The 56448-nt window shown below is 65.9% G+C and carries 55 protein-coding genes (1 of these 55 running past the window's edge); 31 read left to right on the top strand and 24 right to left on the bottom strand.

The window, feature by feature from the left end; genetic code table 11:
* The first annotated feature begins 46 nt into the window (after positions 1 to 46).
* From AB0L58_RS02520 to AB0L58_RS02530, 3 genes are all read left to right on the top strand, one after another.
* On the top strand, positions 47 to 1075 hold the full coding sequence (locus AB0L58_RS02520) for a transglycosylase SLT domain-containing protein (RefSeq protein ID WP_364379693.1): 1029 nt from the start codon (positions 47 to 49) through the stop codon (positions 1073 to 1075).
* A gap of 213 nt (positions 1076 to 1288) precedes the next feature.
* The gene (locus AB0L58_RS02525; protein ID WP_364379695.1) at positions 1289 to 2920 is read left to right on the top strand and encodes an ABC-F family ATP-binding cassette domain-containing protein; all 1632 of its coding nucleotides are present in this window, start codon (positions 1289 to 1291) and stop codon (positions 2918 to 2920) included.
* 153 nt (positions 2921 to 3073) lie between these two features.
* On the top strand, positions 3074 to 3307 hold the full coding sequence (locus AB0L58_RS02530) for a helix-turn-helix domain-containing protein (protein ID WP_063043281.1): 234 nt from the start codon (positions 3074 to 3076) through the stop codon (positions 3305 to 3307).
* A 65-nt stretch (positions 3308 to 3372) separates the two neighbouring features.
* Here the strand turns inward: AB0L58_RS02530 and AB0L58_RS02535 are convergent, their stop codons facing one another.
* The 4 genes from AB0L58_RS02535 to AB0L58_RS02550 all read right to left on the bottom strand — a co-directional run bounded on the left by AB0L58_RS02535 (position 3373) and on the right by AB0L58_RS02550 (position 6043).
* On the bottom strand, positions 3373 to 4335 hold the full coding sequence (locus AB0L58_RS02535; RefSeq protein ID WP_364379698.1) for a hypothetical protein: 963 nt from the start codon (positions 4333 to 4335) through the stop codon (positions 3373 to 3375).
* Between the two features lie 12 nt (positions 4336 to 4347).
* Entirely contained in the window at positions 4348 to 4806 is a 459-nt protein-coding gene (locus tag AB0L58_RS02540; RefSeq protein ID WP_364379701.1) for a hypothetical protein, read from the bottom strand.
* 274 nt (positions 4807 to 5080) lie between these two features.
* Entirely contained in the window at positions 5081 to 5497 is a 417-nt protein-coding gene (locus AB0L58_RS02545) for an acyl-CoA thioesterase (RefSeq protein ID WP_364379704.1), read from the bottom strand.
* Positions 5498 to 5620: 123 nt separating this feature from the next.
* Entirely contained in the window at positions 5621 to 6043 is a 423-nt protein-coding gene (locus AB0L58_RS02550) for a cupin domain-containing protein (protein WP_364380199.1), read from the bottom strand.
* A gap of 151 nt (positions 6044 to 6194) precedes the next feature.
* Between AB0L58_RS02550 and AB0L58_RS02555 the strand changes: the two genes are divergently transcribed.
* Complete coding sequence (locus AB0L58_RS02555) at positions 6195 to 6704, top strand: MarR family transcriptional regulator (RefSeq protein WP_364379707.1); 510 nt, start codon at positions 6195 to 6197, stop codon at positions 6702 to 6704.
* A gap of 50 nt (positions 6705 to 6754) precedes the next feature.
* The gene (locus tag AB0L58_RS02560) at positions 6755 to 7546 is read left to right on the top strand and encodes a hypothetical protein (RefSeq protein WP_364379710.1); all 792 of its coding nucleotides are present in this window, start codon (positions 6755 to 6757) and stop codon (positions 7544 to 7546) included.
* Positions 7547 to 7916: 370 nt separating this feature from the next.
* Here AB0L58_RS02560 and AB0L58_RS02565 read toward each other — a convergent pair whose 3' ends face one another.
* Positions 7917 to 8735: an SDR family oxidoreductase gene (locus AB0L58_RS02565; protein ID WP_364379713.1), complete on the bottom strand. Its 819-nt coding sequence runs from the start codon at positions 8733 to 8735 to the stop codon at positions 7917 to 7919.
* Positions 8736 to 8777: 42 nt separating this feature from the next.
* Positions 8778 to 11342, bottom strand: coding sequence for a cytochrome P450 (locus tag AB0L58_RS02570; protein ID WP_364379716.1), 2565 nt, complete (start codon positions 11340 to 11342; stop codon positions 8778 to 8780).
* Positions 11343 to 11438: 96 nt separating this feature from the next.
* On the opposite strand from AB0L58_RS02570, the gene AB0L58_RS02575 reads away from it, so the two are divergent.
* Together AB0L58_RS02575 and AB0L58_RS02580 are read left to right on the top strand one after the other, a co-directional pair.
* Entirely contained in the window at positions 11439 to 12716 is a 1278-nt protein-coding gene (locus AB0L58_RS02575) for a glycosyltransferase (RefSeq protein WP_364379719.1), read from the top strand.
* 26 nt (positions 12717 to 12742) lie between these two features.
* Positions 12743 to 13471, top strand: coding sequence for an ABC transporter permease (locus AB0L58_RS02580; RefSeq protein WP_364380202.1), 729 nt, complete (start codon positions 12743 to 12745; stop codon positions 13469 to 13471).
* Between the two features lie 16 nt (positions 13472 to 13487).
* Here AB0L58_RS02580 and AB0L58_RS02585 read toward each other — a convergent pair whose 3' ends face one another.
* The 3 genes from AB0L58_RS02585 to AB0L58_RS02595 form a co-directional block, all read right to left on the bottom strand.
* Positions 13488 to 14279 carry an SDR family NAD(P)-dependent oxidoreductase gene (locus AB0L58_RS02585; protein WP_364379722.1) on the bottom strand — a complete coding sequence of 264 codons (792 nt, stop codon included), beginning with the start codon at positions 14277 to 14279 and terminating at the stop codon, positions 13488 to 13490.
* An 85-nt stretch (positions 14280 to 14364) separates the two neighbouring features.
* Entirely contained in the window at positions 14365 to 14931 is a 567-nt protein-coding gene (locus tag AB0L58_RS02590) for a helix-turn-helix domain-containing protein (protein ID WP_354958395.1), read from the bottom strand.
* 93 nt (positions 14932 to 15024) lie between these two features.
* Complete coding sequence (locus tag AB0L58_RS02595; RefSeq protein WP_364379727.1) at positions 15025 to 17841, bottom strand: aconitate hydratase; 2817 nt, start codon at positions 17839 to 17841, stop codon at positions 15025 to 15027.
* Positions 17842 to 18138: 297 nt separating this feature from the next.
* Between AB0L58_RS02595 and AB0L58_RS02600 the strand changes: the two genes are divergently transcribed.
* From AB0L58_RS02600 to AB0L58_RS02635, 8 genes are all read left to right on the top strand, one after another.
* Positions 18139 to 18708: a DUF6676 family protein gene (locus tag AB0L58_RS02600; RefSeq protein ID WP_364379730.1), complete on the top strand. Its 570-nt coding sequence runs from the start codon at positions 18139 to 18141 to the stop codon at positions 18706 to 18708.
* Between the two features lie 264 nt (positions 18709 to 18972).
* Positions 18973 to 20391: an NlpC/P60 family protein gene (locus AB0L58_RS02605; RefSeq protein ID WP_364379733.1), complete on the top strand. Its 1419-nt coding sequence runs from the start codon at positions 18973 to 18975 to the stop codon at positions 20389 to 20391.
* 137 nt (positions 20392 to 20528) lie between these two features.
* A complete protein-coding gene (locus AB0L58_RS02610) occupies positions 20529 to 21734 on the top strand; it encodes a MoxR family ATPase (RefSeq protein WP_364379736.1) in 1206 nt (401 codons plus the stop codon).
* Positions 21735 to 21766: 32 nt separating this feature from the next.
* The gene (locus tag AB0L58_RS02615; protein ID WP_364380205.1) at positions 21767 to 22717 is read left to right on the top strand and encodes a DUF58 domain-containing protein; all 951 of its coding nucleotides are present in this window, start codon (positions 21767 to 21769) and stop codon (positions 22715 to 22717) included.
* On the top strand, positions 22714 to 23718 hold the full coding sequence (locus tag AB0L58_RS02620; RefSeq protein ID WP_364379739.1) for a VWA domain-containing protein: 1005 nt from the start codon (positions 22714 to 22716) through the stop codon (positions 23716 to 23718). Before AB0L58_RS02615 ends, AB0L58_RS02620 begins: the two co-directional genes overlap by 4 nt.
* 98 nt (positions 23719 to 23816) lie before the next feature.
* Entirely contained in the window at positions 23817 to 24533 is a 717-nt protein-coding gene (fabG1, locus tag AB0L58_RS02625; protein WP_364379742.1) for a 3-oxoacyl-ACP reductase FabG1, read from the top strand.
* A 72-nt stretch (positions 24534 to 24605) separates the two neighbouring features.
* The gene (inhA, locus tag AB0L58_RS02630) at positions 24606 to 25442 is read left to right on the top strand and encodes an NADH-dependent enoyl-ACP reductase InhA (protein ID WP_364379745.1); all 837 of its coding nucleotides are present in this window, start codon (positions 24606 to 24608) and stop codon (positions 25440 to 25442) included.
* A gap of 21 nt (positions 25443 to 25463) precedes the next feature.
* A complete protein-coding gene (locus AB0L58_RS02635; protein ID WP_364379748.1) occupies positions 25464 to 26534 on the top strand; it encodes a ferrochelatase in 1071 nt (356 codons plus the stop codon).
* A 10-nt stretch (positions 26535 to 26544) separates the two neighbouring features.
* Here AB0L58_RS02635 and AB0L58_RS02640 read toward each other — a convergent pair whose 3' ends face one another.
* The 4 genes from AB0L58_RS02640 to AB0L58_RS02655 form a co-directional block, all read right to left on the bottom strand.
* A complete protein-coding gene (locus AB0L58_RS02640; protein ID WP_364379751.1) occupies positions 26545 to 29007 on the bottom strand; it encodes an FHA domain-containing protein in 2463 nt (820 codons plus the stop codon).
* A gap of 164 nt (positions 29008 to 29171) precedes the next feature.
* The gene (locus AB0L58_RS02645) at positions 29172 to 29942 is read right to left on the bottom strand and encodes a serine protease (RefSeq protein WP_364379754.1); all 771 of its coding nucleotides are present in this window, start codon (positions 29940 to 29942) and stop codon (positions 29172 to 29174) included.
* 101 nt (positions 29943 to 30043) lie between these two features.
* Positions 30044 to 30862, bottom strand: a complete 819-nt coding sequence (locus tag AB0L58_RS02650; RefSeq protein WP_364379757.1) for a hypothetical protein — start codon at positions 30860 to 30862, stop codon at positions 30044 to 30046.
* Positions 30863 to 31064: 202 nt separating this feature from the next.
* Positions 31065 to 31892, bottom strand: a complete 828-nt coding sequence (locus AB0L58_RS02655) for a DUF3097 domain-containing protein (protein WP_364379760.1) — start codon at positions 31890 to 31892, stop codon at positions 31065 to 31067.
* Positions 31893 to 32182: 290 nt separating this feature from the next.
* On the opposite strand from AB0L58_RS02655, the gene AB0L58_RS02660 reads away from it, so the two are divergent.
* Positions 32183 to 32614 (top strand): NfeD family protein, encoded by a 432-nt coding sequence (locus tag AB0L58_RS02660; RefSeq protein WP_364379763.1) that lies wholly within the window; start codon positions 32183 to 32185, stop codon positions 32612 to 32614.
* Positions 32614 to 33855 carry an SPFH domain-containing protein gene (locus AB0L58_RS02665; protein ID WP_364379766.1) on the top strand — a complete coding sequence of 414 codons (1242 nt, stop codon included), beginning with the start codon at positions 32614 to 32616 and terminating at the stop codon, positions 33853 to 33855. Before AB0L58_RS02660 ends, AB0L58_RS02665 begins: the two co-directional genes overlap by 1 nt.
* 59 nt (positions 33856 to 33914) lie before the next feature.
* On the opposite strand, the gene AB0L58_RS02670 is transcribed toward AB0L58_RS02665, so the two are convergent.
* Positions 33915 to 34451, bottom strand: coding sequence for a DUF3558 family protein (locus tag AB0L58_RS02670; protein WP_364379769.1), 537 nt, complete (start codon positions 34449 to 34451; stop codon positions 33915 to 33917).
* 184 nt (positions 34452 to 34635) lie between these two features.
* On the opposite strand from AB0L58_RS02670, the gene argS reads away from it, so the two are divergent.
* Positions 34636 to 36405, top strand: coding sequence for an arginine--tRNA ligase (gene argS / locus AB0L58_RS02675; protein WP_364379772.1), 1770 nt, complete (start codon positions 34636 to 34638; stop codon positions 36403 to 36405).
* Between the two features lie 37 nt (positions 36406 to 36442).
* Here argS and AB0L58_RS02680 read toward each other — a convergent pair whose 3' ends face one another.
* Entirely contained in the window at positions 36443 to 36793 is a 351-nt protein-coding gene (locus tag AB0L58_RS02680) for a metalloregulator ArsR/SmtB family transcription factor (RefSeq protein WP_364379775.1), read from the bottom strand.
* Positions 36794 to 36997: 204 nt separating this feature from the next.
* Here AB0L58_RS02680 and AB0L58_RS02685 point away from each other — a divergent pair, with 204 nt between their 5' ends.
* The 4 genes from AB0L58_RS02685 (at position 36998) to AB0L58_RS02700 (ending at position 40418) form a co-directional block, all read left to right on the top strand.
* Positions 36998 to 37186, top strand: a complete 189-nt coding sequence (locus tag AB0L58_RS02685; protein WP_063040332.1) for a hypothetical protein — start codon at positions 36998 to 37000, stop codon at positions 37184 to 37186.
* A gap of 3 nt (positions 37187 to 37189) precedes the next feature.
* Positions 37190 to 38125, top strand: coding sequence for a CorA family divalent cation transporter (locus tag AB0L58_RS02690; RefSeq protein WP_364379779.1), 936 nt, complete (start codon positions 37190 to 37192; stop codon positions 38123 to 38125).
* A 112-nt stretch (positions 38126 to 38237) separates the two neighbouring features.
* The gene (locus AB0L58_RS02695) at positions 38238 to 39545 is read left to right on the top strand and encodes a DUF3533 domain-containing protein (protein ID WP_364379782.1); all 1308 of its coding nucleotides are present in this window, start codon (positions 38238 to 38240) and stop codon (positions 39543 to 39545) included.
* Between the two features lie 69 nt (positions 39546 to 39614).
* The gene (locus tag AB0L58_RS02700) at positions 39615 to 40418 is read left to right on the top strand and encodes an LLM class flavin-dependent oxidoreductase (RefSeq protein WP_364379785.1); all 804 of its coding nucleotides are present in this window, start codon (positions 39615 to 39617) and stop codon (positions 40416 to 40418) included.
* On the opposite strand, the gene AB0L58_RS02705 is transcribed toward AB0L58_RS02700, so the two are convergent.
* Genes AB0L58_RS02705 through AB0L58_RS02715 form a run of 3 tightly spaced genes read right to left on the bottom strand, consistent with a single transcriptional unit; the run spans position 40419 to position 42122 of the window.
* Positions 40419 to 41258, bottom strand: a complete 840-nt coding sequence (locus AB0L58_RS02705) for a helix-turn-helix transcriptional regulator (protein WP_364379788.1) — start codon at positions 41256 to 41258, stop codon at positions 40419 to 40421.
* Positions 41255 to 41800: a DUF6879 family protein gene (locus tag AB0L58_RS02710; protein ID WP_364379791.1), complete on the bottom strand. Its 546-nt coding sequence runs from the start codon at positions 41798 to 41800 to the stop codon at positions 41255 to 41257. Before AB0L58_RS02710 ends, AB0L58_RS02705 begins: the two co-directional genes overlap by 4 nt.
* A gap of 4 nt (positions 41801 to 41804) precedes the next feature.
* Positions 41805 to 42122 carry a hypothetical protein gene (locus AB0L58_RS02715; RefSeq protein ID WP_364379794.1) on the bottom strand — a complete coding sequence of 106 codons (318 nt, stop codon included), beginning with the start codon at positions 42120 to 42122 and terminating at the stop codon, positions 41805 to 41807.
* Between the two features lie 164 nt (positions 42123 to 42286).
* Here AB0L58_RS02715 and AB0L58_RS02720 point away from each other — a divergent pair, with 164 nt between their 5' ends.
* The 3 genes from AB0L58_RS02720 (at position 42287) to AB0L58_RS02730 (ending at position 44274) form a co-directional block, all read left to right on the top strand.
* The gene (locus tag AB0L58_RS02720) at positions 42287 to 42679 is read left to right on the top strand and encodes a hypothetical protein (RefSeq protein ID WP_364379797.1); all 393 of its coding nucleotides are present in this window, start codon (positions 42287 to 42289) and stop codon (positions 42677 to 42679) included.
* Positions 42680 to 42791: 112 nt separating this feature from the next.
* Positions 42792 to 43157, top strand: coding sequence for a nuclear transport factor 2 family protein (locus tag AB0L58_RS02725; protein ID WP_364379800.1), 366 nt, complete (start codon positions 42792 to 42794; stop codon positions 43155 to 43157).
* A gap of 214 nt (positions 43158 to 43371) precedes the next feature.
* The gene (locus AB0L58_RS02730; protein WP_364380208.1) at positions 43372 to 44274 is read left to right on the top strand and encodes a trypsin-like peptidase domain-containing protein; all 903 of its coding nucleotides are present in this window, start codon (positions 43372 to 43374) and stop codon (positions 44272 to 44274) included.
* A gap of 235 nt (positions 44275 to 44509) precedes the next feature.
* Here the strand turns inward: AB0L58_RS02730 and AB0L58_RS02735 are convergent, their stop codons facing one another.
* Positions 44510 to 45199, bottom strand: coding sequence for a TVP38/TMEM64 family protein (locus tag AB0L58_RS02735; RefSeq protein ID WP_364379803.1), 690 nt, complete (start codon positions 45197 to 45199; stop codon positions 44510 to 44512).
* A 174-nt stretch (positions 45200 to 45373) separates the two neighbouring features.
* On the opposite strand from AB0L58_RS02735, the gene AB0L58_RS02740 reads away from it, so the two are divergent.
* The 3 genes from AB0L58_RS02740 to meaB are packed head-to-tail and all read left to right on the top strand — an operon-like array spanning position 45374 to position 50525.
* On the top strand, positions 45374 to 47218 hold the full coding sequence (locus AB0L58_RS02740; RefSeq protein WP_364379806.1) for a methylmalonyl-CoA mutase family protein: 1845 nt from the start codon (positions 45374 to 45376) through the stop codon (positions 47216 to 47218).
* A complete protein-coding gene (gene scpA / locus AB0L58_RS02745; protein ID WP_364379809.1) occupies positions 47218 to 49518 on the top strand; it encodes a methylmalonyl-CoA mutase in 2301 nt (766 codons plus the stop codon). The genes AB0L58_RS02740 and scpA overlap by 1 nt, the downstream gene beginning before the upstream one ends.
* Positions 49515 to 50525 carry a methylmalonyl Co-A mutase-associated GTPase MeaB gene (gene meaB, locus AB0L58_RS02750; protein WP_364379812.1) on the top strand — a complete coding sequence of 337 codons (1011 nt, stop codon included), beginning with the start codon at positions 49515 to 49517 and terminating at the stop codon, positions 50523 to 50525. The genes scpA and meaB overlap by 4 nt, the downstream gene beginning before the upstream one ends.
* A 36-nt stretch (positions 50526 to 50561) precedes the next feature.
* Here the strand turns inward: meaB and AB0L58_RS02755 are convergent, their stop codons facing one another.
* Positions 50562 to 51152: a TetR/AcrR family transcriptional regulator gene (locus AB0L58_RS02755; protein ID WP_364379815.1), complete on the bottom strand. Its 591-nt coding sequence runs from the start codon at positions 51150 to 51152 to the stop codon at positions 50562 to 50564.
* 79 nt (positions 51153 to 51231) lie between these two features.
* On the opposite strand from AB0L58_RS02755, the gene AB0L58_RS02760 reads away from it, so the two are divergent.
* Entirely contained in the window at positions 51232 to 51603 is a 372-nt protein-coding gene (locus AB0L58_RS02760; protein WP_364380211.1) for a nitroreductase/quinone reductase family protein, read from the top strand.
* Between the two features lie 13 nt (positions 51604 to 51616).
* On the opposite strand, the gene AB0L58_RS02765 is transcribed toward AB0L58_RS02760, so the two are convergent.
* The gene (locus tag AB0L58_RS02765) at positions 51617 to 52111 is read right to left on the bottom strand and encodes a MarR family transcriptional regulator (RefSeq protein WP_364379818.1); all 495 of its coding nucleotides are present in this window, start codon (positions 52109 to 52111) and stop codon (positions 51617 to 51619) included.
* Between the two features lie 117 nt (positions 52112 to 52228).
* Here AB0L58_RS02765 and AB0L58_RS02770 point away from each other — a divergent pair, with 117 nt between their 5' ends.
* Entirely contained in the window at positions 52229 to 52873 is a 645-nt protein-coding gene (locus AB0L58_RS02770) for an NAD(P)H-binding protein (RefSeq protein WP_364379821.1), read from the top strand.
* A 3-nt stretch (positions 52874 to 52876) separates the two neighbouring features.
* Here AB0L58_RS02770 and AB0L58_RS02775 read toward each other — a convergent pair whose 3' ends face one another.
* Genes AB0L58_RS02775 through AB0L58_RS02785 form a run of 3 tightly spaced genes read right to left on the bottom strand, consistent with a single transcriptional unit; the run spans position 52877 to position 56038 of the window.
* Positions 52877 to 53758: an amidohydrolase family protein gene (locus tag AB0L58_RS02775; RefSeq protein ID WP_364379824.1), complete on the bottom strand. Its 882-nt coding sequence runs from the start codon at positions 53756 to 53758 to the stop codon at positions 52877 to 52879.
* Positions 53755 to 54804, bottom strand: coding sequence for a nucleoside hydrolase (locus AB0L58_RS02780; RefSeq protein WP_364380214.1), 1050 nt, complete (start codon positions 54802 to 54804; stop codon positions 53755 to 53757). The genes AB0L58_RS02775 and AB0L58_RS02780 overlap by 4 nt, the downstream gene beginning before the upstream one ends.
* A 28-nt stretch (positions 54805 to 54832) precedes the next feature.
* The gene (locus AB0L58_RS02785; RefSeq protein ID WP_364379827.1) at positions 54833 to 56038 is read right to left on the bottom strand and encodes an FAD-dependent monooxygenase; all 1206 of its coding nucleotides are present in this window, start codon (positions 56036 to 56038) and stop codon (positions 54833 to 54835) included.
* Positions 56039 to 56139: 101 nt separating this feature from the next.
* On the opposite strand from AB0L58_RS02785, the gene AB0L58_RS02790 reads away from it, so the two are divergent.
* Positions 56140 to 56448: the 5' portion of a TetR/AcrR family transcriptional regulator gene (locus tag AB0L58_RS02790; RefSeq protein WP_364379830.1), read on the top strand. It continues 264 nt past the right edge of the window; the window shows 309 of its 573 coding nt (coding positions 1-309); its start codon is at positions 56140 to 56142; the stop codon falls past the right edge of the window.

Genomic DNA, 56448 nt, shown 5'->3' on the forward strand with positions numbered 1-56448 from the left:
CTAGCTGCGATTAAGCTTCCGGAGAGGTATTGACGGAAGGTGGGATATGGCGGTCGACACATCGCTGCCGTCGCGCCCGGACGCATCTATCCTCAACGCCTGCATCAGCCATACGGAGGCAGTGCTGGCGAAGTTGGTGAAGGGGGTGGGCGACGGCTCGGCGAAGTCGATTACGGTCAAGGGTCTGGAGGGCCTGGGGGAGTCGCAGCTGAAGGAGGGCGATCTCGTCTCGAAGTACCACGCCCAACAAAGCGAGGCCACGAAATATCGAGAAGATCTGAACACGTTGGATACGAAGATCGTCGGTATCGCGGGTATGGCGCAGAAGTCGGCCGATCTGGCGAATACGATCTACACCGAAGTCGAGACACTGGTGGGCACCGTCAAAGGGATCATCGCCAGTGTGCCGGTGCAGGACGTCAAGTCGCAGGACGTCGGTCTGCAGATGAGAGCGGTAGACAGCATTGACAAGGCCGTCACCACGACGGCGGACCACGTGTCGGAAGCGTACGAGGAGATGAACGAACACGCCGGTGGCGTGGACGACCCGGCCCCGGCGAATAACAACTACTCCCCGTCGGGCGGGAGCTATCCCATCTCATCGGGCGGTGGGGGCGGCGGCAACTACTCCGGCACCAAGAGTCCGTATACCGAACCGGTCACTGCTACGACGAGCAGTAGCGGGCACAACAAACTCAGTGATGACCAGCTCAGGTACTACATCGGGAAGGCGCTGGACGCTCTGGGGATCAAGGATCCGGAAGCCCGCGCGAGGTGGACCGAGGGGTATATGACGCTGATCGAGCGCGAATCGGGTGGCGATGCGGGCGCCATCAACAATTGGGACTCGAATGCCGCCGCCGGACACGCCTCGCAGGGCCTGACCCAGACCATCCCAGGCACATTTTCGAGCTATCACGTCGCCGGAACGTCGAAAAATATCACCGATCCAACGGCTAATATCGCGGCCAGCATGAACTACGTGATGCACCGCTACGGCGTAAATGCGGATGGCTCCAATCTGGCGAGAGAGGTCGATCAGGCCAATCCGCGCGCGGCCGCCAAGGGCTACTGAGGCGCCGGCATCCGTATCCGGTCGGCCACGCGGACCCCACGAAATCGCAGGTCGGTGCCGAAGCGCAGCTCCGGAGAGTTAGCGCGGTCACACCTGGTTCGCGGGGTGTCGGAAGCACTTCTGGAGCCGGGTAAAATCGGTGGTTCTTGTGTGTCTTCGCGTCGCACAATCGAGCGGCAACCGATCAGCACCACGTACCCGTAGGAGAAGCCTGTGATCACCGCGACGGACCTGGAGGTCCGGGCCGGAGTCCGCACTCTGCTGTCGGCCCCTGGGCCTGCGCTGCGGGTGCAGGCCGGCGACCGGATCGGACTGGTCGGACGCAATGGCGCGGGCAAGACCACCACGCTGCGCATTCTGGCGGGGGAGGGGGAGCCCTACGCCGGAAAGATTTTGCGCTCCAGCGACATCGGCTATCTCCCGCAGGACCCGCGCGAGGGCGATCTCGACGTGCTCGCCCGCGATCGTGTGCTCTCCGCGCGCGGCCTGGACACCCTGCTGCGCGATATGGAGAAGCAGCAGGCGCTGATGGCCGAGGTGGCCGATGATGCCGAACGCGAGAAGGCAGTGCGCAAATACGGTCGGCTCGAGGAGCGTTTCTCGGCGCTCGGCGGTTATGTGGCCGAGAGCGAGGCTGCGCGCATCTGCAATAGCCTCGGCCTGCCCGATCGGGTACTCAACCAGGCGCTGCGCACGCTCTCCGGTGGTCAGCGCCGCCGAATCGAGTTGGCACGCATCCTGTTCGCCGCCTCCGACGGCAGCGGCGGACGTTCGGATACCATTCTGCTGCTCGACGAGCCGACCAACCATCTCGACGCCGACTCGATCACCTGGTTGCGTGGCTTCCTGCAGAACCACGATGGCGGCCTGATCGTGATCAGCCACGATGTCGAACTGCTCGGCGATGTGGTGAACAAGGTCTGGTTCCTGGACGCGGTGCGCGGTGAGGCCGACGTCTACAACATGGGCTGGCAGAAATACCTGGACGCGCGTGCGACCGACGAACAGCGCCGCCGCCGTGAACGCGCCAATGCCGAGAAGAAGGCGAGCGCTCTGCGCGCTCAGGCCGCCAAACTCGGTGCCAAGGCCACGAAAGCCACTGCGGCACAGAACATGGCCAAGCGCGCGGATCGCTTGATGGCCGAACTCGACGAGGTGCGGGTGGCCGACAAGGTCGCGCGGATCAAATTCCCCGAACCCGCCGCCTGCGGTAAGACGCCGCTGATGGCCGAGAACTTGACCAAGGTCTACGGCTCGCTGGAGATCTTCACCGGCGTCGATCTGGCCATCGACCGCGGCAGCCGCGTCGTCGTACTGGGCCTCAACGGTGCGGGTAAGACCACGTTGCTGCGCCTGCTGGCCGGGGTGGAGACGCCGACGGCGGGCGGTCTGGTGCCCGGTTACGGGCTCAAGATCGGCTATTTCGCCCAGGAGCACGACACCCTCGACGATCAGGCCACGGTATGGGAGAACATTCGCCACGCCGCACCGGATGCGGGGGAGCAGGAGCTGCGTGGTCTGCTGGGTGCGTTCATGTTCTCCGGACCGCAGCTGGAGCAGCCCGCAGGCACCCTCTCCGGTGGCGAGAAGACCCGTCTCGCGCTGGCCGGGCTGGTTTCCTCGGCCGCCAATGTACTGCTGCTGGACGAGCCGACCAATAACCTGGACCCGATCTCGCGCGAACAGGTCCTCGACGCGCTGCGCACCTATGCGGGTGCGGTCGTCCTGGTCACCCACGACCCGGGCGCGGCCGAGGCGCTGTCACCGGAACGGGTGATCCTGCTGCCGGACGGCCAGGAAGACCACTGGTCGGCGGAGTATTTGGAACTGATTCAGCTGGCCTGATCCGGGGCCATCCGGCCGGAGTTTCGTTGCGGGCGGTGGGTTTTCACTTCGCCGGGATCGGGTCGCCGGTGATATTCATCACAAACACCCGTTGATCACAGCTTCGCGAGTGTCTAGCCTGGAAAGACGCGGCTCGGCGACTCGGAGGAAGCCATGAGCGACAGGCCCACACAAGTCAAGGCCACACTGGGTAAGGGCACACGCGTCACGGGGAAATCACGAGACCGTTTGCAAACCCAGCTGAAGAAGCAGTACGAGGCGGGTGCCAGTATTCGATCGCTGGCCCGGTCCACCGGCCGCTCCTATGGCTTCATCCACAACGTGCTGGTGGAGTCGCACGTGCAGCTCCGCAGCCGCGGCGGTGCGAACCGCCGCAAGAGCCAGTAGCGTTCGCGGATCTGAACCCGGTGCCGGTGCCTGGATTTCGCCGACACCGAGCGGGATCGAGCGCGCTAATAGCCAGGCACCGCGCCGTCGCCGTTGACCAGCAGGTTGGCGAGGCTGCGGAACATCGGCAGGCCCGTCTTGATCTCCAGATACGCGAACTGGCCCTGGGGGTTGACCTCGAGGAAGTAATACTCGCCGTCGAGACCGAGGCGCAGATCCAGTACGCCGAAGCTCAGCCCGAGTGCCCCCATCAGCGTGGCCAGGGACTTGCTGACCGAGGCGGGCAGATGTTCGGGTGCGAAGTCGACGGTGGTGTCCAGCCGGGAATCGACCCGGCCGACCCCGGACTGCGAGTCGATGCGCACCGCCCACTCGACGCCGTCCATCCACACCACCCGCAGATCGCATTGCGCCTCGACGTAGTCCTGGAAGGTGGTCGGTGCGGAGCGGATGCCCGCCAGGCGGCCGAAGTCGGCCTTGGTGATGATTCGGGTCTCCGCGAATTCGGCGCGTCCGGTGCCGGTTCGCTTGTAAACCACCGAGCCCGAACGCGATTCGACAAAGCTGCGCGCCTCGTCCGGATCGTTGGTGATGAGTGTTTCCGGGATCACGAAACCGGCTCGGCGCGCCGTCTCCAACTGGACGATCTTGCGGCTCGCGGTGCGATCGGCGCCGGGGTCGTTGACCCAGTATGCCGGTATCGACCACAGCAGGCCCTGGATGAACCCGTCGCATTCGGCTTGCCGGTAGGCATCATCCGAGGCACGCACACCGGCCGGAACCTGCGCGGGATGCGGTCTGCGCCACCAAACCGAGCGGACATCGTCGAGTCCGATCACATGGGAGAGCGCACGCGCGGTGCCGCGCCGATCGAGCCGGAAACTTCCGGATTCGCGCGGGAAGTCGCGTAGGTCGAGCTGAATCGGGCTGAGCCCGTGGTGTTCTCGCAACGTCGCCGCCATCGCGGAGCCGTGCAGATCATCGGATTCGGAGACGATGAGGACCGAACCTGTCCGGCGCGCCGCCATGCACAGTCCCGTTCAGTCGAGACTGTCGCAGTTGATGCCGTCGTCGCTTGTCGCGAGCGATTTGGTCTGGCAGTAGGTGAAGGTCGCTCCGCTGGTGCCAGGGCAATCGGCGAGCTGCAGGCTGTCGGCCCAGGTTGCGGTGAGTTGTTGCAGCGCTTCATCTCCCAGTGCCGCGGAGGGTTCCGCCGCCAGCGTCATCGGCCGGTCGACGAGGTCGATGCGCAGGCGGCGGGTGAAATCGGCGGTGGCACCGGGGCGGATATCCATCAGCACCGGACGGCCGTCGCGCTCGGTGGTCGCGTCGTCGGTCCGGTCGAGGACCCGCAGCACATCGTCGCGGCGGAAGGTCCACGTTCCTTCGGTCACTCGGACCGTGAAATCGCGTTCCGACTCGGCCACCAGCAGTCCCTGCAACGCGGGGACGCGGTCACCCGACGGCCCGGTACCGGGGAGGTGGATTGCGTCGGTCATGGTGAGCTCTCCGATCTGCTCGCGATTTGCCGGGACCCCCGAGCGGGAACTGGATCATATCGCGCAAGCGGTCTCGCACGGTTCGGATCGGGAGATTTCACCGCCGCTGGCAAACTGGTTTTCGGCTCGGGATGCCCTTGCGCCGAAAGATTTTCGGTACGAGCCCGTATAGGCTCCGGCAATCTTTGGGCTACTTCTGAACGGTTCGGTACGGTCGGTATTGCCCGGGATTGGCGGCTGTGCATTCTGGTGGTACGGATGTGCCCGGTGTGGTTCAGAGTCCGAGCAGATGCGGTTGTTCGGCGAGGGTGCGCAGGCGTGCGCCAGGATCGGCGACCAGTTTGCGTGCGGTGAGATCCATGATGCCGAGTATGCCCGCGACCTCTGCTGCGACAGTACCGTCGAGCTTGCGGATCTCCTGGCGGATTCGGAAGATCGCACCGCCGTCCCACTGGAATTCGCAGGTGACCGCGACCTCGTCGCCGCCGCGCAATTCGCGCCGATATTTGACGGTGGTTTCCAGCACGACCGGTCCGATACCGCCGGAGATGAGCTTGTCGCCGCCGATTCCGGCCGCCCGCAGCAGTTCCCAGCGGGCGTGCTCGGCGTACTGCAGATATACGGCCTGATTGAGATGGCCGAGCGTATCGAGTTCATAGCCGCGGACGACGACGGGAACGTTGAAGCTCATGGTCGGTCGAACTCTCGTGCGCGCGAGGATTGTTCCCGTTTCGCCTGACGTCTGCGCCACATTCGGTGGCTGGCGCGCATATCCCGTCGTCATTCATCCGCATCCGTCATTCCGAGGTGGTTGTCACCGCCGGTTCGCATTGCGCTCGGCCCACCATTCGGGTGAGTCCACGAACCAGTTGTCGTACTCCTCCTGCGATGCCGCCAGATCTTCGAAGGTGGCCTCGCCCTTGGTCAACCGGTCGAGCAGTCGAAAGTAGCCGAAGCGCTCCACCGCGGGCATGAGGGCGATCAGGATCCGCGCGGAGCTGTCCGGGCTGGCGCCGAAGGCATGCGGCATGAGCTTGGGTACCACGATCGACCCGCCCGCTCCCACGGTGACGATTTTGTCCCCGGCCAGGACCTGCAGCTCGCCGTCGGCGACGTAGAACAGCTCGTCGGACTTGGTGTGGTAATGCGGTGCCGCGCCGTCGGCACCCTTGTCCATGTTGACCTCCAGGTGGCTGACCGCGCCGCCCGCCTCATTCGAGTCGATGAGCAGGCGCATGGTGACCGAGGGGGTCACCAGAGTCTCGGCATCCTGCGGCTGGCGGATGGCGAAGGTGCGGTCGGTGGTGGCGTTCATGATGTCCACTCCAGATGATTCGATGATTGATAATTCGCTACCGAACTATATACCAGCGAATAGAATCTTGTCCATGGGTGAGTTCGAACAGGATCCGGTGGATGCAATCGTCGAGCAATGGCGCCGGGAGCGGCCGGACCTCGAGTTGGAGGCGATGGGGCTGATCGGCCGAATGGGCCGGCTGCTCGTGGTCGCGCAGCGGGATATCGAGGCGGTCTTCATCGCGCACGGGCTGCAGCGCGGAGAGTTCGATGTGCTTGCCGCACTGCGTCGTTCGGGAGCGCCGTTCGAGTTGAACCCGTCGGTGCTCGCCGACACGCTGATGCTGTCGCGTGCGGGAATGACCGGCCGGCTCGACCGTCTGGAATCGGCGGGTCTGGTCCGGCGCATCGCGGACGCGGAGGATCGCCGCGCCATCCGGGTCGCGCTTACCGAGGCGGGGCGCACGCTGATCGATGAGGTCGTCACCGCGCATACCGAGAACGAAACCCGCATGTTGTCGGTGCTCTCGGCGCAGGACCGCCGCGACCTCGACCGGATTGCGAGGGTACTGCTCGGCAGCCTAGAGGGCCGGGCGAAATGAGGTAGTTCGCTACTCGTGTGCCGGTGCGGTCATCGGGGCACGCTGAAGTGATGATCGACATCATCACCCTCCGCGGCACGGGTGAACCGCGGAATACCAATGGGACGCCCGCCGGCATGCTGCGCGATGTCACGAAACTGCTCGATCCGGACCGCTTCACCGCCTTCGAGCCGGATTGGCCCGCCGCGGTGGGGCCGAGCCCGGATCTGTGGGGCCCTTCGTTGGATACCTCGATTCGGCTCGGTGTCGCCGCGGGTGTCAAGGCGATTCAGGACTCGCCGAATGTCTGCGGGCTGCTGAGCTATTCGCTCGGAAGTATCTGCGCGAGCAAGATCCTGGAGGGGGTGCGGTCTGGTAAGTACAAGAACACCGACGGCTCGCCCCTGGAAATCGCCTTCACCGTCAATATCGCCAATCCGCTGCGCAAACGCGGCCAGTCGGTCGGCAATCTCTGTCCGGCAACGACTTACGGGCTGCACGGTGAACGCGGCGCCTGGCCCGCGCTCGATGTCAAGGAGTACGCGAATCCAGGCGATATCATCACCGCGTCGCCGGGCGACTCGCCGCTGCGGGTCATCGATATCGGCATCTCGCCGTTCTCGTTCGTCGAGGGTGCCCGCATCGGCAATGTGGCCCCGCTGATCTTCGCCGAGCTGCTGCGTTTCCTGATGAACGATCCGATCGCCAATCTCGATCGCTATGCGACCGCGGTCAACGGTGTCATCGGCTATCTGACGCCGTGGCCGGATGGCCAGCATGTGCTGTACTCCGGACACAACATGCCCGGCACGAATGTCCTGTGGACGACCCATGCCGCCAACTATCTGAACGCCAACTACTGAGCCGCCAGGGGCGGATTTCGTACCCGAAGTCCGGGAATTCCGGACGGGTGTGCTTATTTCGGTGGCTACCTGCGTTGTTGGGCGCAGTAGCGTGCGTCACAGTCCCTAATTCGCTGAAAAGATGCGGTGTACTCGGGTGGTCCCGTCGTAGAGTCTGAATTCGCTGATGCGTCATCGGGTTTCGGTCGAGGGGTCATGGAGGCGTCCGTGACCTCCCCCGACGGCGGGGAGGCGACAGGTCGTCCCCTTCGTCGGCCTGTACCCGCGCCGTCGGCCAGCCACGGCGCGGTCTCGGATAGTCGACGCCGCCGGGGACGGGTCCACCATCATCCCCACTTTCCCGGTGGCGTCGTACTCGCGGTATTCCGGCTCAATCACCCTGCGCGGCAGCGGAAATGGGCTGCCATTCGCGCCAGAGCGCCAAGCGGGATTCGTAGTCCGAGGTGGCGATGGTCAGCGGGACCTCGCCGAGGAAGATCCGCAGCGGCGGCTCGGGCGCGTCGACGACCGCGAGGATGGCGGCGCGAGTGGCCGCCGGATCGCCTTGGCGCACCGCCGCACGCTGGGCGGCCCGAGCGGCCCTGACCGCATCGTAGGCAGGGAGCGGGGTGGCGTGCCGCGACGAGGGGCCGGCCCAGTCGGTACCGAATCCGCCCGGTTCGATCAGGGTGACGTGGATGCCGAAGGGTGCGACCTCCCGGGCCAGCGCCTGGGAGAAACCTTCCAGGGCCCACTTCGACGCGTGGTACGCGCCGAGGTTCTGGAAGGCGGAGATGCCGCCGATGCTCGATACCTGGATGAGGTGGCCGCTGTCCTGGGCCCGCAAGATCGGCAGGGCCGCCTGGGTGACCCACAGCGCGCCGAAGACATTGGTTTCCAATTGCGCGCGGAACTCGTCCTCGCTGAGTTCCTCGATCATGCCGAACTGGCCGTAGCCGGCATTGTTGATCACGATATCGAGGCGCCCGAATCGTTCGGCCGCCTGCTGCACCGCGGCGAAATCGCCGTCTCGGTCGGTGACGTCGAGGTGCAGCGGCAGGAAGGTATCCGGATATTTGGCGACGAGATCGTCGAGTGTGGTCGTATCGCGTGCCGTGCCGGCCACCCGATCGCCGCGCTCCAGTGCGGCGAGCGCCCATTCACGGCCGAATCCTCGTGAGACTCCGGTGATGAACCATACTTTGCTCATGCACCCCAAGTTAGTGACTTGGAGTGCACTCCAAGCAAGTAGCTAATGTGGGTGCAGCGTAACCGGCAGCGCCGAGGGCGACAGGACGAAGTCTCGATTGGAGGCGCGCACCACGTAGTCCGGGTCCGGCGTCGGGTGCCAGCGGGCCAGCAGCGCCGCGGCGGCGAGGCCGATTTCGATCATGGCGAAGTGGTCGCCGAGGCAGCGCCGACGGCCGACGCCGAAGGAGAGGTTGGCCTTCTTGTCGATATCGGCGGCGCGCTCGGGCGACCAGCGGTCCGGGTCGAAGGATTCCGGGTCGGCGTAGTACCGCTTATTGTGCTGAACGAGATAGGGGGAGAACATGATCGCCGTGCCGTCCGGAACGGTGAGTCCGCCGATAGTGACATCGCCGTCGGCGGTGCCGGCGCTGATCCATGGCCCCCAGAACCGAAGTGTCTCCGCCACAACCTGTTTCAGATAGGGGAGGGCGCCGAGATGATCGGCGCGAACCGGTCCGGCGCCGACGACGGCATCGAGTTCGGCGTACAACCGCTCGGCGATCTGCGGGCGGCGCATGACCTCGTGCCAGAGCCACCCGGTCAGTGATGCCATCGAGCCGACGCCACCGGCCAGCATGAGGATCGCCTCATCGATGATGTGCTCGTCGGACAGGGTCGCACCGGTCTCGCTGTCGGTGTGCCGGATGAGCGCCGAGACCACATCGTTGAAATCCTCGTCACGTCGTCGGTATTCGGCGATCACGGCCCCGATGGCGGTGCGCAGGCGCCGTGCCTTGGTACGCCAGCGCCAGTTCGAAACGAGCCGCAGCCGGCGCACTTGCGGGGGCAGCGCGGTGCGCAGAATGACCTGACTGAGCAGCCACGGCACACTGTCCCGGATCTCGCGGCGGGCGTCATCGCTGAAGTCGGCGGTGAACAGCGTAGAGGAGACCGTGTCGAGGATCAGCCCGTGCGCCTCGTCCATGAGATTCACGCATCCGCCCGAAGGCAGTCCCGCCGACCAGGTTTCGGCGATATCGGCCGCCGATCGCGTGTATTCGGCGAGGCGGCTCTGCCGCAGGGCGGGCGAGATCATGCGCCGCCGCAGCTTGTGTTCCTCGCCGCGCAGCACATTGACGGATCCGCCCGCGACATCCTCGATGGCCTCGCGCAAATCGTCCCGATTGAGTTCGGCATCGCCGAGTCCGACCTCGCGGACAAGATCCGGTGTGGTGAGTAGATATCCGGTCTTCTGGCCGAACCGCAGGCGCACGATCGGGCCCAGATCGGCCAGCGAGGTGACGAAGCCCGGCGCGTCGCGCAGAGCCTGCAGGCTGTGGCCCACCAGCGGCAGCTGGCCGGGCGCGGTCGGCACTTCCGAAAGTGATTGTGGCATAATCAATTCCGGACAGCGCGCGGCGTCGGCGCGAGCCTGTCTATAGACCTCGAGTACGGTCCCGATGTGCTGTGACTGTCGTACCGAATCGCCGTATTTGCCGAGGACCAGGCGCATTTCCGCGAGCACGGTGCGATCGGCGTCGAGTTTCGAGATGGTGTCGGCGATTGCGACGGGGGATGGATCGGCGGTGCGAATGCCGCCACCGGCCGGTACCGATTCGTCGAGATCGGGATCGCAGTAGATGATCGGCAGGCCGACCGCCACCGCCTCCAGCAGGACCATGCCCTGGGTGTCGAAACCGTTGGAGGGGAACAGCAGTGCGTCGCCTTCGGACATGGCGGTGAGACATTCGGCCTGAGTGGCCCTGCCGTGCAGGCGGATTCGGTCGGTGAGTCGATATTCGGCGATGGCGGTGGCCGCCTCGGCCCGCAGGTCGCCGTCGCCGTAGACATCGAGTGTGCAGTCGTCGATGTACCGCACGGCCTCGATCGCGGCGAGCAATCGCTTCTCGGCCGACAGTCGCCCGCACCAGATCAGCCGCAGCGGCGCGTCGGCCGCGCGCTCGACAATCGGTGTACCACCGCTGTTTTCGATGAGCTCGTCATCGACTCCGTTGGAGACCACCCGCAGCGGCCGGGTCAGCCCGTGGGCGAGCAGTTGGTCGGCGAAGTGCCGGGTCGGCGCGATGACCTGATCCGCGGCCTGTGCCTGACCGACGATCGTCCACCAAGCATGGCGCGCCGCACGGCTTTCGGTGCGGTGCGGCATGTGCTGATCGTGCGGTACGTATCGGCCGTGCAGCGCGCGCAGGGCCAGGGCCGCCGGATACGGTGCGGGCGAAGTGTTCTCGATGAACGCGTCGTCGCGGCTCTGGGCGGTGTGGATGAGTGGAATCCGGTGTCGCCGTGCGGCTTTCATACCGGCGATGGCGACGCCGTAGGTAGTGTGGGTGTGCACGAGATCGATCGGGCCGCGTGCGGCGAAGGTGGTGTCGATGAGTTCGGCATTGTGCCTGGTAGGCAGCACGACCGGGAATCCGTTGACCGCCAGACCACCGACGGCAGACAGCGGCACCACATTCGGGACCTCCGCGGCGTCCGGCTGCGGCGCGATGAACAGGGTGACGCGGTGACCCGCGCGTTCGAGTCCACGGCACAGCGCGGCCACCGCTGTCTGGATCCCACCGAGGGTGGCCGGGTGGTAGTCCATGAACATCGCTATGTGCACAATGGCACTGTACTGACACCTCGCCGCCGTGCGGAGCCCTGAATTCAGTGGACTGTCCAGTCGGCGTCAGCAGGGCCCCGACACCGAAAGAACTCCGTGAAAATAGCGATTCCGCTCACCGGAACCCGCGGTGACGTCCAGCCCGTCGTGGCGCTCGGACTCGAGCTGCGCCGCCGCGGCCATGATGTGCTGCTCGGGGCGCCACCGAATCTGGTCGAATTCGCCACGGCCACCGGGCTTGCCGCCGTCGCCTGCGGACCGGACGTGCAGCAGCTCTACAGTTCGGACGCCGGACAGCGCGCGCTGGCGGCGGGCAACACCCTGCGGCTCATGCAATTGGTCGCCCGACAGATGGCCGACTATGCCCAGCAGATGAATCGAGAGGTCATCGACGTTTGTACGGGCGCGGAGCTGATCGTGGCGAGCACCGTGACGGAGGATCGGGCCGGTTCGGTCGCGGAGGCGATGGGGGTTCCGCTGGTCAGCCTGCATTACTTCCCCTGCCGCAGCAATGGCGCGTATCCGTTTCCGGGTGCGCTGCCGCCGCGGTGGCAGCCGCCCGCGGTCGTCAATCGGGTGACGTGGGCCCTCGCGGAGAATCTGCGCCGCGTGGTGTTCATGCGCTATCTCAACGAGCTACGGACGACGCTCGGGCTGCCGAAATCGCGGGCAAGCATTGCCGCGGTGATGGCGCGTGCGCATGTTCCCGAAGTGCAGATCTACGATCCGGCATTGGTTCCCGGATTGCCCGAGCAATGGGATGAACGCAGGCCGTTCACCGGATTTCTGACGCTCGATCACGCCGCCCGCGAGGCCGTCGGTGAGCTGGCGGGCGACCATGCGGGCATTCTGTCGTGGATCGAGGCAGGGGAGCCGCCGGTGTTCTTCGGATTCGGCAGTATGCCCATTCGGGATACGGCCGCGGTGCTGGCGATGGTTGCCGCGGTGTCGGCGCGTTTGGGCGTGCGTGCGTTGGTGAGTGCGGGCTGGAGTGATCTGGATATCGCCGATGCGCAAGCGGGGCCGGATGTGAAGGTGGTCGGTCCGTTCGCGCACGATCTGGTTTTCCCGCATTGTGCCGCCGCGGTGCATCACGGCGGTATCGGGACGCTGTTCGAGAGCCTCCGTGCGGGATTGCCGACGCTGGTCTGCTCGGTGTCGTTCGAACAGCCGATGTGGGGCGGGCAGGTCGAGCGCCTCGGCGTGGGTGCGCATCTGCCGTTCACGCGACTCACCGAGGCTCGGCTCGAACAAGGTATCGCGACGTTGCTGACGCGCGAATGCCGTTCGCGCGCAGCGGAATTCGCGAAGACGCTGACCACCGGGGACGCCGCCGCCCGCACCGCCGACATCATCGAAGCCGCCGCCCGGTGACCGACGTCTTCGCCGACACCCTCGTGATGTTCCGCCGGTGTGTCCGGCACACCCTGCGCAGCCGCGACACCCTGATCATTTCGCTGCTCATGCCGATTCTGGTGATGCTGCTGTTCACCTACGTCTTCGGTGGGGCCATCGATGTCGGCGGGCCCTATCTCGACTATGTGGTGCCCGGAATCATGTTGCTGTGCACGGGTTTCGGCTCATCGATCACCGCGACCGCGGTCTCCACCGATATGACCCGCGGCAGTATCGACCGATTCCGCACCCTGCCGATGTTCCGCCAGGCCGTCCTCGCGGGCCATGTCGCGGAGGGCGTAGTCCGCAATCTCGCGGCCATCGCGATCGCGGTCACGGTAGCGCTGGCACTCGGCTACCGCCCCCAAGCCGGACCACTCGGCTGGCTCGCGGCTCTCGCGATCATCACCCTGTTCGTCACCGCCATCTCCTGGATCGCCGTCGCTCTGGGCCTGGTCGCCAAGAACCCGGAAGCGGCGGGTGGGCTCACCTACGCCATCATGTTCATTCCCTACATCAGCAGCGCCTTCGTCCAGACCACCACGATGCCGGAGTGGCTGCGCGGCTTCGCCGACTACCAACCCGCCACCCCGGTCATCGACACCGTGCGTGGACTTCTCAGCTCCACCGGCGCCGGCCATCACGGCCCGCTCGCCATCCTCTGGTGCGTCATCCTCGCGACCCTCGGATTCGCCAGTGCCAGTGCGGTATTCAGTCGCCTGTCGCGGCGGTAGTGCTGTCGTATTCCGGCTAGCGCATGTCGCGGTGACCGGCGGCCAGTTCGGTCATGACCTTGTCGGCGCCGAACAGGCTTTGGACGCGGTTCGAGAGATTGGGGGCGATCAAGGCGAGACTCGCGCCCAGGCGGACCGGCAGTGGCGCCACGTCCGTCTCGGCGATATTCCGTTCGATGGCGCGGACCACGGCGTTGGCGACGTCCTCCGGGCTTCGGGTGCCGACGCCCCGCGGTACTGCCGCGCCGGATTTGACGAACATGCCCGCGTCCCTGACGAATCCGGGGTAGATCGACGAGACGCCGACGCCGCGCTCGTGCAGATCGGCCCGCAATGCCAGGGCGAAGCCGCGGAGTCCGAATTTCGTGGCGTTGTACATCGCCGCCTTACCGGATGCGGCCTTGCCGGACAGTGAGTTGATGAACACGAGGTGGCCCTTGCCACGATCGGCCATCTGTGCACCGGCGAGGCGGGCCAGCACGATCGGGGCGCGCAGATTGACCTCCAGCGCCCGATCGATCTCCGGCAGCGAATAGTCGAGCAGATCGCCCGAACCGGGTAGTGCGGCGTTGGCGATGACGACATCGAGGTCACCGGCCTCCTCGAGGAGTTTCTCGGCACCGCCGGGTTCGGCGAGGTCCGCGACCACGGCCTGTGCGCCGAACCGGGTCGCGACCTTGTCGAGTTCCTCGGCTCGGCGTCCGGACAGCACCACGCTCGCGCCTCGTGCCGCGACCGCCGCGGCGATCGCGACCCCGATTCCGCCGGTCGCGCCGGTGATCAGTACGCGTGCTCCGTTCAGATCCATGTCGACGATTATTGTCGAGATTCCGCATTTCGCGAGGCATTCGCCGTCGCCCGGTGTCATCGCGCGTGGCGGCTGCCTTCGGCGCTCAGTCCTTGCGACGCACCGAGGCTTCGACCAGATCCAGTACCGCGGAAAGGTTTTCGTTGGTGTGGCCGGACGCGATGCGGGCGATGAGCCCGTCGAGCACCAGGTCCAGATAGCCGAGCAGGACATCGGTTGGCACGTCGTCGCGTAGGGCGCCGGCGGCCTTGCGGCGTTCGAGTCGGGCGAGGGTCGCCGCGGTCAGCTCGGCCGAGCGCTGCGACCAGCCCGCGCGGAACTCCGGATCGGTGCGCAACCGGCGCGCGATCTCCAAACGCGTTCCGAGCCAATTGAATTGCTCGGGATGGGCCAGCATATCGCGCATTACCTGCACGAGGCCCTGGTTGGCCGCGACATCGGCCATGCGATTGGCATCTTCCTGTGCCAGCGCGAGGAACAGGGCGTCCTTATCCCGGAAGTGATGGAAGATCGCGCCACGGGACAGGCCGATGGCTTCCTCCAGGCGGCGCACAGTGGCACCGTCGTACCCGTATTCGGCGAAACAGGCCCGCGCCCCGTCGAGTATCTGACTACGCCGGGCGGCGAGGTGATCGTCACTGACCTTGGGCATCTGGCGGGCTCCTCCAAGCGAAGCGGGCAAGCAATGTGAAGAGGTCCGCGCACCGCACAAATGCGGTGCGCGGACCCACTACAGCACAGTCGATCAGCCGCGAATCATATTGCGCAGCACGTACTGCAGGATGCCACCGTTGCGGTAGTAGTCGGCCTCACCGGGGGTGTCGATCCGGACCACTGCGTCGAAGGTGATCACATCACCGTTCTCCTTGGTGGCGGTGACCTTCAGGGTCTTCGGAGTCGCACCCTCGTTCAGCTTGGTGATGCCTTCGATATCGAAGGTCTCGGTGCCGTCCAGCTTCAGCGAGGCGGCCGACTCACCGGCCGGGAACTGCAGCGGGATGACACCCATACCGATGAGGTTCGAGCGGTGGATGCGCTCGAAGGACTCGGTGATGACGGCCTTCACGCCGAGCAGCGAGGTGCCCTTGGCGGCCCAGTCGCGCGAGGAACCCGAGCCGTACTCCTTACCACCCAGCACGACCAGCGGGATGCCCGCGGTCTGGTAGTTCTGCGAGGCGTCGTAGATGAACGCCTGCGGACCGCCGTCCTGAGTGAAGTCGCGGGTGTAACCGCCGGAGACATCGTCGAGCAGCTGGTTGCGCAGCCGGATGTTGGCGAAGGTGCCGCGGATCATCACCTCGTGGTTACCGCGACGCGAGCCATAGGAGTTGTAGTCCTTGCGCTCGACGCCGTTGGCCTCCAGGTACTGCGCGGCCGGGGTGCCCGGCTTGATGTTGCCCGCGGGGGAGATGTGGTCGGTGGTGACCGAATCGCCCAGCAGCGCGAGGACTCGCGCGCCCCTGATGTCGGTGACCGGCTCCGGAGTCTGCGGCATGCCCTCGAAGTACGGAGGCTTGCGGACGTAGGTCGACTCCTCGGCCCATTCGAAGGTCTTGCCCTCCGGGGTCGGCAGCGAACGCCAGCGCTCGTCACCCTTGAAGACGTCCTTGTAGTCCTCGAGGAACATATCGCGGGAGATGACCCGGTCGATGGTGTCCTGGATTTCCTGCGGCGCGGGCCAGATGTCCTTCAGGAACACCTCGTTGCCGTCGGTGTCCTTGCCGAGCGCGTCGTTCTCGAAGTCGAAGTCCATGGTGCCCGCGAGCGCGTAGGCGATGACCAGCGGCGGAGAGGCCAGGTAGTTCATCTTCACGTCGGGGGAGATGCGGCCCTCGAAGTTGCGGTTACCGGAAAGCACCGCGGTGACGGTCAGGTCGTTGTCGTTGACCGCCTTGGAGATCTCCTCCGGCAGCGGACCGGTGTTGCCGATGCAGGTGGCGCAACCGAACGCGACCAGGTTGAAGCCCAGCTTGTCCAGGTACGGCCACAGGCCGGCCTTCTCGTAGTAGCCGTTGACGACCTGCGAGCCCGGCGCCATCGAGGTCTTCACCCAGGGCTTGCGGGTCAGGCCCTTCTCCACTGCGTTGCGGGCCAGCAGGGCCGCGCCCAGCATGACCGACGGATTGGAGGTGTTGGTGCAGGAGGTGATCGAGGCGACCACGACCGCGCCGTGATCCAGCACGAAGTCGCCGTACTCCTCCGTGGAGACCTTGACCGGCTTGGACGGGCGGCCCACCGCGCCGTTCGCGGCGGACGGCAGCACGGCGTCGTCCTCGGCGAAGGACAGCACCGCCGGATCGCTGGCCGGGAAGGATTCCTCGATGGCCTCGTCCAGGTGGGTGTGCGGGGTCACGGCGGCGGGACCGGTCTCCGCGTCACTGGTGTAGTTGTGGATGTCCTTGCGGAAGGCGGTCTTGCTCTCCGACAACAGGATTCGGTCCTGCGGACGCTTCGGACCGGCGATGGACGGCACCACCGTGCTCAGGTCCAGCTCCAGGTACTCCGAGTAGGCAGGCTCATTGTCGGCGTCGTGCCAGAGGCCCTGCTCCTTGGCGTAGGCCTCGACCAGCGCCACCTGTTCGTCGGTGCGGCCGGTCAGCTTCAGGTAGTCGACGGTCACCTCGTCGATCGGGAAGATCGCCGCGGTCGAACCGAATTCGGGGCTCATATTGCCCAGGGTGGCGCGGTTGGCCAGCGGCACCTCGGAGACGCCCTTGCCGTAGAACTCGACGAACTTGCCGACCACACCGTGCTTGCGCAGCATATCGGTGACGGTGAGCACCACATCGGTGGCGGTCACGCCCGGCTTGATCTCACCGGTCAGCTTGAAACCGACGACACGCGGGATGAGCATGGAGACCGGCTGGCCCAGCATGGCCGCCTCGGCCTCGATGCCGCCGACGCCCCAACCCAATACGCCGAGGCCGTTGACCATGGTGGTGTGCGAGTCGGTGCCGACGCAGGTGTCCGGGTAGGCCTGGCCGTTGCGGACCATGACGACGCGGGCCAGGTGCTCGATATTGACCTGGTGCACGATGCCGGTGCTCGGCGGGACGACCTTGAAATCGTCGAAAGCCGTTTGGCCCCAACGCAGGAACTGGTAGCGCTCACCGTTGCGCTGGTATTCGATGTCGACGTTGCGCTCGAAGGCGTCCTCGCGGCCGAACACGTCGATGATGACGGAGTGGTCGATGACCATTTCGGCGGGGGCGAGCGGGTTGACCTTGTCCGGGTCGCCGCCGAGGGTGGCGACGGCCTCGCGCATGGTGGCCAGGTCGACGATGCAGGGCACGCCGGTGAAGTCCTGCATGATCACCCGCGCCGGGGTGAACTGGATCTCGGTGTTCGGCTGAGCCGACGGATCCCAGCTCGCGATGGCGCGGATGTGATCGGCGGTGATGTTGGCGCCGTCCTCGGTGCGGAGCAGATTCTCCGCGAGGACCTTCAGTGCGTAGGGGAGTTTCTCGGTGCCGGGCACGGCCGAGAGACGGAAGATCTCGTAGGAGTTGCTTCCGACCTCGAGGGTGCCCTTGGCGCCGAAAGTATCGATACTTGTCGTCACGTCAGCTCCACTCGTCTGTGAGGGTGGCCGCGGGCGGGGCTGTGCCCGCGGCCTACATCTTTGGAGGTTCCCAGCGCTGGAACGTACTGGCTCCTCGCGCCTTCGAGCCTAACAGTACGCTTGTCCTGTGAAACGCGCGGGTGCCGTTGGCTGCGCCGTCGGACGGTGGTCCGACACTCCGTCGCGTACTGTGCTTTCGAGTTGTTCGGGGTGACCGGTTGGCCTGTGCCGGTTCCCCTGCAGTGTTGGATGCCCGTCGCCTCGCGAACCGATGCGGCTCGACAGACCGGATGGAAGATGACCGTCTCGCACACCTCGGTGTTCACGCCCATGCGCGCCGAACTCCCCCCTGGTATCGACGACAAGACGTTGACCCAGATCAAGGAGGATGTGGCCGACAACCATGTGGCCACGCCGAAGGGTAAGGATCAGGACGCACTCGAGGCCGTCGTCGCCGATGCTCGAGCCCATGGCATCGAGCTCAGCATCGTGGTGATTCCCGGTAATCCAGGCCACGACTCCAATCTACGTGACCTGGCCACCGAGGTCGGCAAGACCGAGCACGGAACCGTGGTGGTGCTCAGCGACGACTGGGTCGGCACCTGCAGCGATTCGATCAGCCGGGTGAAGTTGGAACGGGCCGAGGACTTTTCCAAGAGCACACAGGGGCATTCGGCGCAGGCGGCGCAGCTTTTCGTCGATCAGCTGGAGCGGCCGGAGACGTTCTCCTGGACCGCGATCACCAGTGTGTTGCTTGTCGGCACCGCGGTGGTGGTCGGCGGGCTGTACTGGGTGAAGTCTCGCCGTGCTACCGAGCGGACGGTGGCGGTTTCGGGTCGCGGCGAGGACCGGGATCTCATCTCGTAGCGAGTATCCACTCAGCTATTTTTCCTAGCGGTCGGTTTGTTTTGCCGACCGAATCCTTGTTCCCGTATGGCTATTTCTGGGCAACGGGAAAATTACGCGGCTGTAGTTCTGTTGCCGGAGTTTCTTTGGTGATAGATGTGTCGTACGGTTCGAATGATGGCTGATGGGGAAAGAGTGTTCAGAGAGCTATCTGTTAACCACTGAGTGGGATGGTTCGCAGGGGGCTCGTGAGGTTTAGCCTGTTCGGGTCCTTTGGGAGGTGCGATGCGCAACAACGGCGTTGCCGGCAATCGGCATCCGCTGTGGGTCGCTCTGGGGTTGCTGGTCGCTGCCGCCGTGCTCGTCACGGCCGGCCCGGTCGCCGCGGTGCCGCCGGCCCCGCCCAACCCGAGCGATGACCAGATCGCCGATGCCGGCGCACAAGTCGACGCCAGAGTGAGCGAGGTCGGCGCGCTCATCAACCAGGTCGCGGTGACGGATCAGAAGCTGCAGGAACTCGACGCCGCCATCGCGCAGAAGCGCGAAGAGGTCAACAAGGCCCTCGTCGATCTGCAGGACGCCCGCGACGCCGCCGATGCGGCCGCGGCCGTGGTGGTGCAGACCCAGCGCGAATTGAGCGAGGCCGGAACCCAGGTCGACCAGGCCAGACGCAACTTCGATCAGTTCGCCGTGCAGGCCTACACCCGGCCCGCCGCGACCTCGATGGTCACGTATCTGTCCGCGGCCACCCCGGATGTCGCCCTGAACCGTGCCGAGGTGTTCACGCTGGTATCGAAGAACCAGCAGTCGGTGCTCGACTCGCTGCGTCGCGCCCAGATCGAACAGGGCAATAAGAATGCCGGTGCGCGCCAAGCCAAATCGGCCGCCGACGCCGCCGCCGCGGTGGCCGAACAGAAGAAAGCCGACGCCGAAAACGCCGTCGCCGCGGTGAAGGCCGAACAGGATCAGCAGGCGGCGCAGCGGGAAGGCCTGCTACGCGAGCGTGCGGCGGCACAGGGCCGCCTCGATCAGGCCCGCGCGAATGTGACCGGGCTGCAAGGGCAACGCGAGGCCTATCTGGCCTGGGACGAACAGCGCAAGGCCGAGGAGGCCGCCATCCGCGCCGCGGCCGCGGCCGCCGCCGCGCGCGCGGCCCACGACCAGGCAGCCAAGGACCGCGCGGCCCAGGCGGGCCAGGGTAAACGGCCGCATAACCAGATGGAGAATTCGCCGCCGCCGCGCCAGACCAGGCCGCGTGTCACCATGCCGTCCATCGGCGGCTCGGACGCGATCGAGACCGTGGTCGATCGGGCCATGTCGCAACTGGGTGTCGAGTATGCCTGGGGCGGTGGCGACGAGGACGGGCCGACCCTCGGCATCCGCGACGGCGGCGTCGCAGACAGCTTCGGCGACTACAACAAGGTCGGCTTCGACTGCTCGGGTCTGATGATCTACGCCTTCGCCGGCATCGGCGTCTCGTTGCCGCACTACAGCGGCTATCAGTACAACGCGGGCACCAGGGTGCCGGTTGCCGAGCGCAGCCGCGGTGACATGCTGTTCTGGGGGCCGAACGGCAGCGAACACGTTGCGCTCTACCTCGGAAACGGGAAGATGGTGGAGGCGCCACAATCCGGCGAGGTGGTACGGGTGTCTCCGGTGCGCGAGGGCGGCATAATGCCGTACGCGGTGCGAATCGTCTCGTAACCCCTAGGCTGTGCCGCACGCCGCGAACCCGACCACGAACCTGTTGATTTGCCGTGATCTCGGGTCCGGTTGCGGCATATACGGCCATTACCTGGAATAGTTGTGGCAGCACGCACAGGACCAAAGCGAAAGCGGGGATGTTGGTGACTTCGACGGACGGTGTGAGCGGGGCAAGTTTGGCTAAATCGGCCGCTGCTCCCGCACCCAGCACCCTGGAGCGTGACGTCCAGACCCTGGAGAAGGCGATATACGAGGTCAAGCGCGTTATCGTCGGCCAGGATCGGCTCGTCGAACGGCTGCTCGTCGGGGTGCTCGCACGCGGCCACGTTCTGCTCGAGGGAGTGCCGGGTATCGCCAAAACCCTTGCGGTGGAGACCTTCGCGAAAGTGGTCGGCGGTTCGTTCGCCCGTGTCCAGTTCACCCCCGACCTGGTGCCCACCGACCTGATCGGTACCCGCATCTACCGCCAGGGCCGCGAGGAATTCGATACCGAGCTCGGCCCGGTCGTGGCGAACTTCGTGCTCGCCGACGAAATCAACCGCGCACCGGCCAAGGTGCAGTCCGCACTGCTCGAGGTGATGGCCGAGCGGCATGTGTCGATCGGCGGCAAGACCTACCCGATGCCCGATCCGTTCCTGGTCATGGCGACACAGAACCCGATCGAGAGCGAGGGCGTGTACCCGCTGCCCGAGGCACAGCGCGACCGCTTCCTGTTCAAGGTGGTCGTCGATTACCCGTCGGTGGAGGAAGAGCGCGAGATCATCTACCGGATGGGTGTCACCCCGCCGGAGGCCAAGCCGATTCTCGAGCCGTCGGAGCTGATCCGCCTGCAGCAGGTGGCCGCGAGTACCTTCGTGCACCACGCGCTGGTCGACTATGTGGTCCGGGTGATCGCGGCGACCCGCAAGCCCGGCGATTTCGGTATGCAGGATGTGGCGAGCTGGATCGCCTATGGCGCCTCACCGCGCGCCAGCCTCGGCATCATCGCCGCGGCCCGCGCCGTCGCGCTGATCCGCGGCCGCGACTATGTGGTGCCGCAGGATGTCGTCGAGGTGATTCCGGATGTGCTGCGCCACCGTCTGGTGCTGTCCTACGATGCACTGGCCGACGAGATCAGCCCCGACGATGTGATCAAGCGCGTGCTGCAGACCGTCGGCCTGCCGCAGGTCGCGCCGCAGGCGGTCGCCCCCGGTGGCGCCGCACCCGCTCCGGCCGCGCCGCTCGCCATGGGACCGCACGGCGCGCAGCAGCCGATCCCGCAGCCGCCCGCCCCCCAGGACGCGGTGCCGCAACCGCCGGTCGCGCAGATGTCTCAGGCCGCCGGCAATAACCAGCCGAAGTGACCTCGGCATCGGATCCGGTTCCACCAGTGCCGATGTCCCAACACGCACCACCGTCTTTCCGATCGGGCGAACTGTCCGACCCGAAGCTGACGGCGGCGCTCAAAACGCTGGAATTGACCGTCCGTCGTCGGCTCGACGGTGTGCTGCACGGCGATCACCTCGGCCTGATCCCGGGCCCCGGCTCGGAGCCGGGCGAAGCCAGGACCTATCAGCCGGGCGATGATGTGCGGCAGATGGATTGGTCGGTCACCGCCCGCACCACCCATCCGCATGTGCGACAGATGATCGCGGACCGCGAACTCGAGACCTGGATGGTGGTCGACCTGTCGGCCAGCCTCGACTTCGGCACCGCACTGTGCCAGAAGCGCGATCTCGCGGTCGCGGCAGCCGCGGCGATCACCCATCTCACCAGCGGCGGTGGCAACCGGATCGGCGCCGTCGTCGCGACGGGTGAGCAGTTGACCCGCATTCCCGCGCGCAGCGGCCGGATACACGCGCAGTCGATGCTGCGCGAGATCGCGACGACGCCGCACGCCCCCGACGGTGTGCGCGGCGACCTGTGCGAGGCGATCGAATCGCTGCGCCGCCCGCAGCGCAAACGCGGACTCGCGGTCATCATCAGCGACTTCCTCGGTGATATCAACTGGCAGCGCTCGCTGCGCGCCATCTCCGCGCGCCACGATCTGCTCGCCGTCGAGGTGCTCGATCCGCGCGATCTGTCGCTGCCCGATGTGGGTGATGTGGTGCTGCACGATCCGGAGACCGGGCGTACCCGCGAATTCAGCGTGACGCCAACGCTGCGCGCCGATTTCGCGGCCGCGGCCGAGCGTCATCGTGTTCAGGTCGAACAGGCCCTGCGCAGCTGCGGCGCACCGGTGCTCACCCTGCAGACCGATCGGGACTGGATCTCCGACGTGGTCCGGTTCGTGTCCACCCGGCGCCACGCATTCGGCGCCCCGAGCGGACGGGCGCCGCGCCAGTGAGTATTTCGCATTTCACCGCGCTGGTCTGGCTCGGTTTCCTCGCCGTCGTCGTGCTGATCGCGTTGGGCTACATCCTTGTTCAGCGCAGCCGCCACAAGCACATGCTGCAGTTCACCAATATGGAGCTGCTGGAGAAGGTCGCGCCGTCGCGGCCGAGTCCGATGCGGCATGTGCCGATCGCACTGCTGCTGGTCGGTCTGGTGTTCCTCACCATTGCGGCCGCGGGGCCGACGGCGGTCAAGAAGGTGCCGCGCAATCGCGCGACAGTCGTTCTGGTGATGGACGTTTCGCTGTCGATGGAGGCGACCGATGTGCCGCCGTCGCGACTGAAGGTGGCGCAGAAGGCCGGTAAGGAATTCGTCGACGGGCTGCCACCCGGTATCAATCTCGGCTTCGTCACCTTCGCGGGCACCGCCTCGGTGATGGTGCCACCGACGACGAACCGCGAGGCCGTCAAGGCGGCCATCGACAACATCAAACTCGCCGAGCGCACGGCCACCGGTGAGGGCATTCTCACCGCGCTGCAGTCGATCGACACCATTGCCACGGTGTTGGGTGGTGCGGAAACGCCGCCGCCCGCCCGCATCGTGCTGATGTCGGACGGCAAGCAGACGGTGCCCGACGACAAGGATGTCGACAATCCACGGCACGGATTCACCGCGGCCCGCCTGGCGAAGAACAAAGGCGTTCCGGTGTCGACGATTTCGTTCGGTACCTCATGGGGCACGGTGGAGATTCCGGACCAGGACGGTAGCGGTGCCCAGCGTGTCAAGGTGCCTGTCGACGACGATGCGTTGCGCGAGATCGCCAAACTCTCCGGCGGCGATTTCTATACCGCCTCCAGCCTGACCGAGCTGACGGCCGTCTACGACACACTCGAAGAACAGATCGGCTACGAGATGACCAGGGGCGATGCCAGCAGACCATGGCTTTTGCTCGGCATGCTCGTCGTCGCTGCCGGTGTGGTCACCGGCTTGCTCTATCGTCAACGCCTGCCGTAGTCGTCAATGCCTGCCGTCGCGACCCGCCCGGATCTACATAGAGCACTATGTGTGGCCCTGGGCGTGGCGCGCGAACCCGAACAGATAGGTTGGTCCTCATGTCGAACATCACATCCCGGTCGGTCCTGGTGACCGGAGGCAACCGCGGTATCGGACTCGCCGTCGCGCAGCGTCTGCTCGCCGACGGGCACAAGGTGGCCGTCACGCATCGTGGGTCGGGGGTTCCGGACGGTCTGTTCGGTGTGAAATGCGATGTGACGGACAATGATTCGGTCGATGCGGCCTTCACCGAAGTGGAGCAGCATCAGGGTCCGGTCGAGGTATTGGTCGCCAATGCCGGCATTACCGACGACACCCTGCTGATGCGGATGACCGAGGAACAGTTCACCAAGGTCATCGATGCGAACCTGACCGGCGCGTTCCGCTGCGCCAAGCGCGCGAACCGAGCCATGCTGCGGGCCCGCTGGGGGCGGATGATCTTCCTCGGCTCCGTGGTCGGTCTGGCCGGTCAAGCCGGACAGATCAACTACGCCGCGTCCAAGGCCGGCGTCATCGGTCTGGCTCGTTCGGTCACCCGTGAACTCGGGTCGCGCTCGATCACCGCGAATGTGGTCGCGCCCGGCTTCATCGAGACCGATATGACCGCTGAGCTCCCCGACGATCTGCGCGATATGGCGAAGAAATTCATTCCGCTGCAGCGTCTCGGTGAGCCCGAAGATGTGGCGGCCGTGGTCAGCTTCCTCGCTTCCGAGGATTCGCGCTACGTATCCGGTGCGGTGATTCCGGTCGACGGCGGTATGGGCATGGGCCACTGAGCCGACCGATAGCCGACCTGTTCGGCGGTCGCGTAACCAGATGAACTTCGACTACAGGAGAACCGAAAACCCATGGGCGGATTGCTCGAAGGCAAGACCATCCTGATCACCGGCATCATCACCGATTCATCGATCGCGTTCCACGCGGCGGCGGTCGCGCAGGAGCAGGGCGCGAAGGTGATCATCACCGGCATTCCGGAGCGGCTGCGGTTGATCGATCGGATCGCCAAGCGGCTGCCGCAAGAGGTCGCCCCGGCCATTCCGCTCGATGTGACCAATGAGGACGACCTGGTCGCGCTGGCCGATAAAGTGGCCGAGCTCGCGCCGGACGGCCTCGACGGTGTGCTGCACTCGATCGCTTTCGCGCCGCGCACGCTGATGGGCCCGGAGGCGCGTCCGTTCCTGGACGGTCCCGGTCCGGATGCGGCCAAGGCCTTCGAGATCTCGGCCTGGAGCTATGCCTCGCTGGCCCGCGCGGTACTTCCGGTGATGAACGAGGGCGGTTCGCTCGTCGGCATGGATTTCGATCCGCGCACCGCGATGCCGTACTACAACTGGATGGGTGTGGCCAAGGCCGCGCTGGAGTCGGTGAACCGATACGTGGCGCGCGAGGTCGGCACCGCCAAGCGCATTCGCTCCAATCTGATCGCCGCCGGCCCGATCAAGACCCTTGCGGCCAAGGCCATCGCGGGCACCGCAACCGACGATGCCGCCAAGCTGAACCAGCTCAACACCTACTGGGACGGCGCGTCGCCGATCGGGTGGGATGTCGACGATCCGACCGTGGTGGCGAAGTCGATCGTCGCGCTGCTCTCGGACTGGCTGCCCGGTACCACCGGCTCGATCATCTACGTGGACGGCGGAGCCAGCCACAACACCTGGTTCCCGGAGAATATGTCGATCAACTGAGGTAATCCGAAGGGAGACACCGTGGTCCGGGCCGCCGACGCCCTGCTGCTGCTGTCGTTCGGCGGTCCCGAGCGGCCCGAGGACGTCATGCCGTTCCTGGAGAACGTCACTCGGGGGCGGGGCGTGCCGCGCGCACGTCTCGACGAGGTCGCCCAGCACTACCTGCACTTCGGCGGTGTCTCACCGATCAATGCGCTCAATCGCGACATCATCGCCGCGGTGGAGCGTGAATTGGCCGGTGCCGGAATCGAATTGCCGGTCTATTTCGGCAACCGCAACTGGAATCCGATGGTCGAGGACACCGTCGCGCGAATGGCAGCCGATGGCGTGCGATCGGCGTTGGTGTTCCCGACCTCGGCGTGGGGTGGATACTCCGGCTGTCTGCAGTACGACGAGGACATCGTAAGGGCGCGTGCGGCTTTCGGGACGGCTGCGCCGGAGCTGGTGAAATTGCGGCAGTACTTCGACCATCCGCTGTTGATCGAGGCATTCGCCGCGGCGATTCGCACCGCGGTGGGATCTCTTCCCGCGCAGCGCCGGGAAGGCGCTCGACTGGTGTTCACCGCGCACTCGATCCCGGTTTCGGCCGATATTTCCGCGGGGCCGCCTGCCGAGGGTGGCCGTCTGTACAGTCGTCAGGTCGCCGAGGCCGCCCGATTATGTGCCGCCGCAACGGGGTTCGCCGACTATGACCTGGTGTGGCAGTCCCGCTCCGGGCCACCGCACATCCCTTGGCTCGATCCGGATATCGTCGATCACCTCGAGGATCTGTCCGGCAAGGGCGTGGACGCGGTCGTGGTCTGCCCGGTCGGCTTCGTCTCCGATCACCTCGAGGTCATCTGGGATCTGGACAACGAGGCCAGGGAAAAGGCCGAGGAACTCGGCATGGCGTTCGCCAGGGCTGCCACCCCCGGCACCGATCCCCGCTTCGCCCGGTTGGTCGTCGAACTGATCGATGAGCACCTGACCGGCGTATCGCCCCGCCGACTCGGCGACATTCCAGGCTACGGCTGCACCGTGAACGGTGCACCCTGTGCAATCGACTGCTGCACCCCGCCGCGACGCCCGGCGGCGACCCAGCTTTCGGGGTAAGCGTCCACCGTCAAAGCCTCGCCTGGCGGGCGCCGCGGCGCCGCGGGCGCAGCTGATACAGGCGGTACCAGGCGAGCGCGAGAAAGACGATCCCGAGCCCGGCGACGACTCCCATATCGAGCAGCCACGTGCCGATGGTGTGTTTCCACAGTGGGTCGGCCGCGCCGTCGTGCGGTGAGATGGTGTCGAGGTCGAGGGTGGCGGCTCCGGCGCCGAACCCCCAACGGGCGGGCGATATGTAGGCCAGTTGCTCCAAGACGGGTGTACCGGGCAGCCGCACCAGCCCGCCGGTGAGCACCAGTTGTGCCATAGACAGCACGATCAGCAACGGCAGTGTCTTCTCCGAGGTGTTCACCGATACCGACACCAGCAAGCCCAATGCCAGCGATGCGATGCCGAGCAGCGCCATCATCAGGATCAACTCCAGCTCGACCGACGTGAACAGCCCCTTGGGGGGCATATCCACACCGATAGTGCCGATCAGCACCAGCACCGCTGCCTGAAGTGCCGTGATCACGCCCAGGACCAGCAGTTTCGACATCAGATAGACCCCTGCTGACAGGCCTGCCGCGCGTTCTCTGCGGTAGATCGTCTGCTCCTTGACGATCTCGCGAATCGAGTTGCCGGTGCCGACGAAACATGCCGCGAAAGCCAGAACCATAAGTTTGGTCGGGGCGTCGACGTTGGATCCCGGTGGCCCGACGAATCCCTGGCCCGATGGTATCGCGGCGATCAAGCCACCGAGCAGCAGGGGCATCACGCCGAGGAGCGCCAAATAGCTTCGGTCCGAGGCGATCACCGCCAGATATCGCCGACACAGGGTACTGAGCTGGCTGAGCTTGGACTGCTGCGCGGGCGGCGGCGAAGGCGTGTGCACTTCCGTTGGGCCGACATCGTCGGTCAGCCCGACCGCCACGTAGTTCTCGAAGCGTGGCGAAGTACGGAACTCATCGGCCCAGTCGCGGTCCTCCTCGCGATCGAATGCCTGGAACACCTCGGCCCAGCTGCGCTGTGCGAACTGCTGCAGCCCCTCCGCGGGCGGCCCGTAATAGGCCAGCCGACCGCCGGGTACCAGGACCAGCAGGCGGTCGCAGGAATCGAGATTCGCCACGCTGTGCGTAACGACGATGACCGTCCGCCCGTCGTGCGCCAGTTCCGACAGCATTTCCATCACTGTCTTGTCCAGGCCAGGGTCCAGGCCGGAGGTCGGTTCGTCGAGGAACAACAGCGACGGTTTGGTCAGCAACTCCAGTGCCACGCTCACCCGTTTGCGCTGCCCGCCCGAGAGCCGATCGATGCGGGTATCGGCGTGGCGCGCCAAACCGAGCTCGTCGAGGACCTCGTCGACCCGCTGCTCACGCTCCTCGGTGCGCGTATCACCGGGGAATCGCAGTTCGGCCGCGTAGAGCAGCGCGCGCCGCGTCGGAAGCTGGTTGTGCAGGATGTCCTCCTGCGGGACCAGCCCGATCCGGTGCCGGAGTTCGTCGTAATCGGTGTACAGGTCGCGTCCGTCGTAGCGGACCGTTCCCTCCGTGGCCGGTCGCAACCCGGTGACCGCGCCGAGCAACGTCGACTTACCCGCTCCGCTGGGCCCGATGACACCGACGAGCGAGCGCTGCGGGATGGGGAAGCTCACCCCGTCCAGGAGCACCTTGCCTTCCGGAGTCCGCACGGTGAGGCCCTGTACCGAGACCGATACGTCGCCGGTGTCGACGAACTCGCGTAGTTCGTCGCCGACCAGCCGGAACGTGGTGTGCCCCATGCCGATCAAGTCGGATTCGGACAGGTCCGCGGAATCGATCCGGTGGCCGTTGACGTAGGTGCCGTTGTGGCTGTCGAGATCGACGATCCGGTACCTGCCGTCGCCGATCATGCGCAGCTCGGCGTGATGGCGGGAGAGCATGAGGTCGTTCGCGACGATGTCGTTGTCGGCCGCGCGTCCGATCCGAAGCGTGGGCGATGTGATCTGGACGACCGCGGTGGCGGTCGCCGGCGAAGGCGACGATCGCGAAACTCGCCGGGCCCGGCCCGCGTAGAACTTCGTGATCGTTGCCTCATCCTCGAGGTTGTAGCCGGGATCGGAGACGATCATCGTGTCTCCGCCGATATCGTCGTCGGACTCGTCGCCGGGTTGTCCCTGGTCCCCCTCTATGGAACAGGCAAGCTGCTCGCCATTCACGGCGTGACCGAGCTGGAACGTCTCATCATGGTCGATCAGCATCCGTGCGACGCGGTGACCGTCGAAAAAGGTGCCGTTCAGGCTGCCCGCGTCCTCGATTTCCCAACCGTCGGCACCGCGCTCCAGCACGGCGTGTACCGAAGATACGCGTGGATCGCTGACAACAATGTCGGCGGCCGGATCGCGACCGACGTTGTATGCGTCCCCGGCGCGTAGCCGATAGACTCGGTCCCTCGTCTGCACCACGAGAACCGGTGCCACGGGGGATTCCGTGGAGGACGGTTCAACCGCCATGACGTGAGTATACGACTGGTCCGCGCCGGTGCTGGCGGGTTGCTGGCGATTGGTATCCCGAGGTAGCCAACCGTTGCGGATCGGTGACGAAGCCGCTTCCGTTGGCGTCGACCGTCAGTTCATCGGGACAGCGGAGAGTCTGCGATAGCGGAGTCGGCTGAGGGTCAGAAGCTCAGGGTGGTGAGGTAGGCGTAGACACCGGGGAACCCGGGGCGGGCGCTGCCCTTGCCCCAAGAGGTGAGGCCGAGCACGCGGCCCGAGACGAGAAGTGGATCGCCGCTGTCGTATTCGGCGGTGTCGGCGTCGGTGGATCCGGCGCAGAACATATCGGCGGGGTCGAAGGCGGAGCCAAAGGCGGCGGCGCACGTGCTGTTCGGCACGATCGGGACGGCGGCTGATCGCAGGAGTGTATTCGAGGTGTCGCTCTCGGAGGTCGCGCCCCAGCCGACGATGGTGGCGGTGTCGCCGTATGCGCGCGGATCAGGTTGCGGTGCGGCGATTTCCAGGAACGGCCCTGGTCTCGGATCGTCGAGGACGAGGATCGCGAGATCATTGTGGTGCACCGTCTCGCCCTCGAAATCGGTCTCCCGGAAATCCGGATGGATGCGAATCTCCTTGACCCCCACGGTGACTCCATCGTGCGAGCGCAGATCGGTGCGGCCGAAGGTGACGGTGATGGCCTGCGGCAGCAGTTGGGCCAACTGGACGCAGTGCGCCGCTGTCACAACCCGATCGGGCGCGATGAGCGCACCGCCGCAGAACTGCCCGGACGGCCGAGGAAAGTACAACGGGCTGCCGACGGCGCCGAGCCACGGGTAGGCGCTCGCTTCGGTGGTAGTTCCGCCCACGATCGCCGTGGCGGGAACGGTCGGTGCGCAAAGACCTACGACGAATGCGACGGTCACCGCCGCGACAATGCGAGGTATGCGGAACATGCCGCCTCCCTGATGATTTAGGCGATCGGTCGGCCCATTCAACCAGAGAATGCCGATGTTCTCGCGCTGGGTCGGCTGCCGCATGCGTCGAAACCGGTGCGCTACGAATTGCCTCTGGCCGCAGCGTGCACCGCAACCAACCGTGCCGCGCGGATCGCGTCCCACAATGGGCGTAGGAGGTCTTCCTGGGCGCCGATAGCAGTGGCGGAGGTAGGGGAGGAGGCCGGTTCGCGTTGGGCGACAGTGAGAATGGCGGCGACGTGGTCGGCGCTGTCGAGGATTCGCCTGGCGCGCAACGGAATCGAATCCGGATAGTCGTGGCGGGAGTAGTCGGCGAGTTCAGCCTCGATGAGTTCGCGAGGGTCGGCGTCGGCGGCCGCGCCGACGGCAGTGGTGTGCAGTCGCATGAGGGCGTCGGCGGCATCGCGCACGGCTTCGCGCATCGTGTATTCCGCCTCGCCGAGCGACATATCCGGGCCGGGCGCGGCCGGAATCGGGGTGCTGTAGACGGTCCACTGCAGGGTGTCGTCATCGGCCCACTGCGGGATCAGACCGGTGCCCTCCTCGCCCGGCACGCCGAACAGCAGTCCCTCGCCTGCTTCGATCGCATCCGCGGCAAAGGCTGTTCCGGTGGGTAGTCCGCGCACATCGCCCGGCACTGGCAGCACCAAGCGCAGTTGCGCGCCGGGATGTGCCATCGCCTCGCGAATCACCTTGAGCAGCGCCATGACTCCGGTGCCGGACAGATTGCTGCGGGAGGACCAGGGCAGGTCGTCGCGACCGCCGGTGATCGGGTCGCCCGCGGCGATCGTGTGCCGCGGCGCCCAGGCGTACAACGCCTCGAGGATGTCGTCGGGCGCGCTGCGACCGGCCAGCCAGGAGCCGGCCCACACCGTCAGCGTGGCACTAGGAGAGCACATAATTATCGAGCATAAAGGAGGGTTGCGACTCGAGGGCGTCCATGCCGGATACCCCGGTGAGCTGCGCGCATCGATCGGTCTGCCGGTACCGCGAGTACCTGGACTGCCGGACCGGCGGCAGCCGCCGCACGGTTGTGGCGGCCGGGGCCGAATTCCGCGTAGTGGGACATGATTTCAGCGATCGGACGAACTATCGATCCGGTCATTCCGGTTCGGTGACGAAGTCGATGAGCCGCTCCACCGCGCCGATCAGGGGGGATTCCAGATCGCGGAAGGATTCGACCGCGTTGTAGACCCGCCGCCACCCTTGCTGCGGTGTGCCCCAGCCGAGGCGACGGCAGATACCGGTCTTCCAGTCCTCACCGCGTGGCACCTCCGGCCACGCGGCGATACCCACTGCCGCGGGCCGCACGGCCTGCCATACATCTATATAGGGATGCCCGGTGACCAGCACATACTTACCGAGTCCGGTGGTCAGCTGGCTTTCCTTGGAACCGGTGACCAGATGGTCGACCAGTACACCGACCCGCCGACCCGGCCCCGGCGCGAACTCGGTCAGCCGTTCGGCCAGATTGTCCAAACCCTCGAGATGTTCGACCACCACCCCCTCGACCCGCAGGTCGTGCCCCCAGACCCGCTCCACCAATGCGGCATCGTGGACGCCCTCCACCCAGATCCGGCTGGTTTTGGCGACCTGCGCGCGCAGCCCCGCCACGCGCGTCGAGCCCGATGCCGACCGGGTTTGCTTCTCGGGCGCCGCGGCTTCGGGGCGGACCAGGGTCACCGGCTCACCGTCGATGAGGAACGCCGCCTCGCGCAACGCGAACAACCGCACCGCACCGCGCGCGTCCTCGAGTTTGACGAATTCGCCGTCGTAGCTGCGATCGAATCCGACAACGGCGCCGCAGAATCCGGTCGCCGCGTCCTCCACCACGAGGTCGCGTTCGGCCGTCACCGTCGGCACCGTTCGCTTTTTCGCTCGCGAATGTCCGGAGAAGATATCGCCGCCATACATGTCACGCCCGCTCACCCGCCCGAACCTAGCACCGCGATTTCGGGTTGCGGCGCAACCGAGTTGGTGTGCCGGTCACAGACTCTCGACAACAGTGCACGAACGGCTTCGGCATCGGCAGGACATGCGGCGCGGCCCACGAGTTGGCGCAATCTCGTGACCGGATTGTTCGAAAAGGCCTCCCGAACGGCCCGGATCTGCGCATATCGAGCGACGGTCGCGGCATTGTCGGGCGTGGGGGTCGGCTGTGGTCGCGGATCTCGTATTTGTCGCGCCACAGGAGTGCCTCGGACAACTACAGTGGGCATGTGGCCGCAATCGTTTGGCTGGTCGCGGGTTTACTGCTCGCGGCGGCGGAGATGCTCACCGGGGACCTCACACTGCTCATGTTGGGCGTCGCCGCGCTCGGCACCGCGGGTGTCGGCGCGGTCGCGGGTACCGGTCTGGTCGTCGACGCGGTCGTCTTCGCGGTGCTGGCACTGGTTCTTCTCGTCGGGGTGCGGCCAGTTCTGCGGCGCCGCTTCGGAACTCCGCCGCCGATCCCGACCAATGTGGACGCGCTGATGGGAAAGCAGGCGCTGGTACTCGAACAGGTGGCCGAGCACAGCGGCCTGGTCAAAATCGGCGGTGAGGAATGGACCGCACGGCCGTTCGATACAACGGTCGAGTATCCGAAGGGAACCACGGTGTACGTCATGAAGATCGATGGTGCGACCGCGGTCGTCTGGAAGGGGCCCTGATGGGTGTACTGATCGTTGCCGCCGTCTTGGTGCTGCTGGTCGTGGTGGTGGTCTTCAAGTCGATCGCCCTCGTCCCGCAGGCGGAGGCGGCAGTTATCGAGCGGCTGGGCCGATATTCGCGCACCGTCTCCGGTCAGCTGACATTTCTGGTGCCCTTCGCCGACCGGATCCGGGCGAAGGTCGATCTGCGCGAGCGGGTGGTGTCCTTCCCACCGCAGCCGGTGATCACCGAGGACAATCTGACCCTGCATATCGATACCGTCGTGTACTTCCAGGTGACGAGCCCGCAGGCGGCGGTATACGAGATCAGCAACTACATCGCCGCCGTCGAGCAACTCACCGTGACCACGCTGCGCAACGTGGTCGGCGGTATGACCCTGGAACAGACGCTGACCTCGCGGGATCAGATCAACGGTCAACTGCGCGGTGTGCTCGACGAGGCCACCGGCCGCTGGGGGCTGCGCGTCGCGCGGGTCGAGCTCAAGAGCATCGATCCGCCGCCATCGATCCAGGAGTCGATGGAGAAGCAGATGAAGGCCGACCGCGAGAAGCGCGCCATGATCCTCACCGCGGAGGGCACCCGCGAATCGCAGATCAAGACGGCCGAGGGCGCCAAGCAGGCGCAGATCCTCTCTGCCGAGGGTGCCAAGCAGGCCTCGATCCTGGCGGCCGAAGGTGAACGGCAGAGCCGGATTCTGCGCGCCCAGGGTGAACGGGCCGCGGCCTATCTGCAGGCGCAGGGCCAGGCGAAGGCCATCGAAAAGGTTTTCGCCGCAATCAAATCCGGTAAGCCGACGCCGGAACTGCTTGCCTACCAATACATGCAGACCCTGCCGCTGGTCGCTCGCGGTGACTCGAACAAGGTGTGGCTGGTGCCGAGCGATTTCGGCAAGGCGCTCGAGGGTTTCGCCCAGAACTTCGCGACCAAGGGCGAGGACGGCGTATTCCGCTACGAGCCCACCCCGGTCGAGGATGTGGAAAGCAAGCCGGAGGACGATTCCGATGTCGCGGGCTGGTTCGATACGGCCCGCGATCCGGCCATCGAACAGGCGGTTCGCGCCGCGGAGGCCGATGCCCGCGCATCGGTGGAGGGCGTGGCGACCCCGGTGACCCGGCCCCAGTCCGTCCCGCAACAGCCGGCCGCGCCGGTGCGACAGGAGACCCCGCCCCCGCCGCAGCAGATTCCGCCGTACCGGCCGGACGGGCCCCAGGGACAGCCCTGGCAGCCGCCGTCGCAGTAATCAGCGCAACCCGCGAGCAAACCCGATCTCGTCGAGGTCCGGGGTGTTGTGCGCGAGAGCTAGGGCGCGAGATCGATGGTCAGCGTTGCCAATCGCAGTGCGATGGCGCAGGGGTCCGGCGCTGTCGTGCGGGAATGGTTTTGGACGCGCCAGACGATGGTGCCATTGTCGGCGGCGGCCACCGCGCAGTCGCCCGGGTCGTGTGGATTGCGGATGTAGAAACCGGTCGCGGTGACGGTCGTGCCGAAGATCTGTTCGGTGATCGTCAGATGTTCGGTCTGGAAGCCGTCGTTCTCGGCCCGCTGCCACGTCTGCTGGAGCGATTCGCGTTCGGTGTAGGTGAAGGTCAGATCGGATTCGTCGGCGCCGCGTTGGGCCTGCCACACACAGACCGGGGGACGGTGGTTGGTGGTGAGGCTGTCGGCCTGCGCGGCGCGGCTGATCTGCTCTTCGGTCAGCGGTGTGCAGTTCGTCAATGGGTTGGCCGCGGGTGCGGAGGCGGGATGAGCGTCCGGCGCGGCCTTGTCGGAACAGCCGGTCAACAGTCCGGCGGCCGCGAGCACGACCAGTCCGCTGCGCCCACGGAATGTGGTCACATCCGCTCCCTTCCTCGTCGACCGATTCTGTCGGTCACGCGTCGAGGTTACCGGCCGGTCCGGTGACAGGGCGTTGTCAGCACTGCGCTACCCGGCGGGGTCAGCGTCGGCAGCGGAAAATGGTTCGGCCTGACACCGGGTGCGCTGCGATACTCACTGTCCACAGCAACAGGAGGGACCGCGCGTGGCTGATTCCGGAGTGTCGCCGCTGCTCGATCGGGTTGCCGTGGCCGTGGCCGTGGCCGCGGCGATCGGTCGAGCTCGTCCGGAGTTGATGGGGACCGATCCGGTGGTGCGACGCTCCGATCGTGCGGATTTTCAATCGAATGTCGCGCTGGCGGTGGCGAAGCGGGTCGGGGTGCGGCCCGCCGAGTTCGCCATGGAATTGGTCGCGGAACTGGGTTCGGGCGATGGTCTGTTCGACGCGGTGACGGTCTCGGGGCCGGGATTCCTCAACATTGCTGTGTCGGATCATGCGATGTGGGAACAGGTTTCGGCTCGACTGGACGATGACCGGCTGGGGATATCGGATTTCGTGCGCGGTCGACGGACGGTGGTCGACTATTCGGCGCCCAATATCGCCAAGGAAATGCATGTCGGGCATTTACGGACGACGATCATCGGTGATTGCATCGCCCGGGTGCTGACCTTTCTCGGGGCCGCGGTGATTCGGCAGAATCACTTGGGCGACTGGGGGACTCAGTTCGGAATGCTGATCCAATATCTCGATGAGCATAGGGGGGTGCGCTGGCGCCATGATGAGCTGAGCGGCGATACGTCGGCGGTTTCGGCATTGGACGGTCTGTACAAGGCGGCGCGGACGGAGTTCGACGGCGATCCGGCATTCGCGGAACGGGCCCGGACTCGAGTGGTGGCGCTGCAATCCGGCGATGCGGCTACCCTGCGGCGCTGGTATGAGATCGTCGCGGAATCGGAGCGCGCATTCGGTGAAATCTATGATCGGCTCGGTGTGCTGCTGACGGCCGACGATTATGTCGGCGAGTCGTTCTACAACCCGATGCTGGTCGACACCGTCGCCGAGTTGGTCGACAAGGGCATCGCGGTCGAGAGTGACGGCGCCCTGGTTGTCTTCTCCGAAGAGGTCGATGGCCATGACGGTCGACCGGTTCCGCTGATGGTGCGTAAGCGGGACGGCGGATATGGCTATGACACAACGGATTTGGCGACCATCCGGTATCGGGTGCAGAGCCTGCGCGCCGAGCGGCTGCTCTATGTCACCGATTCCCGACAGGCATTGCACTTTCGGCTCATCTTCGAAGCCGCCCGGCGGGCCGGATGGATGACCGATGACATCGAGGCCGTGCACGTCGCCTACGGCACCGTGCTCGGTCCGGATGGGCGGCCGTTCAAAACCCGTGCGGGCGGCGCGGTCAGGCTGACCGACCTACTGAACGATGCCGTTGCGAAGGCGAGAGCTGTTGTTGCCGAGCGGAATCCGGAACTGCCGACCGCCGAACTCGACGCGATCGCCGAACCGACCGGAATCGGTGCGGTCAAATATGCCGACCTGTCCACCTCCCGGGTCAGGGACTACACCTTCGACCCGGATCGCATGGTCGCACTGAACGGCAATACCAGCGTCTATCTGCAATACGCGCACGCCAGAATCCGGTCCATCCTGCGCAAAGCGCCCGACCACGCCGTGTCGATCGATTCGGCCATCGCACTCCAACCCGCTGAGCGGGACTTGGCGCTGGAACTCGACGCCTACGGCGCCGTCGTTGCCGAGGTCGCCGCAACCCTCGAACCTCATCGACTGTGCGGCTACCTGTACGACCTCGCTCGCGATTTCACCGCCTTCTACGAGACCTGCCCGGTCCTCAGCGCGCCCGACCAATTGCGGAAAAACCGTCTCGCGCTATGTGCTTCGACCGCACGGACGCTCGCGCACGGCCTCGGTCTACTCGGTATCGCCGCCCCCGAACGCATGTAACTCGGGCCGCCGCGGTGCACAAGCGACGCGAGCTCGGTCAGCGCGTGCCAGGGGTCGGCCCGAGCGGTGGGCCGTCGCGGAGGCGATGGTGGCGGAAGGCAAGTCGCACGATATCGCCGATATCGGGATCGGCAATGGTGTAGATGCTGCGGCGGCCGAGCTTTCGGACGTGAACCAGACCGGCGAGTCTGAGTTTGGTCAGATGTTGGCTGACGGCGGGCACGGTTTGGCCGATTTCGACGGCAAGTGTTCCGACATCGCGTTCACCCTGGCTGAGCAACCAGAGGATCTGCAGGCGGGCGGTGGCCGCCAACATGCCGAAAACCGCTGCTGCGTCCTGTAATCGGTCCGCCGGGATGAGTCCGGGCGGCTCGTCGTGCTGCGTCACTTCCGCCTCCACCGTGTAGCCAAGGTTGCACGATTGCGAATACTTGCGCAACTGATTGACGGACCGCCGCGGTGGGTTTCTAATGATTGATGGCGCAATTCGTGCGCCCAGATCAACGATGAAGCGGGGTGCCCCGCCAATGGCGTTCGCCGGTGCATCGTGGCGAGCGCGGCCACTGGACGTACGGAAGCATTGGAGCCTGTCATGGCGACGCTGTTCAACAAGGTCGAATCTCCGCACCGCGCACCGAATCTCGAGCGACAGGCGATCTGGTTCACCATCGGTTTGTACCTGTTGATCAGCGCGGGGCTACTGACGATGCATTACGCGCATCCGCAGCAGCCGGTCGGTTCGTCGTCGGTATCACCGGCGCATTCGTCGTACGGGCAGTAGCCGATGACCAGGGCGACCGCCGCCCCGACCGATCGCTTCGATACCGAAGTCCTACAGCAGCATTGGATTCCGCTCGCGACGACCGACACGGATACGGCCGCGGTACTGCGCGAACGCCTCGGCGTCGACTTCGCCGCCGCGCGGAATCGGGTCTTCGAGACCGACAGCTTCATCTATCTGCCCATCGTCCTGACCTACAAGCGCGCCGATGCCATCGAACGCCACACCATCGTCTTCGCACTGGGTAGCGATTTCCTGATCACCCTGCAACCGGATGCGCATTTCACACCGTTCGACAAGGCCGTCGCGAAAATGCGCCGCAATCCCGGCCTTACCGGATCCTCGCACGGGGTCATGTACGCGCTGCTCTGGGCATTGAACGAGGCATCGGAGCGCGTCATCCATTGCGCCAGCGATGCGCTGGAGGCGATGAACGACGATATCGAGATGGCCACCAATGGCTACGACCGCCGTGGCCGCGAAATCGGCGTCGCGGATATGCGCGGCACCATGTCACGGATGAACGCCGCCGAGGAGATCGTCTCTCGAGTGCAGGAGACTCAACTCCAATTGGCTCGCGCCGCACGACATCTCATGGCCGATACACCCAGCGGCGATCTCGAGAGTCTGATCGCCATTCTGATCGCCGATATCGATGGCGTGAAACAGCACGCTGGCTTCGAACACGACAAGGTGCGCTATCTACAGCAGTCGGTGATGACGTGGCTCGACGTGAAGCAGAACCAGATCGTCAAGGTATTCACCATTATCACCGCGGTATTCCTGCCCCCGACGCTCATCGCCACCTTCTACGGCATGAACTTCACCTGGATGCCCGAATTGGAATGGGAACACGGCTTTCTCGCCACCACACTGATGACCCTGGTGGCCGCGGTGATTCCACTGGTCTATATCAAACGCAAGGGCTGGCTGCGCTGAGACGACTGTGACCGCGGTCTCGGTGATGGGTGTCGGTGCCGTGGTGTGAGCAGCCACCGACACCCGCCCCCTGCGGTTACGAAACACCACCCCTACGGACTACGGTGCGCCCATGACGACTGCCGGAACCGCCGCCCGCCATCTGCGGCCACGGGCCTGGATCGCCCCGATCGCCGTGGTCACCTTGCTCATGTCGCTGCTGGCCACGATGTATCTGGCGTACGTGGTCAATCCGACCAAGAATCTGCACGACTTCCCCGTCGCGCTGGTCGATCAGGACGACGGGGATGCCCTGGGCGGCAAGCCGACCAATGTCGGCAACCAGATCACCGACGCACTCGTCGCCGGTCTGCCCGCCGACAAAATCGACCTGCGAGTCATCGGATTCGCCGAGGCGCAACGGCAACTGCACCAGGGCAAGGTCTATGGTGCGATCGTCATCCCGAGTGACTTCACGAAGCGGCTGGCGATTCTCGGCGCGGCAAGTGTGGTGCCGGGCAAGGTCGAGCAGCCGATCATCACGGTGCACACGAATCCACGGGCGGGCAGTTTCGCCACCGGGGTCATGCAGCGCATCGCCGATCAGGCGCTGACGCGCGTCGACGAGACCGTCGGTAAACAACTCACCGATACCGTGCAGACCCAGCTGCAACCCGCCGAGGGCGGCCAGGCACCGGCACTTGCCGGTGCCAGCCAATTGATGCTCGCCCACCCGATCCAGGTGGTGGTCGATCCGTATCGGCCGCTGCCCGATGGCACGGGACAGGGTCTGTCCGCATTCTTCTACACGATCATGGTGCTGCTCGCCGGATTCACCGGTGCGATGATCATCCACTCGATGACCGATTCCGCGCTCGGTTTCGCGCCGACCGAGTACGGTCCGTGGTACGTCCACTATCCGGCCGCACCGATCTCGCGCTTGCGCACCCTGTTGTTGAAGTGGGCGATCATGGTCGTCACCGCGCCGATCGTCTCCGCGGTATTCCTCGGTATCGCAGCGGCATTGGACGTGCCGCTCGATCATCCGCTCGCGCTGTTCCTGTATTGCGTGCTCGCGATCATCGCGGTCGGGGTGACCGCGCTGTCGGTGCTGGCCGCGCTCGGCACGGCGGGGCTGCTGGTCAATCTGATCCTGTTCATTGTGCTCGGCCTGCCCTCCTCGGGCGGTAGCGTGCCCATCGAAGCCACACCGAGGTATTTCGAGTGGCTGGCCACCTTCGAACCCATGCACCAGGTCTTTCTCGGGGTGCGCGCCATCCTCTACTTCAATGCCGGTGGTGCCGCCGGGCTCGCACGCGGTAGCTGGATGGCGGTGCTCGGTCTGGCGATCGGCCTGGTCATCGGTGCGCTGGTGACCCTGTACTACGACCGAAAGGGCCTGCACCGCAAACCCGGCGAGCATGCGCCCGCGACGGAATGAGCGTTGCGGGCATGAGAGTGAGCGATCGAGTCATGGGAACGCTCACGATTCGTTCCTAACGTTGTGTTCATGACCTTCGATATCGGCGTGATCCTCCCGACCTCGACCCCCGATCCGGCACACCCGATCCTCGGCGATGTGCGGGCCGCCGCCCGCCTCGCCGAGCAATTCGGCCTCGAATCGGTATGGTCCACGGACCATCTCGTGGCCAGCGCGCCCATGCTCGACAGCACCGTGACGCTCGCGACCGCGGCAGCCGTCACCGACCGGATCCGAATCGGGTACAACGTGATGCTGCTCGCATTGCGCCCGGTGGCGTGGGCGGCCAAGCAGATCAGCACACTGCAGTACGTATCGGAGAACCGGTTGCTGCTCGGTGTCGGCACCGGGAATCCGGCACACGGCGATATCGGTTGGCGCGCGGCCGGTACGACATTCGGGAACCGCGGTCGGCGCACCGACGAGGCACTGCGGGTGTTGCCCGCGCTCGTCACCGGTTCAACCGCCACGGTCAACGGTGTCGACGTGGCGCTGGCTCCCGGATCAGCGATGCCGCCGGTCCTGGTGGCGGGCAATGGGACTCGAGCGCGGCGACGGGCGGCGGAATTCGCCGACGGGTGGATCACCCTGCAGCCGGGCCTCGACCAATTGGCCGCCGATTTCGACGAATTACGGACACTGGCCACTCGATTCGATCGATCCGTGCCCGCGGTGACTGTGGTAGCGCCCACGCTGCCCGCCGATCACTCGGCCGCCGTCGAAGTGCTCGCCGCTCATCGAAATGTCGGCGTCGAACGTGTCATCCTCGCCCCGACCGGCCCCGAATGGCAGCGCGATTACGAAAAGGCCGCGAAACTCCTTGCGGCACTGTAACTATGGCTGCGTCAGCCGCAGCTTGAGCGCATCGGTGATCATGGCCCGAGCGACTTCGCCGTACCGAGCCTGCCGGTGCAGTGCCGCCCAGGTTTTCTCGTAGTATGCGAGTTCACGCGGCTGGGTGATGCTGAGGCCCGCCGAGATGGTCTCGACCTCCGCGATGCGTTTGTCGAGCATGACGAAACATGTTGTGGTGTAGAGGAAATCGGCCGTACGCGGAATTATGCCGAGCGCCAGCCGGGGCAGCGGCATGAGATCGATGAGGCGTTCCAGCTGACCGGTCATCACCTCGTTATCACCGACCGTCGTGTAGAGCGCTTGTTCGGCCAGCAGGATGCAGATCCGATGCGTGCCGTGGTGCAGAATCCGTTGGCGCGCAATCCGTGCCGCCACCGCGCGGTCGATATCGTCGATACCACCGACGAAGTCGATGCAGGTCTCGAGTACGGCCCTGGCATACGGTTCGGTCTGCAACAGGCCGGGAACGACCGCGTTCTCGTAATTGCGGATAGTGCTCGCGCGCGCCTCCAACTCGATGCGGCGGCGCTGCTGCTGAGCATGTCCGGTCGCGGCGATGCGCCGCCACTCCTGCCAGAGTGCCTCGATATTCGCCAGCGCGGCACGCAGATCCGGCAGCAGCAGGTCGGCGCCACACAGGCGGCACCACTCGACCAGATCGCTATCGCTCGGCGTCTGTTTGCCGTGTTCGATACGCGACACCTTGGCCGAATGCCAGCCCGCATCGGCGGCCAGTTGCACACCGGTCAGATGTGCGGCCTTGCGCAGTTCACGTAACCGTGCCCCGAAGGCTTGCCGGGACTGCTCGACACCGGTCATCCACTCCGCCCGCCGGGCATGTAGTCGTGGTGCGGAATTGCTTTGTTCCACAGTGTATCTCGTACTGTCGTGCAGCGTGCGACCAGCACGGGGTCGGTGGTCACCGCGGCCCCCGCCAGGTCGCCGGTCTTGGTGAAGATCGTGAAGGCGACTGTCTCGTCGAGCAGCCACCATTCGTCGTCGGTGTATTCCGAGGGATCGGCGAGATGCCTTGGCAGCCAGCGGATGTCCTCGCCGTAGCGCTGATTGCGATCGGTGAGCGCGTGCAGGAACCGAACGTAGTCGGTGAGCGGCTCCGAGACGACCCGCACGCGCCGGATCGGCACGCCGCGTCCGGCGACCTCGCTGGTGAGCTCCTCCCAGGCCCGCCACGATGGCGGATACGACTGCTCCTCGAACGGCGGTAGGCCCGCGAGCACCCGGCGCATCGGTTCGGTCTCGTCGGAGACCTGGGAGTGATCATCGGACACCTCGAGATGAAAAGCATCGCTGCGGGTTTCGCGAATGAGATCGTTGGTTTCCTCGATGGTGAAGAAGAGCATTGCATTACCATTCCCACCGGCTCTGCCCGACCGGGACCGCGACCGCGATTTCGTGATCGGGAATCTGCATGTGCGCCAAGGCATCCGGATCGGTGATCGGCTGCCCGGCGAGGGTGAAGGAGCCGTGCCCGGAATCCACTAGTGGAGCGCCGATGTAGGTGCCGGGTTGCAGCCAGCCGAGCAGCATATGTGGTATTTCGACGCGGTTCGCGTCGTGGGCAACCCGGTAGCCCTGCACGAGATATAGATGTCGATCCTCATCGATCCACAGCCGGGGCGAGCCGGTGTTGTTGGTGGGTCCGCCGAGCAGTTGTATACGCATGAGAGTGGCCTCGTCTCGCGTGGATATTGCGCTGGCTACGCATAATCGTCGCCGGTCAGCGCCGTAAGGGTCAACAACTTCCGCAAATCCCCGCAAAACCATGGTGCCGCGCCCGGCTGTTTTCCTACCGTTTTCGGTGGGTGCTGGCAGACAGGGTGGGTGACATGAGCGGGTCGGAACCATGGGAGGTAGTCGGTCGGTTGCGAAGCGAAAAGGGGTCACTTGGCAACGGGGCGGCGGCCAAACCGTGGGCGATCGGGTTCGTGCGGTGGGATATTTCGGGATCGATGGTGGATCACGATGTGCGGGCGACCCGCAGCTGCGCGGCTCGAATGGGCTACGAACTGGTCCAGATGACGGTAGGACCGCACGGTGATCCGGTCGCGCGGCTGCTCTCGGCCATCGCGCGCTGCGGTGCGTATGCGGTGATAGTCCCGAGCAGAGAGCACATCTGGGCGTCGCGGCGCGCGGTCACCGAGGTCTGCGACCTGGTCGTGGTCGTCGGAGACGCGGTGTGGGAGCGCGGCCATCAATGGCCGCGCTGGTTCGCACGCTGATCCTTACCTCCCGCGTAATCGACTCCGTGATCGGCAGCGGGCAAGGTTGAGGTCTCCGCCGGAACTTCCTCCGGCGGAGACCGAAATACCTTTCAGCAGAGGATGATTCGCTATGTCTCAGTATGAGGACGCGGTGGTGCGCTACTTCACGGCATGGAATGCCATCGATGACGATGCGCGTGCGAAGGCGGTGGCCGCGGCGTGGCGCGAGGACGGCTTCTACATCGATCCGCTGGCCGATGTCACCGGGCACGACCAACTGGCCGCCGCCATCGGGGGCGTGCACGAGCAGTTCCCCGGGTTCGAATTCCGGCAACTCGGTGCGATCGACGGACACCACAGCACCGCGCGGTTCTCCTGGGAGCTGGTCGCGGCCGACGGGAGTGCGCCGGTCGCTGGTACGGATGTGATCACCCTCGCCGAGGATGGCCGGATCATCGGCGTGTACGGCTTCCTGGATCGCGTGCCGGGCGCGTAATCGAATCCGGGACCGACGCGAACGTCGGATGAATCCGGTTGCGCCTGTGGCGAACATCCTGCACCGGGAAGTGCGGCGGAGGATGCTGGAGGGGGCGGGCTCGATTGGGAGTGCGCGCCCGATGAGCAGGATGGTGGTCAGCGTGGACGACGAGTCGATCCCGTTGTCGGGTCCGGATGACGCCACACGGCAACACGATCTCGATGAATCGGCGATGGACGCGTACTCGCGGTCGGTGATCTCCGTCGCGGCGTCGGTCACCCCCCATGTGGCGAGCGTGCGCACCCGGCGGGGCAGCGGATCCGCGGTGGTCTTCACCGATGACGGATTTCTGCTGACCAATGCGCATGTGGTCGGCTCGGCCGGCGGCGGTGATGTGGTATTCGCGGACGGTGTGGAGTCACGCATCGACGTCGTCGGCATCGATCCGCTCTCCGATCTCGCGGTGCTGCGTGCCCGCGGTGGTGCGCCGGGGGCGGTGGTGCTCGGCGACGCCGACAAGCTGGTGGTCGGCCAATTGGTGGTGGCGGTCGGGAGTCCGCTGGGGTTGGCGGGCTCCGTGACCGCGGGTGTGGTGAGCGCGCTGGGGCGAGCTGTCCCGGTCGCCTCCCGCCGCGCCGGGCGGGTGATCGAGGACGTGATCCAGACCGATGCCGCCCTGAATCCGGGCAATTCCGGTGGTGCGCTTGCGGATTCATCGGGCCGGGTGGTCGGTGTCAACACCGCGGTCGCGGGCGTCGGCCTCGGCCTCGCCATCCCGATCAATGCCACCACTCGCCGCATCATCAGCACCCTGCTGAAAGACGGCCGCGTGCGCCGCGCCTACCTCGGCCTGGTCGGCGTTCCGGCCCCGCTGCCCGCAGCCGTCGCCGCCCGCACCGGCCAACCTGCCGGTGTCCGCATTGTCGAAGTCGTCCGCGGCGGCCCCGCCGATCATGCGGGGCTGCGCCGCGGCGACCTCGTACTCAGCGTCGCCCGCTCGCAAGTGGCCGACGCCCAAGGCATCCAACGCCAACTCTTCGGCGACGCCATCGGGGTTTCGATGCCGGTGACCGTGCTGCGCAATGGTGCGATGGTCGATGTTTTCGCCATCCCGATCGAGTTGACCGTGGATTAGGTCAGGTTGTCATCGGCCCCACGGTCGGATGACGTCGTCGGCCAGATCTTCGCGGGGGTCCTGATTCCAGTTGTCGTGATTATTGCCGTTGGGTCCTGGTTCGACTGCGTGCACCACCATTGTTCGTCACCTCCCTTCGAGCGGTCGCTGCTGTTCCGGGTTAGCCACCCGCCAGCAACCGCAAACCGGAATCGACGCAGAGCCTGCATAACGGGTCCCGGACGACGCCCTGGCGTCAGTCGGGCACGGTGACCGGGGCGGTGGTCTCGCGATCCGGTTCGTGGGCGCGAGCGCCCCAGCGCGCGTCGACGATCAAACCGACGATGCCGATGGCGATCAGCACCCCGGAGACCACGAGCATGCCGGGGTGGGTACGTCCGGTGAGGGCATCGCCCAGGATGACGGTGCCGATGGTGCCCGGGAGGATACCGATGACGGTGGCGATCAAGTACGGCCAGAAGCGGATCGAGGAGAGAGCGCTGCAGTAGTTGATCACCGAGAACGGAGCGAACGCGATCAGGCGCAGCGAGCCCACCGCGAGCCAGCCGCGGCGTTCCAGGCGTGCATCGATGGAGCGGACCGCCGGGTGCGTGAGGTGGGCGGCCACTCGATCCCGGTCCAGCGCGCGGACGAGCAGAATGGCCAGCGCGGCGCTGACCGTCGTCGCAGAGGCGGCGAGGACGATACCGAGCGCGGGTCCGAAGAGGACGCCCGCGCTGACCGTCAGCACGGTTCGTGGGATGGGAGCCACCGTGACCAGCGCATGGACCACGAAGAACACCAACGGGAAGATCGGGCCGACCGAGGTGGCCCAATCCTGCAGCTGCTGCGGTGTCGGTAGTGGGACCAGCACGGCCGCGATGAACAGCGCCGCGCCACCGACGAGCAGGGCGACGACGCGCGGGTCGCGGATGAGCCTGAGCACCGCGCCAGGTTACCGGTTGGTAGTGGCGGCCACGGTCAACCGGCTGTGGACCTGCCGCTAGCATCGAAGGAAACGGGACGAATGCTCGTTAACCGATGTGCTCGCTGAGCTGGGCGAATGCAACGGTTTCGGGCGCACATGAGGTGTGCGTCGAGGAGAAGAGGAACAGCAGCTATGCCGATTGCTTCAGAGCCGGTGCCCGATTACGCCGCATGGCGCAAGGGCGTGGCGGGGGTACTGGCGAAGGCCCGCAGGGTCGACGTCGCCGAACTTCCGGAGGAGCCAGAAAAGCTGCTCGAGGAACAGACCTACGACGGTCTGGCCATCGCCCCGCTGTACACCCGCGGGGATGAGCGGCCCGAACTGCCGCTGCCGGGCGAATATCCGTTCGTCCGTGGCCGGGACGCCACCAGGGATGTGCATCGCGGCTGGTATGTCAGCGCCGTCATCGACGCGGCCGATGGCGCGGCGGCGAATCGGGAGATGCTGTCCGCGCTGGAGAACGGGATCAGCGCACTATGGCTCGGCGTCGGTGAGCGCGGTGTGGCGGTGGCCGAACTGCCCGCCGCGCTGTCCGGTCTGCTGTTCGAACTGGCGCCGCTGACACTGGCCGCCGGCGACGCGGTTTCCGCTGCGGCGCAGCAGGTCTTCACGCTGCTCGACGGTTACCAGGTGGCGGACCGGACCGAAATCCGAGTCGCATTGGGCGCGGCTCCGCTCACCAGTCGCTTCGCCGGAACCGCCGATATCGAACTGGCGGAGACGATTGCCCTGGCCGGTGCGGCCGTGCAGCGACCGGAGACCGTGCGCGCTATCACGGTGGACGGCACCGTCTTTCACAATGCCGGCGCCTCGGACGCCCAGGAACTCGGCGCGGCGGTGGCTGCCGGTCTGGCATATCTGCGCGCGCTCGCCGAGGGCCAGGACATCGCGGATGCCTTCGAGCAGTTGGAGTTCCGCTTCGCCGCGACCGATGACCAGTTCGCCACCATCGCGAAATTCCGTGCGGCCCGCCAGCTCTGGGCCCGCATCGCGCATGTGTGCGGCGCCCCCGCGTTCGGTGACGCACCGCAGCATGCGGTGACCTCCGCGGCGATGATGACCCAGCGTGATCCGTGGGTGAATATGCTGCGCACCACGCTCGCGGCCTTCGGTGCGGGAGTCGGTGGCGCAGATACGGTTACGGTGCTGCCCTTCGATTCGGCATTGCCGCCCGGCGAACTCGGCGTCTCGAAATCGTTCGCGGACCGCATGGCGCGCAATACTCAGCTGCTGCTGCTCGAGGAGTCGCATCTCGGTCATGTGCAGGATCCGGGGGCCGGTTCCTGGTACATCGAGGATCTCACCGCCGCACTCGCCGCCAAGGCATGGGAGTTCATGCAGGAGCTCGAGGCCGCGGGCGGCTACCTGGCCGCGCTGGACTCCGGCATGCTCGCCGAGCGGATCGCCGAGACCCGATCGGCTCGGGATGCCGATGTGGCACACCGCAAGACGGCGGTCACCGGCGTCAACGAATTCCCTAATCTGGCCGAACAGCCGCTGTCCGAGGCGGCGCGGCAGCCAGGCCAGGTGGTTCGCTACGGTGCCGCATTCGAGGCGCTGCGTAACCGCTCGGATGCCTACCTCGCGGCCGAGGGCGTGCGTCCGCGTGCGCTGCTGGTGCCGCTCGGCACCGTGGCCGAACACAATGTGCGGGTCACCTTCATCGCGAACCTGTTGGCCTCGGGCGGTGTCGAGTCGATCAACCCCGGTCCGCTGGATGTGGCCGGAATCGGAGCGGCGGCAACCGAATCCGGTGCCGCGATCGCCGTATTGTGTGGTTCGGACAAGCGTTATGCCGAGCAGGCGGGCCCGGCGGTCGAGCAATTGCGGGCCGCCGGAATCGAGACGGTGCTGCTGGCCGGTGCGGAAAAGGCCGTCGCAGACCTGAGCGCCGCGCACCGTCCCGACGGCTATCTCGCGGCCCGCATCGACGCGGTGGCCGCACTGTCCGACCTGCTGGAGAAGGTGGGAGCCTGATGACATTGAGTCACATCGACCAGCCGGGCGAAATCGACGAGCCCGGCGGCATCGAGCACCGGATCGGCAGTTTCGCCGAGGTACCGCTGTCCGAACGTCCGGCCGAACCCGCCGGCGTCGACTCCGCGCAGGTCGACGCCTTCGTGCGCGCCGCCGCCGAGGCGAACAACTACACCCCCGAACAGTTGGTGTGGTCGACGCCCGAAGGTATCGACGTGCCACCGGTTTTCACCAAGGCCGACCGTGATGCCATTGCGGCCGAAGGGTATCCGCTGGACAGTGTGCCGGGCATCGCGCCGTTCTTGCGCGGTCCATACCCGACGATGTACGTCAACCAGCCGTGGACCATCCGCCAGTACGCGGGCTTCTCCACCGCCGCGGATTCGAATGCCTTCTACCGGCGCAATCTGCAGGCGGGCCAGAAGGGTCTGTCGGTCGCCTTCGACCTGGCCACGCACCGCGGCTACGACTCCGATCACCCGCGCGTCCAGGGCGATGTCGGGATGGCCGGTGTCGCCATCGATTCCATCCTCGACATGCGTCAGCTCTTCGATCACATCCCGCTGGATCAGGTCTCGGTATCGATGACCATGAACGGCGCGGTGCTGCCGATCCTCGCGCTGTATGTGGTCGCGGCCGAGGAACAGGGCGTGGCACCGGAACAGTTGGCCGGAACCATTCAGAACGACATTCTGAAGGAGTTCATGGTCCGCAATACCTACATCTACCCGCCCAAGCCCTCGATGCGGATCATCTCCGATATCTTCGCCTATACCAGCGCGAAGATGCCGAAGTTCAACTCGATCTCCATCTCCGGCTACCACATTCAGGAGGCCGGAGCCACGGCCGATCTGGAATTGGCCTACACCCTCGCCGACGGAGTCGAGTACATCCGCGCGGGTATCGCCGCGGGTATGGAGGTCGACAAGTTCGCGCCGCGCCTGTCGTTCTTCTGGGCCATCGGCATGAACTTCTTCATGGAGGTCGCCAAACTCCGTGCGGGACGGCTGCTCTGGAGTGAGCTGGTGGCGAAGTTCGAGCCCAAGAGCGCGAAATCGCTATCGCTGCGGACGCACTCGCAGACCTCGGGTTGGTCGCTGACCGCGCAGGACGCCTACAACAATGTGGCGCGTACCTGCATCGAGGCGATGGCCGCGACCCAGGGGCACACCCAGTCGCTGCACACCAACGCCCTCGACGAGGCGCTGGCCCTACCGACGGACTTCTCGGCGCGCATCGCCCGCAATACCCAGCTGCTGATCCAGCAGGAGTCCAACACCACACGGCCGATCGACCCCTGGGGCGGTTCGTACTACGTGGAATGGCTCACCCACCAATTGGCCAATCGCGCCCGCGCGCATATCGCCGAGGTGGAGGCACATGGCGGTATGGCGCAGGCGATCGGCGAGGGCATCCCGAAGCTGCGCATCGAGGAGGCCGCCGCCCGCACCCAGGCCCGTATCGATACCGGCCAGCAGCCGGTGATCGGCGTGAACAAGTACCAGGTCGAAGAGGATCAGCAGGTCGAGGTCCTCAAGGTCGAGAACTCCCGGGTGCGCGCGGAGCAGATCGAGAAGTTGAACCGGCTTCGGGCCGAACGCGATTCGGCAGAGGTGCAGCGGGCACTGGCCGAATTGACCCGTGCGGCGGCCGCTTCGGAGGGCGGCATGGAGAACAACCTGCTCGCGCTGGCCATCAATGCCGCGCGCGCCAAGGCCACCGTCGGTGAGATCTCCGACGCGCTGGAGCAGGTGTACGGCCGCCACCAGGCCGAGATCCGTACGCTCTCCGGTGTGTACCGCGACGAGGCCGGGAAGGTGACCAATATCAGCAAGGCGATCGAACTCGTCGAGGAATTCGCCGATGCGGAGGGTCGGCGCCCGCGCATCCTGGTCGCCAAGATGGGCCAGGACGGGCACGACCGAGGTCAGAAGGTGATTGCCACGGCCTTCGCCGACCTCGGCTTCGACGTCGATGTGGGCCCGCTGTTCCAGACCCCGGAAGAGGTGGCGCAGCAGGCGGCCGATAACGACGTGCACGTCGTCGGTGTGTCCTCGCTGGCAGCCGGCCACCTCACGCTGGTGCCCGCTCTGCGGCAGGCACTGGCCGATGTCGGGCGTCCCGATATCATGGTCATCGTGGGCGGTGTCATCCCGCCCGGTGACTTCGAGGAGCTGTACGCGGCGGGTGCGGCGGCGATCTTCCCGCCCGGCACGGTGATCGCCGATGCGGCGATCGATCTGCTGAAGAAGTTGGCGGGTGAACTCGGTCATGAGATCGGTGGCGGCAGCAGTCGATGACTTCAGCGACGGGCGGGCGTCAGCGCGCCATTGATGTCGACGCGCTCGCACAGGCGGTTCGCTCTCAGGAGCGGGCCGCCGTGGCGCGCGCGATCACCCTGGTCGAGTCGACCAGGGCCGACCATCGGGAGTTGGCGCAGCAGCTACTGCTACAGCTGACCCCGCCGACCGATACGGTCACCTCGAATCGTGTCGGCATCACCGGTGTTCCCGGCGTCGGCAAGTCGACGTTCATCGATGCGCTCGGCATGGATCTGATCGGCAAGGGGCACCGGGTGGCGGTGCTGGCCGTCGACCCGTCCTCCACCCGCACCGGCGGTTCCATCCTCGGTGACAAGACCCGCATGGCGCGACTGTCGCTGGAGCGCAACGCCTATATCCGTCCCTCGCCGACCGCGGGCACCCTCGGCGGTGTCGCCAAGGCAACCCGCGAGACCATCGTGCTGCTCGAAGCCGCGGGCTATGACGTGATCCTGGTGGAGACCGTCGGTGTCGGCCAGTCCGAGGTGACGGTCGCGAATATGGTCGACGTGTTCTGTTTTCTGACTCTCGCCCGCACCGGAGATCAGTTGCAGGGCATCAAGAAGGGTGTCCTGGAACTCGCCGACCTGGTCGCGGTGAACAAGGCCGACGGCAAGCACGAGATCGAAGCCAAGTCCGCGGCTCGCGAATTGGCCGGGGCGCTGCGGCTCATCCATCCGCCCGACGCGCTCTGGCGCCCACCGGTGCTCACCATGAGTGGCCTGCAGGGCCATGGGCTGGACAAGTTCTGGGACACCGTCCTCGAACACCGCCGGGTGCTCACCGAGGCGGGCGAGTTCGCCGAAAAACGGCGCCGTCAACAGGTCGACTGGACCTGGACCATGGTGCACGACCAATTGTTGCGCCGCCTCGCGGAGAACCCGAACGTCAAAGCCATTCGCGCACAGGTGGAGAAGCAGGTGCGCGACGGTACACTGACCGCGGCGCTGGCCGCTGAGCAGATTCTGGACGCCTTCGACAGTTGAGGGTGGATCCTGGCGTGCGGGTTGCCATTTCTGCGGCTACCCTGCGATGAGTTGGGCGGCCAATGCGGCTGCCAGGGCTGCGGCACCCTCGGCGTGTAGCGCCTTGGGCTGGAACAGGATTCGATACCACAGCACGCCGAAGGCCTGCTCGACAGCCAGTTCGATGCCGGCTCGGTCCGCAATCTCGCCGCGCGAGCGCGCCTGCGTGATGACTTCTGTCAATGCCGTTCGACGGCGCGCGAGGAACTCCTGGAGTGCCTGCTCGAGGTTCGGATCGTCCTGGGCGGCGATGACCGCGGCGATCAGCGCTTGGCGATTGCGTTCGGTGCTCGCGGCGGCGAATGTCTCCTGGAGGAAGATCTCGAGGTCGCCGCGTAGGGTTCCGGTGTCGGGAACCGCTACCGCCTGTTCGGCCGAGTGGACCAGCGCGTCGAGCAGAACGGCGTCCTTGGACGGCCACCAGCGGTAGATGGTCTGTCGTCCGACACCCGCGTGCGCCGCGATGCGATCCACTGTGACGCCCGAACTCCCGTGCTGGGCAAGGAGTTCCGCGGCAGCAGTCAGGATCGCCGTCCGAGCCGCCGCATTGCGGCGGGATCCGGTGTGCGCGCGAGTGGTGTCGGCCATGACCGAATGCTACCTTGACGAGACTGTCAGTCTCGACAACACTCGAATCATGACTGCACCGGCCAAGAATTCCTGGCGTATGCGCCTCGATCGTGTCTTTCACCGCCGCCTCGCCAATCCGATCACCACACGCATGCGCGACCAGATCCTGCTGGAAACCACCGGCCGCAAATCCGGTGAACCCCGGCGCACCCCGGTTGGCGGAAGGGTGGTGGGGGAGCAGTTCTGGATGGTCTCCAACCACGGCGACCACTCGGACTATGTGCGAAACATCAAGGCGGACCCTGCCGTTCGCATTCGCATAGACGGCCGTTGGCGCAACGGAACCGCCCATCCACTCCCGGAGGACGACGCAATTGCGCGCCTGACCACGCTCCCGCGCATGAACAGCGCGATGGTGCGCGCCTTGGGCACCAACCTCCTGACCATCCGCATCGATCTGACCGACTGACGCCTCGTGCGGATCAGACCGAATCGCCGTGGGCCTCGAGTAGGGTGCGCAAGGCGGTGGCGAGTTGCTTGCGCTGTGCGGGCGTGAGGGGTTCGAGCAGGCGGGCCTCGGTGGCGACGTGGTCGGGGAGTGCCTTATCGATGAGCTCGCGTCCCGCATCGGTGAGGGTGACCTGCACGCCGCGTCCATCGCGTTCGCTGCGCGCGCGGGTGACGAGGCCGCGCTCCTCCAGGCGGTCCAGGCGCTGTGTGACACCACCCGAGGTGATCATCGCCGAATGCATGAGTTCGGTGGGGGTGAGGCGGTGGGGTGGATCGCTGCGGCGCAGGGTGGCGAGCACATCGAAGGAGGCCGCGTCGAGTTCGTGTGCGGCGAAGGTCTTACGTAATTCGGCACCGACCACCTGGGACAGTCTCGTCAATCTGCCGAGGACCGCCATCGGCGACACGTCCAGGTCGGGACGTTGTACGCGCCATTGCTCGAGCACCCGTTCGACATGATCTGTCACGTCCGCAGCCTAGCGAATACCTCAGCGGTGAGGTATCTCATAGCCCGGAATTGCTTAACGCTAAGCTATATTCCTTAGTGCTGAGAGATTCATCCAGGCTCGGACGGAAGGCGAATCATGATGCGTATCACCGTGTTCGGAGCAGCGGGCGAGGTGGGCAGCCGAGTGGTGGCCGAGGCACTGGACCGTGGGCACGAGGTCACCGCGGTGGTCCGCGATCGCACGCGGGCGGGTGCGGTACCCGCCGCGGCGACGCTGCGCGCGGGTGATGCGGCGAACCTCGACGATGTCGTATCCCTGAGCACCGGACAGGATCTGGTCGTCACCGCCACCCGCCCCGCACCCGGTCGCGAATACGAACTGCCCGCCATCACGTCGGTGTTGTTGTCCGCGGCGGCGCGGACCGGCGCGCGTCTGCTGGTGGTCGGCGGCGCGGCCACCTTGTTCATACCCGGCGCCGATGCGCTGACATTGCACGAAAGCCCGGATTTCCCCGTCGAATTGCGCGCCATCGCCCGCGCCTGCGCCGACCAACTCGCGATCTGTCGCGGCGAAACCGCCGCGGACTGGACGTATCTGAGCCCGCCCGCCGAACTGGTGCGGGGACGGCGAACCGGCACCTATCGACTGGGTACGGACGAATTGCTCACAGACGCCGACGGCGTCTCGGCGATCTCGCTGGCGGATTTCGCGGTAGCGCTGCTCGACGAGGCCGAGCGGCCGCTGCACCGGCGAACCAGATTCACTGTCGCATCGGTTTGAGCCCTATGCGATCTCGAAGAGTCGTGCGGCGTTTCGGTAGCAGACTTGCCGGAGCCAGGAGTCGCCGAGCTCCAGGCGCTCCAGCGCGTAGATCGAATGTCCGTAGGAGTACGGAATATTCGGAAAGTCGCTACCGAACAGAATGCGGTCGCTCATGGCGCGCAGCCTGCCGTGCTCGGCGGTCGGAAAGGGAGCCGAGGCCTCGGTGAAATCGGTCCACACCATGGTCGTATCCAGGTGCACACCCGGATATTCCTGTGCCAGGTCGAGGAATTCGGAGTACTCGGGTGTGCCCATATGCGCGATGATCAGTCGTAGGCGCGGATAGCGTTGCAGCAGACCGGCAATGGGCTCCGGGCCGGTGTACTCACCGGGCGCGGGTCCGGAGCCGCAGTGGATCAGCACCGGTATTCCGGCGTCCTCGATCATGCCCCACACCGCGTTCAGCAGCGGATCGCCGGGATGGAAGTCGCCGACCTGCACATGCACCTTGAACACCCGGGCGCCACGCTCGATGGCCGCATCCACATAACTCGCGGCGTGATGTTCCGGATAGAAAGTAGCGGTATGCAGACAATCCGGCGTGCGTTCGGCGAAGTCGGCGGCCCATTCGTTGAGCCACGCCGCCATATCCGGCTTGTGCGGATATACCAGTGAGGTGAACGCGCGAACACCGAAGTCGCGCAGTGTCTTCAACCGGACCTGCTCATCGTCGCGGTAGGCGATGGGCCACTCCTGGCCGACGAGCGGGCCGGCCGAATCGAAGTACGCCCACACCTTGGCCATGACCTGCTCGGGCATGAAATGCGTATGGACGTCGATGATTCCGGGCAATTCGAGCCGGGTGCGGAAGTCGGCGAGATAGGTATTGTCGTCGTCGGTCATCGAGCAGCCTCCTGCGGGTAGACCGACTGGGCGAAGTCGCCGACCCGGGTGATCAGTCGCTCGAAGAACACATCGGGGTCGGTGCCGACCACGATGTCGGCGTTGGGTTCGCGGCCCCACATGCCCGCCCAGTCCGCCACCGTGGTGGCGCGGGTGATGGTGCCGACGAGTTCGACATCGACGGCGGCCGGGCGAGTAATCGCGAGCGCCGGATCCAGCGCGACGGCCGCCGCGAACGGATCGTGCATATGCGCGAGATAGCCAAGGTCGTAGAGCTTGTGGAAATCGAAGTAGAACCGGACCGCATCGGTGAAGTACCGCACGATCGGATTGCTCGTCGCCGACCTGGCTTCCGGTGGGTCGGTCTCCGAAAGCAGCTCCACGGGCAGACTGCCCGCGCGTTCGGCGAGCTGTGCCACATGTTTGGGCCGCATCTCGATGGTCTCGGTGATATCGAGCGGGCAGACGATCGGCCGTCGATCGGCGGGGGCCGCGGAGAAGGCGTCGAAGACTTCCTTTGCCGCCTCCGGATCCACGTGCACATTCCATTCGTTGGTCGGGGTGGTGTTGCCGGGGTGATTGAAGGCTCCGCCCATGATCACCAGCCGCCGCAGCAGCAGCGGCAGCCGCGGTTCGAGGCGAAGAGCGAGCGCCAGATTCGTCAGCGGTCCCGTGCAGAGTCCGATGATCTCGCCGGGAGCGCCGCGCACCAGATCGACCCACATCTCGGCCGCCGACCGGGCCGAGATCGGCCGAGCGGATGGCGGCAGCTCCGCATAGCCGACACCCTGCGGCCCATGTGTGTCCTCGGTGGTGCGCAGCGGGATCGCGAGCGGTTCCGCGGCACCCAGCGCGACCTCGATATCGGGCGCCCGGCAGACATCCAGCCAGGCGAGGTTGTTCGCCGCCACCTGTGGTGCGGGCACATTGCCCGCGGTGGCGGCGATTCCCACGATCTCGGCCTCCGGGGAGGCAAGCAGGTAGAGCAGCGCGAGTGAATCATCGATCCCGGTATCGACGTCCATGACGATCTTCTGCCGCACCAGTCGAGCGTAGCGAGCGGACGTGGGCGGCTCAGTAGGTGGGCAGCACGTAGTCGTCGGTATCCGACATCATCCGCAGCATGACCGGGCGCATCACCCGCGAGGTCATCACCTTCATGCTCGCGCGTGCCATCCGCGTGCCGAGGCGTGAGGTCGGCAGCATCATCTTGATGCCGCCCCCGGGCAGTTCCTTGGCCTTGTCCAGGAACGGTGTGACGATCTCCTCGTAGCGGGTCAGTGCCGTCGCGAGTTCATCCGGCGCGGCGGCGATTTCACCGGCCAGGACATAGGCGCCGACGATGGCCATGGCGGTGCCCATGCCGGTCATCGGGGAGCCGCAGAAGCCGGAGTCACCGAGCAGCGTGACCCGGCCGGTCGACAGCGACGGCATATCGACGCGCGCCAGCATGTCGAAATAGAAGTCCGGGGTCGTGGTCATCGCGTCGAGTACCGCCGGGGTCTGCCATCCGGCCTCGGCCAGCATGTCGTGGATGAGCCGCTGCTGGGCGGCAACGTCGCGGCGCAGTGCCGGATCGGCCTCGGTGCGCAGGGTGATAATCGCCTTCGAGGTGGTCGGATCGGCATCTGGTCGAATCGCGACCGCCGCGCTGGGCACCGTATGCATCTTGAACCAGCCCGGCTCGGTGCCGGTGGGTGTCGGGATGGTGAAGAAGGACATGTAGCCGCCGAGATAGGTGACGAACTGTTCCTCCGGACCGAAGGCCAGCTGCCGGGTCGCCGAGTGCACCCCGTCCGCGCCGACGACCAGATCGAAACGTTCGCGGCGCCCGGATGCGAAGTCGACCTCGACACCGGTGTCGTCCTGGCGCAGCGCCGTGATCCATTCGCCGTAGCGGTAATCGAGTTCGCCCGCCGTGCTGGCCAGTTCGGTGAGCAGTACCTGATTCAAATCGCCTCGGGTGATTTCGATGTCGGCCACCGGACCCTTGCCGTCGAACATCTCCGCGGGCATCCGGGCGAACTCCCGGCCATTTTCGTCGACGTAGGCCATGCCGCGCTCGTCGAGCTGGTACTTGCGAATGCCCGGCATGAGTCCCATCCGCTCGGCGATCTCGCGGCTCGGTCCGCGCAGGTCCACGGCCTGACCGCCGGGGCGAGGCTTGGGCGCGCGCTCGACGACGGTGGTTCGGATGCCCGCCCGCAGCAATTGCAGCGCGAGCGCGTTGCCGGCGATACCGCCGCCGCTGATCAGGATGTGGCGGGAGTTGATCGTCATGACAGGGCCAATCTCTCGGACGAATGTGTCAGACGTATGTCTAACACGAAGGTGGCACGAATGTCTAGTACAAATGTCTTATCCGTGTGTAAGCTGAGGTCATGGGAAACCGAGAAGATCTACTGGCGGGAGCACGTAAGGCCATCATCGAACGTGGTGTGGCGAAGACAACCGCGCGTGATATCGCGGCGGCCGCGGGTGTCAGCCTGGCCGCGATCGGCTACCACTTCGGCTCGAAGGATCGGCTGATCACCGAGGCACTCGCGGAGGCGCTCGGTACCGATATCGGCGACCGGATGGAGGCGTTGATCCGCGCGGGCAGCGGTGAGTCGCCGCTCGCGGCGTTCACGCAGATGTGGAACGCGATGCCGCAGGTTTTCGAGGACAACCGGGACGGCATGTTGGCGAGT

The organism is Nocardia sp. NPDC052112, from assembly GCF_040680135.1.
GTDB lineage: Bacteria > Actinomycetota > Actinomycetes > Mycobacteriales > Mycobacteriaceae > Nocardia.

Excerpts from the sequence above, each read along its gene's own strand:
- AB0L58_RS02520 (WP_364379693.1), top strand. The coding sequence starts at position 47 with ATGGCGGTCGACACATCGCTGCCGTCGCGCCCGGACGCATCTATCCTC.
- AB0L58_RS02530 (WP_063043281.1), top strand. The coding sequence starts at position 3,074 with ATGAGCGACAGGCCCACACAAGTCAAGGCCACACTGGGTAAGGGCACA.
- AB0L58_RS02535 (WP_364379698.1), bottom strand. The coding sequence starts at position 4,335 with ATGGCGGCGCGCCGGACAGGTTCGGTCCTCATCGTCTCCGAATCCGAT.
- AB0L58_RS02540 (WP_364379701.1), bottom strand. The coding sequence starts at position 4,806 with ATGACCGACGCAATCCACCTCCCCGGTACCGGGCCGTCGGGTGACCGC.
- AB0L58_RS02545 (WP_364379704.1), bottom strand. The coding sequence starts at position 5,497 with ATGAGCTTCAACGTTCCCGTCGTCGTCCGCGGCTATGAACTCGATACG.
- AB0L58_RS02550 (WP_364380199.1), bottom strand. The coding sequence starts at position 6,043 with ATGCGCCTGCTCATCGACTCGAATGAGGCGGGCGGCGCGGTCAGCCAC.
- AB0L58_RS02555 (WP_364379707.1), top strand. The coding sequence starts at position 6,195 with ATGGGTGAGTTCGAACAGGATCCGGTGGATGCAATCGTCGAGCAATGG.
- AB0L58_RS02560 (WP_364379710.1), top strand. The coding sequence starts at position 6,755 with ATGATCGACATCATCACCCTCCGCGGCACGGGTGAACCGCGGAATACC.
- AB0L58_RS02565 (WP_364379713.1), bottom strand. The coding sequence starts at position 8,735 with ATGAGCAAAGTATGGTTCATCACCGGAGTCTCACGAGGATTCGGCCGT.
- AB0L58_RS02580 (WP_364380202.1), top strand. The coding sequence starts at position 12,743 with ATGTTCCGCCGGTGTGTCCGGCACACCCTGCGCAGCCGCGACACCCTG.
- AB0L58_RS02585 (WP_364379722.1), bottom strand. The coding sequence starts at position 14,279 with ATGGATCTGAACGGAGCACGCGTACTGATCACCGGCGCGACCGGCGGA.
- AB0L58_RS02590 (WP_354958395.1), bottom strand. The coding sequence starts at position 14,931 with ATGCCCAAGGTCAGTGACGATCACCTCGCCGCCCGGCGTAGTCAGATA.
- AB0L58_RS02600 (WP_364379730.1), top strand. The coding sequence starts at position 18,139 with ATGACCGTCTCGCACACCTCGGTGTTCACGCCCATGCGCGCCGAACTC.
- AB0L58_RS02605 (WP_364379733.1), top strand. The coding sequence starts at position 18,973 with ATGCGCAACAACGGCGTTGCCGGCAATCGGCATCCGCTGTGGGTCGCT.
- AB0L58_RS02610 (WP_364379736.1), top strand. The coding sequence starts at position 20,529 with ATGTTGGTGACTTCGACGGACGGTGTGAGCGGGGCAAGTTTGGCTAAA.
- AB0L58_RS02615 (WP_364380205.1), top strand. The coding sequence starts at position 21,767 with ATGTCCCAACACGCACCACCGTCTTTCCGATCGGGCGAACTGTCCGAC.
- fabG1 (WP_364379742.1), top strand. The coding sequence starts at position 23,817 with ATGTCGAACATCACATCCCGGTCGGTCCTGGTGACCGGAGGCAACCGC.
- inhA (WP_364379745.1), top strand. The coding sequence starts at position 24,606 with ATGGGCGGATTGCTCGAAGGCAAGACCATCCTGATCACCGGCATCATC.
- AB0L58_RS02640 (WP_364379751.1), bottom strand. The coding sequence starts at position 29,007 with ATGGCGGTTGAACCGTCCTCCACGGAATCCCCCGTGGCACCGGTTCTC.
- AB0L58_RS02645 (WP_364379754.1), bottom strand. The coding sequence starts at position 29,942 with ATGTTCCGCATACCTCGCATTGTCGCGGCGGTGACCGTCGCATTCGTC.
- AB0L58_RS02650 (WP_364379757.1), bottom strand. The coding sequence starts at position 30,862 with ATGTGCTCTCCTAGTGCCACGCTGACGGTGTGGGCCGGCTCCTGGCTG.
- AB0L58_RS02665 (WP_364379766.1), top strand. The coding sequence starts at position 32,614 with ATGGGTGTACTGATCGTTGCCGCCGTCTTGGTGCTGCTGGTCGTGGTG.
- AB0L58_RS02685 (WP_063040332.1), top strand. The coding sequence starts at position 36,998 with ATGGCGACGCTGTTCAACAAGGTCGAATCTCCGCACCGCGCACCGAAT.
- AB0L58_RS02690 (WP_364379779.1), top strand. The coding sequence starts at position 37,190 with ATGACCAGGGCGACCGCCGCCCCGACCGATCGCTTCGATACCGAAGTC.
- AB0L58_RS02695 (WP_364379782.1), top strand. The coding sequence starts at position 38,238 with ATGACGACTGCCGGAACCGCCGCCCGCCATCTGCGGCCACGGGCCTGG.
- AB0L58_RS02700 (WP_364379785.1), top strand. The coding sequence starts at position 39,615 with ATGACCTTCGATATCGGCGTGATCCTCCCGACCTCGACCCCCGATCCG.
- AB0L58_RS02705 (WP_364379788.1), bottom strand. The coding sequence starts at position 41,258 with ATGACCGGTGTCGAGCAGTCCCGGCAAGCCTTCGGGGCACGGTTACGT.
- AB0L58_RS02710 (WP_364379791.1), bottom strand. The coding sequence starts at position 41,800 with ATGCTCTTCTTCACCATCGAGGAAACCAACGATCTCATTCGCGAAACC.
- AB0L58_RS02715 (WP_364379794.1), bottom strand. The coding sequence starts at position 42,122 with ATGCGTATACAACTGCTCGGCGGACCCACCAACAACACCGGCTCGCCC.
- AB0L58_RS02720 (WP_364379797.1), top strand. The coding sequence starts at position 42,287 with ATGAGCGGGTCGGAACCATGGGAGGTAGTCGGTCGGTTGCGAAGCGAA.
- AB0L58_RS02725 (WP_364379800.1), top strand. The coding sequence starts at position 42,792 with ATGTCTCAGTATGAGGACGCGGTGGTGCGCTACTTCACGGCATGGAAT.
- AB0L58_RS02730 (WP_364380208.1), top strand. The coding sequence starts at position 43,372 with ATGGACGCGTACTCGCGGTCGGTGATCTCCGTCGCGGCGTCGGTCACC.
- AB0L58_RS02740 (WP_364379806.1), top strand. The coding sequence starts at position 45,374 with ATGCCGATTGCTTCAGAGCCGGTGCCCGATTACGCCGCATGGCGCAAG.
- scpA (WP_364379809.1), top strand. The coding sequence starts at position 47,218 with ATGACATTGAGTCACATCGACCAGCCGGGCGAAATCGACGAGCCCGGC.
- meaB (WP_364379812.1), top strand. The coding sequence starts at position 49,515 with ATGACTTCAGCGACGGGCGGGCGTCAGCGCGCCATTGATGTCGACGCG.
- AB0L58_RS02755 (WP_364379815.1), bottom strand. The coding sequence starts at position 51,152 with ATGGCCGACACCACTCGCGCGCACACCGGATCCCGCCGCAATGCGGCG.
- AB0L58_RS02760 (WP_364380211.1), top strand. The coding sequence starts at position 51,232 with ATGCGCCTCGATCGTGTCTTTCACCGCCGCCTCGCCAATCCGATCACC.
- AB0L58_RS02770 (WP_364379821.1), top strand. The coding sequence starts at position 52,229 with ATGATGCGTATCACCGTGTTCGGAGCAGCGGGCGAGGTGGGCAGCCGA.
- AB0L58_RS02775 (WP_364379824.1), bottom strand. The coding sequence starts at position 53,758 with ATGACCGACGACGACAATACCTATCTCGCCGACTTCCGCACCCGGCTC.
- AB0L58_RS02785 (WP_364379827.1), bottom strand. The coding sequence starts at position 56,038 with ATGACGATCAACTCCCGCCACATCCTGATCAGCGGCGGCGGTATCGCC.